Origin of the sequence: Kribbella sp. NPDC049174, assembly GCF_043197365.1 — a bacterium.
Classification (GTDB): Bacteria; Actinomycetota; Actinomycetes; order Propionibacteriales; family Kribbellaceae; genus Kribbella.
Map to the genome: position 1 here is coordinate 165,583 of NZ_JBICSZ010000005.1, position 56,709 is coordinate 222,291.

Annotated in this window: 52 protein-coding genes (2 of these 52 cut by a window edge); 38 read left to right on the forward strand and 14 right to left on the reverse strand. The window is 68.3% G+C overall.

What is annotated here, in order from left to right:
• The 9 genes from ACGFIF_RS25815 to ACGFIF_RS25855 all read left to right on the forward strand — a co-directional run.
• Window positions 1–1,040, forward strand: the 3' portion of a protein-coding gene (locus ACGFIF_RS25815) for an ABC transporter permease (protein ID WP_393157915.1). Its footprint begins 7 nt before the window's first position; 1,040 of the gene's 1,047 nt are visible here — the last part of the coding sequence; the start codon falls outside the window, past its left edge; the stop codon is at window positions 1,038–1,040.
• A gap of 3 nt (window positions 1,041–1,043) precedes the next feature.
• On the forward strand, window positions 1,044–2,048 hold the full coding sequence (locus ACGFIF_RS25820) for an ABC transporter permease (protein ID WP_393157916.1): 1,005 nt from the start codon (window positions 1,044–1,046) through the stop codon (window positions 2,046–2,048).
• Between the two features lie 17 nt (window positions 2,049–2,065).
• Window positions 2,066–3,136 carry an ABC transporter ATP-binding protein gene (locus ACGFIF_RS25825; RefSeq protein WP_393157918.1) on the forward strand — a complete coding sequence of 357 codons (1,071 nt, stop codon included), beginning with the start codon at window positions 2,066–2,068 and terminating at the stop codon, window positions 3,134–3,136.
• Window positions 3,137–3,149: 13 nt separating this feature from the next.
• Window positions 3,150–4,193, forward strand: a complete 1,044-nt coding sequence (locus ACGFIF_RS25830; protein ID WP_393158374.1) for an ABC transporter ATP-binding protein — start codon at window positions 3,150–3,152, stop codon at window positions 4,191–4,193.
• Window positions 4,194–4,381: 188 nt separating this feature from the next.
• Window positions 4,382–6,079, forward strand: a complete 1,698-nt coding sequence (locus ACGFIF_RS25835; RefSeq protein ID WP_393157919.1) for an ABC transporter substrate-binding protein — start codon at window positions 4,382–4,384, stop codon at window positions 6,077–6,079.
• A 182-nt stretch (window positions 6,080–6,261) separates the two neighbouring features.
• Window positions 6,262–6,558, forward strand: a complete 297-nt coding sequence (locus ACGFIF_RS25840; RefSeq protein ID WP_393157921.1) for a LuxR C-terminal-related transcriptional regulator — start codon at window positions 6,262–6,264, stop codon at window positions 6,556–6,558.
• 41 nt (window positions 6,559–6,599) lie between these two features.
• Window positions 6,600–7,511, forward strand: a complete 912-nt coding sequence (gene mshB, locus ACGFIF_RS25845; RefSeq protein WP_393157922.1) for an N-acetyl-1-D-myo-inositol-2-amino-2-deoxy-alpha-D-glucopyranoside deacetylase — start codon at window positions 6,600–6,602, stop codon at window positions 7,509–7,511.
• 64 nt (window positions 7,512–7,575) lie between these two features.
• Entirely contained in the window at window positions 7,576–8,094 is a 519-nt protein-coding gene (locus ACGFIF_RS25850; RefSeq protein WP_393157924.1) for a flavin reductase family protein, read from the forward strand.
• A gap of 125 nt (window positions 8,095–8,219) precedes the next feature.
• Window positions 8,220–9,989, forward strand: a complete 1,770-nt coding sequence (locus ACGFIF_RS25855; RefSeq protein WP_393157926.1) for a VanW family protein — start codon at window positions 8,220–8,222, stop codon at window positions 9,987–9,989.
• Here the strand turns inward: ACGFIF_RS25855 and ACGFIF_RS25860 are convergent.
• Together ACGFIF_RS25860 and ACGFIF_RS25865 are read right to left on the reverse strand one after the other, a co-directional pair.
• On the reverse strand, window positions 9,986–10,420 hold the full coding sequence (locus ACGFIF_RS25860; RefSeq protein WP_393157928.1) for a type II toxin-antitoxin system PemK/MazF family toxin: 435 nt from the start codon (window positions 10,418–10,420) through the stop codon (window positions 9,986–9,988). The two genes, ACGFIF_RS25855 and ACGFIF_RS25860, sit on opposite strands and share 4 nt — an antisense overlap.
• An 18-nt stretch (window positions 10,421–10,438) precedes the next feature.
• Entirely contained in the window at window positions 10,439–11,365 is a 927-nt protein-coding gene (locus ACGFIF_RS25865; RefSeq protein ID WP_393157930.1) for a GNAT family N-acetyltransferase, read from the reverse strand.
• A gap of 115 nt (window positions 11,366–11,480) precedes the next feature.
• Between ACGFIF_RS25865 and fdxA the strand changes: the two genes are divergently transcribed.
• The gene (fdxA, locus tag ACGFIF_RS25870; protein WP_131285641.1) at window positions 11,481–11,807 is read left to right on the forward strand and encodes a ferredoxin; all 327 of its coding nucleotides are present in this window, start codon (window positions 11,481–11,483) and stop codon (window positions 11,805–11,807) included.
• A 54-nt stretch (window positions 11,808–11,861) separates the two neighbouring features.
• Here fdxA and ACGFIF_RS25875 read toward each other — a convergent pair whose 3' ends face one another.
• Together ACGFIF_RS25875 and dapD are read right to left on the reverse strand one after the other, a co-directional pair.
• A complete protein-coding gene (locus ACGFIF_RS25875) occupies window positions 11,862–12,839 on the reverse strand; it encodes a hypothetical protein (protein WP_393157931.1) in 978 nt (325 codons plus the stop codon).
• 91 nt (window positions 12,840–12,930) lie between these two features.
• Entirely contained in the window at window positions 12,931–13,872 is a 942-nt protein-coding gene (gene dapD, locus ACGFIF_RS25880) for a 2,3,4,5-tetrahydropyridine-2,6-dicarboxylate N-succinyltransferase (protein WP_393157933.1), read from the reverse strand.
• Between the two features lie 53 nt (window positions 13,873–13,925).
• Between dapD and ACGFIF_RS25885 the strand changes: the two genes are divergently transcribed.
• From ACGFIF_RS25885 to ACGFIF_RS25900, 4 genes are all read left to right on the forward strand, one after another.
• On the forward strand, window positions 13,926–14,762 hold the full coding sequence (locus tag ACGFIF_RS25885; RefSeq protein ID WP_393157935.1) for a phosphotransferase family protein: 837 nt from the start codon (window positions 13,926–13,928) through the stop codon (window positions 14,760–14,762).
• Window positions 14,759–15,652, forward strand: a complete 894-nt coding sequence (locus ACGFIF_RS25890; RefSeq protein ID WP_393157936.1) for an NAD-dependent dehydratase — start codon at window positions 14,759–14,761, stop codon at window positions 15,650–15,652. Before ACGFIF_RS25885 ends, ACGFIF_RS25890 begins: the two co-directional genes overlap by 4 nt.
• Window positions 15,653–15,669: 17 nt before the next feature.
• Complete coding sequence (locus ACGFIF_RS25895; RefSeq protein ID WP_393157937.1) at window positions 15,670–18,786, forward strand: GH92 family glycosyl hydrolase; 3,117 nt, start codon at window positions 15,670–15,672, stop codon at window positions 18,784–18,786.
• Between the two features lie 378 nt (window positions 18,787–19,164).
• Complete coding sequence (locus ACGFIF_RS25900) at window positions 19,165–20,997, forward strand: DUF222 domain-containing protein (RefSeq protein ID WP_393157938.1); 1,833 nt, start codon at window positions 19,165–19,167, stop codon at window positions 20,995–20,997.
• A gap of 1,456 nt (window positions 20,998–22,453) precedes the next feature.
• Here the strand turns inward: ACGFIF_RS25900 and ACGFIF_RS25905 are convergent.
• The 3 genes from ACGFIF_RS25905 to ACGFIF_RS25915 form a co-directional block, all read right to left on the reverse strand.
• A complete protein-coding gene (locus tag ACGFIF_RS25905; RefSeq protein WP_393157940.1) occupies window positions 22,454–23,464 on the reverse strand; it encodes a LacI family DNA-binding transcriptional regulator in 1,011 nt (336 codons plus the stop codon).
• A 69-nt stretch (window positions 23,465–23,533) separates the two neighbouring features.
• The gene (locus ACGFIF_RS25910; RefSeq protein WP_393157942.1) at window positions 23,534–24,493 is read right to left on the reverse strand and encodes a ribokinase; all 960 of its coding nucleotides are present in this window, start codon (window positions 24,491–24,493) and stop codon (window positions 23,534–23,536) included.
• The gene (locus ACGFIF_RS25915) at window positions 24,490–25,140 is read right to left on the reverse strand and encodes an SIS domain-containing protein (protein ID WP_393157944.1); all 651 of its coding nucleotides are present in this window, start codon (window positions 25,138–25,140) and stop codon (window positions 24,490–24,492) included. Before ACGFIF_RS25915 ends, ACGFIF_RS25910 begins: the two co-directional genes overlap by 4 nt.
• A 240-nt stretch (window positions 25,141–25,380) precedes the next feature.
• On the opposite strand from ACGFIF_RS25915, the gene ACGFIF_RS25920 reads away from it, so the two are divergent.
• From ACGFIF_RS25920 to ACGFIF_RS25935, 4 genes are read left to right on the forward strand one after another with little or no spacing between them, the layout of a single operon-like run.
• Window positions 25,381–26,760 carry an ABC transporter substrate-binding protein gene (locus tag ACGFIF_RS25920; protein WP_393157945.1) on the forward strand — a complete coding sequence of 460 codons (1,380 nt, stop codon included), beginning with the start codon at window positions 25,381–25,383 and terminating at the stop codon, window positions 26,758–26,760.
• Window positions 26,760–27,716 (forward strand): carbohydrate ABC transporter permease, encoded by a 957-nt coding sequence (locus tag ACGFIF_RS25925; protein ID WP_393157946.1) that lies wholly within the window; start codon window positions 26,760–26,762, stop codon window positions 27,714–27,716. The genes ACGFIF_RS25920 and ACGFIF_RS25925 overlap by 1 nt, the downstream gene beginning before the upstream one ends.
• Entirely contained in the window at window positions 27,706–28,506 is an 801-nt protein-coding gene (locus ACGFIF_RS25930; protein WP_393157947.1) for a carbohydrate ABC transporter permease, read from the forward strand. Before ACGFIF_RS25925 ends, ACGFIF_RS25930 begins: the two co-directional genes overlap by 11 nt.
• An 18-nt stretch (window positions 28,507–28,524) precedes the next feature.
• Entirely contained in the window at window positions 28,525–30,573 is a 2,049-nt protein-coding gene (locus ACGFIF_RS25935; protein ID WP_393157948.1) for a DUF4185 domain-containing protein, read from the forward strand.
• Here ACGFIF_RS25935 and ACGFIF_RS25940 read toward each other — a convergent pair.
• Window positions 30,570–31,244, reverse strand: a complete 675-nt coding sequence (locus ACGFIF_RS25940; protein WP_393157949.1) for a maleylpyruvate isomerase family mycothiol-dependent enzyme — start codon at window positions 31,242–31,244, stop codon at window positions 30,570–30,572. The two genes, ACGFIF_RS25935 and ACGFIF_RS25940, sit on opposite strands and share 4 nt — an antisense overlap.
• A gap of 55 nt (window positions 31,245–31,299) precedes the next feature.
• Here ACGFIF_RS25940 and ACGFIF_RS25945 point away from each other — a divergent pair, with 55 nt between their 5' ends.
• From ACGFIF_RS25945 to ACGFIF_RS25970, 6 genes are all read left to right on the forward strand, one after another.
• Window positions 31,300–31,986: a VOC family protein gene (locus ACGFIF_RS25945; RefSeq protein ID WP_393157950.1), complete on the forward strand. Its 687-nt coding sequence runs from the start codon at window positions 31,300–31,302 to the stop codon at window positions 31,984–31,986.
• Window positions 31,986–33,047 (forward strand): succinyl-diaminopimelate desuccinylase, encoded by a 1,062-nt coding sequence (gene dapE, locus ACGFIF_RS25950; RefSeq protein WP_393157951.1) that lies wholly within the window; start codon window positions 31,986–31,988, stop codon window positions 33,045–33,047. The genes ACGFIF_RS25945 and dapE overlap by 1 nt, the downstream gene beginning before the upstream one ends.
• A gap of 75 nt (window positions 33,048–33,122) precedes the next feature.
• Window positions 33,123–33,992 carry a TIGR00730 family Rossman fold protein gene (locus ACGFIF_RS25955; RefSeq protein ID WP_393157952.1) on the forward strand — a complete coding sequence of 290 codons (870 nt, stop codon included), beginning with the start codon at window positions 33,123–33,125 and terminating at the stop codon, window positions 33,990–33,992.
• 97 nt (window positions 33,993–34,089) lie between these two features.
• Window positions 34,090–36,351: a DivIVA domain-containing protein gene (locus ACGFIF_RS25960; protein ID WP_393158375.1), complete on the forward strand. Its 2,262-nt coding sequence runs from the start codon at window positions 34,090–34,092 to the stop codon at window positions 36,349–36,351.
• 12 nt (window positions 36,352–36,363) lie between these two features.
• Window positions 36,364–36,843, forward strand: coding sequence for an SRPBCC family protein (locus tag ACGFIF_RS25965; RefSeq protein WP_393157954.1), 480 nt, complete (start codon window positions 36,364–36,366; stop codon window positions 36,841–36,843).
• Window positions 36,840–37,400 carry a DNA-3-methyladenine glycosylase I gene (locus tag ACGFIF_RS25970; RefSeq protein WP_393157955.1) on the forward strand — a complete coding sequence of 187 codons (561 nt, stop codon included), beginning with the start codon at window positions 36,840–36,842 and terminating at the stop codon, window positions 37,398–37,400. Before ACGFIF_RS25965 ends, ACGFIF_RS25970 begins: the two co-directional genes overlap by 4 nt.
• A 326-nt stretch (window positions 37,401–37,726) precedes the next feature.
• Here ACGFIF_RS25970 and ACGFIF_RS25975 read toward each other — a convergent pair whose 3' ends face one another.
• The 3 genes from ACGFIF_RS25975 to ACGFIF_RS25985 form a co-directional block, all read right to left on the reverse strand.
• Entirely contained in the window at window positions 37,727–39,850 is a 2,124-nt protein-coding gene (locus ACGFIF_RS25975) for an alpha/beta hydrolase-fold protein (RefSeq protein ID WP_393157957.1), read from the reverse strand.
• 76 nt (window positions 39,851–39,926) lie between these two features.
• Window positions 39,927–40,718: an enoyl-CoA hydratase/isomerase family protein gene (locus ACGFIF_RS25980; protein ID WP_393157958.1), complete on the reverse strand. Its 792-nt coding sequence runs from the start codon at window positions 40,716–40,718 to the stop codon at window positions 39,927–39,929.
• A gap of 33 nt (window positions 40,719–40,751) precedes the next feature.
• Window positions 40,752–41,570: a PaaX family transcriptional regulator C-terminal domain-containing protein gene (locus ACGFIF_RS25985; RefSeq protein WP_393157960.1), complete on the reverse strand. Its 819-nt coding sequence runs from the start codon at window positions 41,568–41,570 to the stop codon at window positions 40,752–40,754.
• A gap of 163 nt (window positions 41,571–41,733) precedes the next feature.
• Here ACGFIF_RS25985 and ACGFIF_RS25990 point away from each other — a divergent pair, with 163 nt between their 5' ends.
• The 4 genes from ACGFIF_RS25990 to ACGFIF_RS26005 all read left to right on the forward strand — a co-directional run bounded on the left by ACGFIF_RS25990 (window position 41,734) and on the right by ACGFIF_RS26005 (window position 44,955).
• Complete coding sequence (locus ACGFIF_RS25990; RefSeq protein ID WP_012923066.1) at window positions 41,734–41,901, forward strand: DUF3117 domain-containing protein; 168 nt, start codon at window positions 41,734–41,736, stop codon at window positions 41,899–41,901.
• A gap of 136 nt (window positions 41,902–42,037) precedes the next feature.
• Window positions 42,038–43,561 carry a leucyl aminopeptidase family protein gene (locus tag ACGFIF_RS25995; protein ID WP_393157962.1) on the forward strand — a complete coding sequence of 508 codons (1,524 nt, stop codon included), beginning with the start codon at window positions 42,038–42,040 and terminating at the stop codon, window positions 43,559–43,561.
• 9 nt (window positions 43,562–43,570) lie between these two features.
• On the forward strand, window positions 43,571–44,509 hold the full coding sequence (locus tag ACGFIF_RS26000) for an aminoglycoside phosphotransferase family protein (protein WP_393157964.1): 939 nt from the start codon (window positions 43,571–43,573) through the stop codon (window positions 44,507–44,509).
• A complete protein-coding gene (locus ACGFIF_RS26005) occupies window positions 44,503–44,955 on the forward strand; it encodes a group II truncated hemoglobin (protein ID WP_393157965.1) in 453 nt (150 codons plus the stop codon). The genes ACGFIF_RS26000 and ACGFIF_RS26005 overlap by 7 nt, the downstream gene beginning before the upstream one ends.
• 2 nt (window positions 44,956–44,957) lie before the next feature.
• Here ACGFIF_RS26005 and ACGFIF_RS26010 read toward each other — a convergent pair whose 3' ends face one another.
• Window positions 44,958–45,812: an oxidoreductase gene (locus ACGFIF_RS26010; RefSeq protein WP_393157967.1), complete on the reverse strand. Its 855-nt coding sequence runs from the start codon at window positions 45,810–45,812 to the stop codon at window positions 44,958–44,960.
• A 114-nt stretch (window positions 45,813–45,926) separates the two neighbouring features.
• Here ACGFIF_RS26010 and ACGFIF_RS26015 point away from each other — a divergent pair, with 114 nt between their 5' ends.
• Complete coding sequence (locus tag ACGFIF_RS26015) at window positions 45,927–46,802, forward strand: helix-turn-helix domain-containing protein (protein WP_393157969.1); 876 nt, start codon at window positions 45,927–45,929, stop codon at window positions 46,800–46,802.
• A gap of 2 nt (window positions 46,803–46,804) precedes the next feature.
• Here the strand turns inward: ACGFIF_RS26015 and glgA are convergent, their stop codons facing one another.
• Together glgA and ACGFIF_RS26025 are read right to left on the reverse strand one after the other, a co-directional pair.
• Entirely contained in the window at window positions 46,805–47,962 is a 1,158-nt protein-coding gene (gene glgA, locus ACGFIF_RS26020; RefSeq protein ID WP_393157970.1) for a glycogen synthase, read from the reverse strand.
• Window positions 47,963–47,980: 18 nt separating this feature from the next.
• Window positions 47,981–48,526 carry a GNAT family N-acetyltransferase gene (locus tag ACGFIF_RS26025; protein ID WP_393157972.1) on the reverse strand — a complete coding sequence of 182 codons (546 nt, stop codon included), beginning with the start codon at window positions 48,524–48,526 and terminating at the stop codon, window positions 47,981–47,983.
• Between the two features lie 64 nt (window positions 48,527–48,590).
• On the opposite strand from ACGFIF_RS26025, the gene glgC reads away from it, so the two are divergent.
• The 9 genes from glgC to ACGFIF_RS26070 form a co-directional block, all read left to right on the forward strand.
• Window positions 48,591–49,853 carry a glucose-1-phosphate adenylyltransferase gene (glgC, locus tag ACGFIF_RS26030; protein ID WP_393157973.1) on the forward strand — a complete coding sequence of 421 codons (1,263 nt, stop codon included), beginning with the start codon at window positions 48,591–48,593 and terminating at the stop codon, window positions 49,851–49,853.
• A complete protein-coding gene (kynU, locus tag ACGFIF_RS26035) occupies window positions 49,850–51,103 on the forward strand; it encodes a kynureninase (RefSeq protein WP_393157974.1) in 1,254 nt (417 codons plus the stop codon). The genes glgC and kynU overlap by 4 nt, the downstream gene beginning before the upstream one ends.
• Complete coding sequence (locus ACGFIF_RS26040) at window positions 51,100–52,395, forward strand: FAD-dependent oxidoreductase (RefSeq protein WP_393157975.1); 1,296 nt, start codon at window positions 51,100–51,102, stop codon at window positions 52,393–52,395. Before kynU ends, ACGFIF_RS26040 begins: the two co-directional genes overlap by 4 nt.
• On the forward strand, window positions 52,392–53,894 hold the full coding sequence (locus ACGFIF_RS26045; RefSeq protein ID WP_393157976.1) for a 2-hydroxymuconic semialdehyde dehydrogenase: 1,503 nt from the start codon (window positions 52,392–52,394) through the stop codon (window positions 53,892–53,894). Before ACGFIF_RS26040 ends, ACGFIF_RS26045 begins: the two co-directional genes overlap by 4 nt.
• A gap of 118 nt (window positions 53,895–54,012) precedes the next feature.
• The gene (locus ACGFIF_RS26050; RefSeq protein ID WP_393157978.1) at window positions 54,013–54,444 is read left to right on the forward strand and encodes a RidA family protein; all 432 of its coding nucleotides are present in this window, start codon (window positions 54,013–54,015) and stop codon (window positions 54,442–54,444) included.
• A complete protein-coding gene (locus tag ACGFIF_RS26055) occupies window positions 54,444–54,962 on the forward strand; it encodes a 3-hydroxyanthranilate 3,4-dioxygenase (protein WP_393157979.1) in 519 nt (172 codons plus the stop codon). The genes ACGFIF_RS26050 and ACGFIF_RS26055 overlap by 1 nt, the downstream gene beginning before the upstream one ends.
• Window positions 54,962–55,954, forward strand: a complete 993-nt coding sequence (locus ACGFIF_RS26060) for an amidohydrolase family protein (RefSeq protein ID WP_393157980.1) — start codon at window positions 54,962–54,964, stop codon at window positions 55,952–55,954. Before ACGFIF_RS26055 ends, ACGFIF_RS26060 begins: the two co-directional genes overlap by 1 nt.
• Complete coding sequence (locus tag ACGFIF_RS26065; protein WP_393157982.1) at window positions 55,954–56,676, forward strand: alpha/beta hydrolase family protein; 723 nt, start codon at window positions 55,954–55,956, stop codon at window positions 56,674–56,676. Before ACGFIF_RS26060 ends, ACGFIF_RS26065 begins: the two co-directional genes overlap by 1 nt.
• A gap of 2 nt (window positions 56,677–56,678) precedes the next feature.
• Window positions 56,679–56,709 carry the beginning of a GNAT family N-acetyltransferase gene (locus tag ACGFIF_RS26070; protein ID WP_393157983.1) on the forward strand. Its footprint extends 509 nt past the window's final position, so 31 of the gene's 540 nt are visible here — the first part of the coding sequence; it begins with the start codon at window positions 56,679–56,681; its stop codon lies off the right edge, out of view.

Here is a 56,709-nt window from a genome sequence, read left to right on the forward strand (position 1 = left end):
TGGGGGTATCCGAGTCGCAATCCCCCGAAGGTGATCTGCCGGCAGATGCTCTTGCCGAGACGGCCGAGGCCAAGCAGATCGAGGGCCGTTCACTCGGCCAGATCGCCTGGGCCCGGCTGCGCAAGGACAAGATCGCGATCATCAGCGCGATCGTGATCCTGATCATCATCGGGGTGGCGATCTTCGCGCCACTGATCGTGAAACTGAACGGCTTCCCGCCGGATCAGTTCAACCGGACCGACGCGAGCGGCAATCCGCTGCTCAACACCCGTGACGGCGGTATTCCGATCGGCGGGTTGTGGGGGAGCGGGACGAGCAGCGAGCACTGGCTCGGTGTCGAGCCGCAGAACGGCCGCGACGTGTTCTCCCGGCTGGTGTACGGCACCCGGGTGTCGCTGCTGGTCGCCCTCGGCGGCACGATCATCGCGGTCATCCTCGGCACCGTGATCGGGATGGTGTCGGGCTACTTCGGCGGCTGGATCGACACGCTGCTGAGCCGGTTGATGGACATCATGCTGAGCTTCCCGACCCTGCTGTTCATCATGGCGCTGACGCCGGTGATCGCCGAGCGCGGCCAGGACCTTTTCGGGATCCCGGACGACAACAAGCTGAGACTCGGCGTGCTGATGTTCGTGCTCGGATTCTTCGGCTGGGCCTATCTGGCCCGAATAGTGCGGGGGCAGACCCTGTCGCTGCGCGAGCGTGAGTTCGTCGAGGCGGCCCGCTCGCTCGGCGCCGGTCCGACCTACGTGATCTTCCGGCAGGTCCTGCCGAACCTGCTGCCGACGCTGCTGGTGTACACGACGCTGCTGATCCCGAGCTACATCACCGCCGAGGCCGCGCTGTCGTTCCTGGGCGTCGGGATCAAGGAGCCGACCGCCTCGTGGGGCCGGATGATCGCCGACGCGTCGGACTGGATCGAGAGCAACCCGCTCTACCTGTTCTTCCCCGGGATGGCGCTGTTCATCACCGTGCTGGCGTTCAACCTGCTCGGTGACTCGGTCCGCGACGCCCTCGACCCGCGCGCCGGAAGGGGCTGACCGATGGGACGCTACGTAATCCGCCGGCTGCTCCAGACGGTCGTCATCCTGGTGGTCATCAGTGCCATCACGTTCTTCCTGTTCTGGGCGACACCGGCGAACCCCGCCCTGCTGATCTGTGGAAAGAACTGCAACACCGAGACGGTGGCGCAGGTCAATGCGACGTACGGGTTCGACGATCCGCTGATCGTCCAGTACGGGACCTACATGCAGGGTCTGGTCAGCCCCGGCGGCCGCACGATCGGCTCCGAGGGCAGCGAGCGCGAGTGCGCGTGGCCGTGCTTCGGGGAGTCGTACCAGAACGGCATCCCGGTCTGGGACTCGATCTCCGACGCCTTCCCGGCGACCTTCTGGCTGGCCCTCGGTGCGGCCGTCCTGTGGCTGTTCTTCGGCGTGATGCTCGGTCTGGTCGCGGCCTTACGCAAGGGCAAGTTCATCGACAAGCTGAGCGTCGGCATCGCGTTGTTCGGTGTGTCCTTCCCGACGCTGGTGTTCGGCTACCTGCTGCTGTACGTCTTCATCGTCAAACTGCAATGGCTGCCGTTCCCCGACACGGCGAACGCGGCGTTGTTCACTGTCGGTCCGGCGAAATGGGTGCAGTTCTACATCCTGCCGTGGATGACGCTGGCGCTGGTGTTCGCGGCGCTCTACACCCGGCTCACCCGCGCCAACATGATCGACACGATGAACGAGGACTACATCCGGACCGCCCGGGCCAAGGGCCTGGACGAACGGACGGTGGTGTTCAAGCACGGCCTGCGGTCGGCGCTGACCCCGATCGTGACCATCTTCGGCCTGGACCTGGGCGGCCTGCTCGGCGGCGCGGTGATCACCGAGCAGATCTTCAGCATCACCGGGCTGGGCAAGTTCGCGATCGACTCCGTGCTCAGCAACGACCTGCCCGCGATCATGGGCGTCGTCTTGTTCGCGGCGATCTTCGTCGTCGTGGCGAACATCATCGTCGACGTCCTGTATGCCGTCATCGACCCGCGCGTGCGGCTGTCCTGACCCGGCTAGGAGAAACAGTGACCGAGTCCGTGACAAGTGCCGTACCGGCAGGCCCCGAGGCCGCCCGGCCGTTCCTGGAGGTCAAGGACCTGCAGGTGCACTTCCCGACCGACGACGGTGTGGTGAAGGCGGTCAACGGCCTGAGCTTCACGCTGGAACGCGGTAAGACCCTTGGCATCGTCGGCGAGTCCGGCTCCGGCAAGAGTGTGTCCAGTCTGGCCATCATGGGCCTGCACAAGGGCAGCCGGGCGCAGGTGACCGGTGAGATCTGGCTGGAGGGCTCCGAGCTGGTGGGGATGTCCGTGCCGGAGATCCGCCGGCTGCGCGGCCAGCAGGTGGCGATGATCTTCCAGGACCCGCTGTCGGCGATGCACCCGTTCTACCGGGTCGGCGACCAGCTCACCGAGGCCTACCTGGTCCACAACGACGCCCCGAAGTCGGTGGCGAAGAAGCGGGCCATCGACCTGCTCGACCGGGTCGGCATCCCCTCGCCGCAGAAGCGGTTCGACGACTACCCGCACCAGTTCTCCGGCGGGATGCGGCAACGCGCGATGATCGCGATGGCGTTGATGTGCGACCCGCAGCTGCTGATCGCCGACGAGCCGACCACGGCGCTCGACGTCACCGTCCAGGCCCAGATCCTCGACCTGATGATTGACCTGCAGAAGGAGTTCAACTCCGCCATCATCATGATCACCCACGACCTCGGCGTGATCGCCCAGATGACCCAGGACGTCGTGGTCATGTACGGCGGCCGGGTCGTTGAATCCGGCAACGTTCGCGACATCTTCTACCGGCCGGAGATGCCCTACACCTGGGGTCTGCTCGGCTCGATCCCGCGGGTGAACCGCAGCGGCGACGGACGGCTGAAGTCGATCCGCGGCACCCCGCCGTCCCTGATCAACCTGCCCAAGGGCTGCCCGTTCCAGGCGCGCTGCGACTACCAGCAGTACGTCGAGGGGCATTCGTGCACCGACGAGGTGCCGGAGTTGCTGCAGATCGACACCGGCGGGCATCGGGTCCGCTGCCACATCGACTCCGAGAAGCGCAAACAGGTGTTCGCCGAACAGATCAAGCCGAAGTTGTGATGGGCGAGGAGCGATCGTGACGACGACATCGGCCGAGCAGGCGCCGGCCCAGAAGCCCGCGCAGGGGGAACTGCTGCTCGAGACCACCGGGCTGCAGCGCTACTTCCCGGTCACCCGCGGCATCATCTTCCAGAAGCAGACCGGCGCGGTGAAGGCAGTCGACGGCGTCGACCTGTCCGTCCACGCCGGCGAGACCGTCGGCGTGGTCGGCGAGTCGGGCTGCGGGAAGACCACCACCGGCCGCCTGGTGACCAGGCTGGACGAACCCACCGCCGGAACGATCACGTTCCTGGGCAAGGACATCAGCCACCTGAGCCGGGCCAAGATGCGACCGTACCGGCGGGAGATCCAGATGATCTTCCAGGACCCGTTCTCGTCGCTGAACCCCCGGCAGACGGTCGGCGCCATCATCGCGTCGCCGTGGGACATCCAGAAGGTGAAGACCGAGACCGGGACCAAGAAGGCCGTCCAGGCCCTGATGGAGCGGGTCGGGCTGAACCCCGAGCACTACAACCGCTACCCGCACGAGTTCTCCGGCGGCCAGCGGCAGCGGATCGGCGTCGCCCGCGCACTGGCACTGCGCCCGAAGCTGATCGTCTGCGACGAGCCGGTGTCGGCGCTGGACGTGTCGATCCAGGCCCAGATCGTCAACCTGCTGGAGGACCTGCAGGACGAGTTCGGCCTCGCCTACCTGTTCATCGCGCACGACCTGTCGGTGATCCGGCACATCTCCGACCGGGTCGCGGTGATGTACCTGGGCAAGGTGGTCGAGACCGCCGACCGCGACGAGCTGTACAACCACGCCCGGCACCCGTACACGCACGCGCTGCTGTCGGCGGTCCCGGAGGCCGATCCGGACGCCCTGGCCCACCGGGAGCGGATCCGGCTCACCGGCGACGTCCCGAGCCCGCTGAACCCGCCCTCGGGCTGCCGGTTCCGGACCCGGTGCTGGAAGGCGCAGGACATCTGTGCCGAGCAGGAGCCGCCGCTGCTGCAGATCGGTGCCCCCGGGCACAAGGCGGCCTGTCACTTCCCGGAGGAACGCGATGTGATCTGACCACTACCGAGAGCATCGGTGAGATTTCGGTATTGCACTGATAGGGGTCACGATCCGGTCACCCGGGCCGAACTGTCATTGCGCCTCTTGTGAATACGTGAGTTGATGTCCGCGAAATGACGGGAGATTCACTCTCACAAGCCGCCGTGACCCGGCGACGAACGTCATATAGGAAAGGAATGCTGGCCATGGACAACGTCAAACGAACCGGGGCGATCGCCCTTGGGTTCGTCCTGACCCTTACGGCGGCTGCCTGCGGTGGTGGGGATGAAACAGGCACGCCCTCCGGACAGGACACGGCCGGTGCCAAGGGGGGCACCGTCACCGTCTACCACGTCAACGACGTGGAGCACCTCGACCCGGCACGGAACTTCGTGACCGACTCCCAGATGATCGGCAAGCTGATCACCCGGACGCTGACGGACTACCGGTACGACGCTAAAGCCAAGAAGATCATCCTCGAGAAGGACCTGGCCGACAGCTACGAGTCGTCGCCGGACTTCAAGACCTGGACCTTCAAGCTGAAGGACGGGCTGAAGTACGAGGACGGTACGCCGATCAAGGCGGCCGACATCAAGTACAACGCCGAGCGCTCGTTCTCCGCCGACATGGCCGAGGGTGCGCCGTACGCACACGAGTACCTCGACTGCCCGGGCTACAAGGGCCCGTACGTCGCCGGCAACAACGGCGGCAAGGGCTGCACCGCGATCGAGGTGCCGGATGACAAGACGATCATCTTCAAGCTGAACCGCCCGGTCTCGTCCTTCGACGGCACCGCGAGCATGAAGGTCTTCTCGCCGGTCCCGGCGGCCAAGGACACCAAGACGGCGTACGACAACCGTCCGGTCTCCTCCGGCCCGTACAAGATCGAGACCTACACGCGCAAGAAGCAACTGGTGCTGGTCCGCAACGACCAGTGGGACGGCAAGACGGACCCGCTGCGCACCGCGCTGCCGGACAAGTTCATCTTCAAGTTCGGCGACGCCGAGGCGACCGTCGACCAGCGGCTGATCGCGAACGGCACGGCCGACCAGAGCTCGGTGAGCTTCGCCGGTGTGCAGCCGGAGAACATCGCCAAGACCAACCAGGCCAGCGTCAAGGACCGGCTGGTCGAGGGCACCGACATCTGCCGCCGGTACATCGCGTTCAACCAGCAGAAGCCGTTGCTGAAGAACCAGAAGCTGCGTGAGGCCCTGTACTACGGTCTGGACCGCACCACCTACCGCGACGGCCGTGGTGGCGAGCGCCTCGCGGCGGTGGTCGACTCGATCATTCCGCAGGACATGGAGGGCTACAAGGCTGAGGAGACCTTCAAGGCTCCGGAGCAGGGTGACCCGGCGAAGGCCAAGCAGCTGCTGACCGAGGCCGGCTACAAGGGCGAGAAGCTCGTCCTGGCCACCGCCGACTCCGGTCTGGCCGTGAAGGCCGCCGAGGCAGCGCAGGCGTCCTGGAAGGCTGCCGGCGTCAACGTCGAGATCCAGAAGATCCCTGGTGACAACTACTACTCGACGCAGCAGCAGGACTCCGCGGCCGCGGACCTGATCACCGCCGGCTGGTGCTACGACTGGGCCAGCCTGACGACGATCGTTCCGTCCGTGTTCGGGCCGGACACCACCGCTCCGAACAAGGCAGCGCAGAACAACTACGCACGCAGCCAGGCCGGCTGGGACAAGATGGCCGAGCTGGCCAAGGAGTCCGACAAGGCGAAGGTCGAGTCCGGTCTGTCCGACCTGTACGTCGAGATCATGAAGACGGCGCCGCTGGTGCCGACCGTTCAGGACCTCAACGTGTACGTCGTGGGCTCGAACATCGACAACGCCGTGGCCGACCCGAACACCGGTGGTCTGCCGGACCTGACCCAGATCGGGCTGAAGAAGGCGAACTGACCCTGGTAGAGGTCAACTGACAGTTGAAGGAGAGGGCGGTCGCCTGGAGCGGCCGCCCTCTCCGCATGTCCGGGAGGACCGCGGCCGCCCGACTTGTATGGGCGAACTGTATGGGTTGTACCTGGTGGCGGTCTGGACCGGACGGGAGAATCTTCCCCTGAGCTACTGGGGAGGAGTGAGCAATGTCGGTCTACCAGGCCGTCCCTGCGGTGCGGAGGGACGACATCGCCCCGGAGATCGTGTGCGACGTCTACGAGCTGGGTTCGCGCCGGCGGACCCCGGTGGCGGTGAAGGAGCTGACCAGTCGTCAGGTGGCGATCGGCCGGATGATGTCCACCGGCGCCAAGGACGCGGCGATCGCCCGCGAGCTGGGCCTGTCGCTGCGGACGGTGCGGGCCGAGATCAGCGCCCTGATCGCCGGCCTCGGCGCCAAGTCCCGCTTCCAGGCCGGCTGCCTGCTGGTCCGCCGGTTCGGCTGAGAGCCGGCCTTTCTGTCGGAGCGGCGACGTAGGCTTTCGGCATGAGTGAGCTTCCTGATCGCCGGCTGTTGCTGGTGCACGCCCACCCGGACGACGAGACGATCAACAACGGTGTGACGATGGCCCGTTACGTGGCCGAGGGCGCCGGTGTCACGCTGATCACCTGCACGCTCGGTGAGGAGGGTGAGGTGCTCGTCCCCGAGCTGACCCACCTGGCCGCCGACCAGACCGACCAGCTCGGCGAGCACCGGATCGGTGAGCTCGCCGCCGCGATGGCCGAGCTCGGCGTCACCGACCACCGCTTCCTCGGCGCGCCCGGGAAGTACCGCGACACTGGGATGATCTACAACGACGAGGGCAACGCCGACGTCCCGCCGGACACCCGGAAGGACAGTTTCTGGCAGGCGGACCTGCTCGAGGCGTCGAACGACCTGATCCAGGTGATCCGCGAGACCCGGCCCCAGGTGCTGGTGACCTACGACCAGTACGGCAACTACGGTCACCCCGACCACATCCAGGCGCACCGCGTCGCGACATACGCGGCCGCCCTCGCCGCCGTTCCGTCGTACCGGGAGGATCTGGGCGAGGCGTGGGACATCGCGAAGATCTACTGGAACGCGATGGCCGAGTCGAGTCTGCGCGACAGCCTGCGCAAGCTGCGCGAGACCGGCGACACGACCACCTTCGAGGGGATGGACCCGGACGGGCCGCTCGGGCCGTTCGTCACCCCGGATCGGTACATCGCCTGCGTGATCGACGCCGGGGAGTACATCGACCAGAAGATGAACGCGATGAAGGCGCACGCCACCCAGATCACCGTCGACGGCCCGTTCTTCGCCCTGTCGAACAACAACGGCAACGAGATCTGGGGCTCCGAGGCGTACCGGCTGGTCAAGGGCACCGCGGCCCCGGGCCCCGACGGTCTGGAGCACGACCTCTTCGCCGGCCTCTGACAAGGTGATCCGATCCACACCGTGGGTTGAGGCATCAACCTTTCGGCGGGCATAGGCTGCTGGGGTGTCGTCCTCGGACCCCAGTGGGAGTGTGGCGCCCGCGGAGTTCCGTGCGGCGCTGGGTCGGTTCGCGTCCGGGATCACCATCATGAGCACGCTCCAGGCCGGGGTCGCGCACGCGATGACGGCGAACGCATTCACGTCCCTCTCACTCGATCCGCCGCTGGTGCTCGTCTGCGTCGACAAGGGCGTCCGGATGCACGCCGCCGTCCACGAGTGCGGGTACTGGGCGGTGTCGGTGCTGGCGGGGGACCAGCAGCCGATCGCGGACCGGTTCGCCCGTTCCGGGCGGGACCTCTATACCCAGTTCGACGGCATCGGTACGGCGGCCGGCCCGAAGACCGGCTGCCCGGTGATCGAGGGAGCGCTTTCGTGGCTGGAGTGCCGGACCTGGGCGACGTACGACGGGGGCGATCACACAATCGTGGTCGGGGAGGTCCTCAGCCTTGGCGTCCCCGAGTCGGGTGATCACGGAGCGTTGATCTACTACGCTGGTGGTTACCGAGAGCTACCGAATGTGTAGCCCGGAACGGCGGCCAGGGGCTGCCCCGACGGTCCGGGTGGGCTTCCCCTTCCCGTAGGATGTGCCCTTGTGCCCCGTGCGGGCGCAGCCTGTGTACACGGCTTCGAGCAGGAGGACTCTGTCCGGTGGGGAGAAATCAGCTCGCGGGGATCATCGCCGCCGCGGTGCTCGGTGTGCTCGTGGTGGGGTACGGGGCGGCCTTCGCGTTCGCCGGTAACAAGATCCCGGGCGACACGACCGTCCTCGGCATCCCGCTCGGCGGATTGTCCGAGGATGACGCCAAGACGAAGCTCGATACGGCCCTGAAGGACCGCCTGACCCAGCCGGTCACGCTCAAGGCGGGCGAGTCGTCGTACACAGTGGATCCGGTCGAGGCCGGGCTCAGCGTGGACGTCGAAGCCACCGTCGACGCCGCGGGCGCCGGCCGCAGCCTGGCCCCGGGCCACATCTGGCATGCCCTGACCGGCGGTGACGTGATCCAGCCGGTGATCAAGAAGGACGACGCGAAGCTGCAGGCGGCCGTCGCCAAGCTCGCCAAGCAGGTGAACCGGCCGGCCACCGAGGGCACCATCACCTTCAAGGATGCCGAGCCGGTCCAGCACGCTCCGGCCGACGGGCTGCAGCTGGACAACGCGAAGGCGACCCGCACCCTGCTCGCCGCCTACCCGGCCGACGCCACCCCCGACGAGCTGGCTGTCGCCGTGACCAAGCCGGAGGCCGGGACCGAGGCGATCGAGAAGGCGATGACGGAGTACGCCGAACCGGCGATGTCCGGCCCGATCCGGCTGACCGTCGGATCGAAGTCGGTCGAGCTCCAGCCGGCCGAGATCGCCCCGGCGCTGACGCTGACCGCCACCAAGGGCGAGTTCACCCCGACGCTGAACGCGAAGAAGCTCGAGCCGCTGTTCCAGGAGCGGTTCAAGGCGCTGGAGACGCTGCCGAAGGACGCGACGGTGCAGATCGTCGGCGCCGGTCCGAAGGTGGTCCCGGCCGTCGACGGCCTGGTGGTGGACCGGACCAAGGTGGTGCCGGCGATCATCTCGATCCTGCCCAAGCCGGTCGGCGAGCGGCGGGCCGCGGTCGGTCTGACCCAGACCAAGGCGAAGGTGACCACCGAGGCCGCGACGGCGCTCGGGATCAAGGAAGTGATGGGGCAGTTCACCACCCAGTTCCCGCACGCGCCGTACCGCAACGTCAACATCGGCACCGCGGCGCGCAAGATCAACGGCACGCTGCTCAAGGATGGCGACACGTTCAGCCTGAACAAGATCGTCGGTGAGCGGACCAAGGAGAACGGGTTCACCGAGGGCAACATCATCAGCGGCGGCAAGTTCGTCCTGGACCTCGGCGGCGGTGTCTCGCAGTCGGCCACCACCACCTTCAACGCGGCGTTCTTCGCCGGACTGAAGGATGTCGAGCACAAGGCGCACAGCGTCTACATCAGCCGCTACCCGATCGGCCGCGAGGCGACCGTTGCCTGGCCGTCGGTGGACATGAAGTTCCTGAACGACTCCGGCCACGGGATCCTGGTGCAGACGATCTTCAAGGCGTCCACACCGGGTAGCCCGGGCAGCATCACGGTGAAGATCTGGGGCACCAAGGTCTGGGACATCACCGCGGGGCAGTCGGGCAAGTCGAACGGCCGCCAGCCGAAGATTGTCTACAACACCGCGGCCGACTGCCGGCCGCAGGCGCCGACCGCCGGGTTCGACATCACCATCTACCGGTACTTCGCGCAGAACGGCGTCCGGAAGAAGACCGAGTCGTTCGTGACCAAGTACAACGCGGCCGACGACATCCGCTGCGGCCCCAAGCCCGGTACGACGCCGCCGCCCGCCAGCACCACCCCACCCGGGATGGGCAAGCCGACGACGACCACCCGCCCACCGGGCTAGTTCTGCAGCTGGTGGAGTTCCGCGGCGATCTGGTTGAACAGCTGTTCGCCGATCACCGCGCCCTCACGCCGTACCTGGGCCGGGTCGATCCGTAGCACCCGGTCCAGCCGGACCTCGCTGCGCCGGCCGTCCTTGTCCCAGGCCCCGCTGCCGATGTCCAGCCAGACGCGGCCCCAGCGGGCCTCGTCCCCGGCGTCCCGGTCGTGGTCCTTGCTGGTCAGGATGAGAGCCAGCAGCCACGGCCCGTCCGACCCGACCACCAGCACCGGCCGGTCCTTGCCCCGGTTGTGGTCCTCCTCGAACGGCACCCAGGTCCAGACGATCTCGCCCGGATCCGCCACCCCGTCGTCCGGGTGCGGCGTGTACTCCACGTGCACCGTCCCCTCGAAGTCCCCCGCGTACTCCGGCCGCTCCGCCACGTGATCCGCCATAGGACCCGAGACTAACGGCTAACCCCTGGTCAGATAGCGGTAGCGGTAAGCGGGCGCGTAGCCGAGGTGGCGGTAGGTGGTCACGGCAGGCGTGTTCTCCTCCAGGACCTCCAGATACGTACGACGGCCGCCAAGAGGGCCTGACCAGCGCGCCAGGGCCTGGAGGAGGGCCGTACCGAGGCCGCGGCGACGGTACGACGGGTCGACGCGGATGGCGTCGACACCGAGCCAATGGCCGGTCATCGAGCCGCGGCCGACAGCGACCGGCTGGCCGTCCAGGGCGATCGAGGCGAACACGGCCTTCGGGGCACCCTCCATCACGGTCGGGGCGGGCTCGGGCACCTGCCCGTCGAAAGCGGCCGCGTACCAGGCCTGATCGGGCCGCTCCAAGATCAGTACGTCGTACGCCGGGGAAGCGTTCACGTGGTCGAGAGTCGTGTGCATGACCAGGACGTCGGACTGGCCCGGACGGGCGTCGATCCACCCGCAGGCAAGGAACTCGGCCTCCTCAGGGCTGCCGAGCCGGACCAGCGCCAGCGGTGGGAGGCCACGCTCGTCGTAGAAGGCTTCAGCGTGCTTGAGGGCCTCGGGCAGGGGCATCCCGGGGCTTCCTGCGGGCAGCAGCGAGTTGGCCCGGCCGGTCCAGCCGGACGATGCCCGCAGCAACCACTGGCCGACGTACGAGGTCTCGACCGCTGGCCGGCCGAGGGCGGTGGTGAGGAAGAGCTGCTCCACGTCGACCGGCCGCAGCGGCATCTCCGGGATCGTTTTCGCCGCCGTCACATCGCCGACACGAATCTCGTGCAGACTGCTGTCAGCGTGGCGAACGACAAGGCCTTCAGGGTCCCAGAACTGCAGTACGCCGATGACGTCGGTGAGCCCGCCCGGAATCCGGTGCCGGACCACGACACGGTGGCCGATATCACGGTCGCTGAGACCTGACACGATGCGGACTCCTGGCAGAGTGGGCGAAGGACTACCGTGATACTAGATACCTGCATCACAGCATCGCAGCACCCCAAGACCGGCGCTGCGCTTGCCTGCCATAGGAGGAGTAGCAGTGACCTACGTCATCGCGCAGCCGTGTGTTGACCTGAAGGACCTCGCCTGTGTCGAGGAATGCCCCGTCGACTGCATTTACGAGGGCAACAGGATGCTGTACATCCACCCTGACGAGTGCGTCGACTGCGGAGCGTGCGAGCCGGTCTGCCCGGTGGAGGCGATCTACTACGAAGACGACACGCCGGAGCAGTGGAAGGACTACTACACCGCGAACGTCGACTTCTTCAACGACCTGGGCTCCCCGGGCGGCGCCTCGAAGATGGGCAAGATCGACAAGGACCACCCGTTCATCGCAGCCCTGCCCCCGCAGGAACACGACGAGTAGTCTTCCGGTTACCCTCGAGGCTGGGTGCCGCTGACAGGCGGCGCTCAGCCTCGACTACTGCTCCTGGACGTCGACGTGGACGTGGTCCAGGTGGCGGAGGATGGTCGAGTCGCCGGAGCGGGCGGGCGGCGTGTAGTCGCGCCAGCCACTGTCGGAGCGCCGGCCGGCGGTCCAGATCTTGTCGCTGAAGATGATCGTGCGGATCTTGAGCAACTCCGCCCGCGCGACCAGGTACTGCGCCATCGCCCAGCCCTTGGTCGTGTTGGCCGTCGATACCGGCCGGACGAACACGTCCACCGCCCGGCCCTCGTAGTGCGCCGAGCCCTCCATATGCCCGGACCGGATGCCTCCCGGCGAGTATCCGCCGGTCGACAGCGTCCCGAACGTCAGCAGCAGATCCCGCCGTACGGCCTCCGCGCGCGGCGTCAGCCCGTTCCGGCCCATCGTCTGCGCGTCCACGGACTCCGTGTCGATGGTGCAACTGAACGCACTCTTCGACTGCCCGGTCAGCGCCGACGCGAGAATCCGCGCATCGGCCTCATGATCCGCGTAGGCGTTGGGGAACGCGCTGCGCTGGACCCGGTCGGCCGCCACCGTCACCGCGAGTGTCTGGTAGTTCTTGATCTTCACCAGCGCGTCGTAGAACTTCCCGGCCGCGTAATGCGGATCCCGCACCTGCGCCGCCGTACCCCAGCCCTGCGACGGACGCTGCTGGAACAACCCGAGCGAGTCCCGGTCGCCGTGCGCCAGGTTCCGCAGTCCTGACTCCTGGTAGGCGGTCGCCAGTGCGATCGTCGCGGCCCGGGCCGGCAGCCCACGCCGTACCGCCACACCCGCGATGATCGCGGCCGATTCGGCCTGTTCCAGCTCCAGTACGACGGTCGCGCCGTTGACTGTGGCCTCGCACTGCTCCTTCGGTGGCAGCAGCGGTCCGAAGTCCTTGTCGCCGACCCACGCGATCGTCGCGCCGATGGCAAGGGCGAGCGCACCCACTGCGCCCACGGCAATGGCGGCGCCCCGCTTTATCGGCATACCGCTCCCAACGTTCGGGAGCGGGGTCCTGGTTCCTGTCGCTGGGTCACGAAGTGGTTGACGTGCCCGGCCCGCGGTTGGTTGGCCTGCGTCACGCGTTGGCGTGGAGTGCTTCGTTGAGCGCGATGCCCTCACCCTTGCGCGGACGGGCCTCGACGGCGCCGGTGACGGAGTTGCGGATGTACAGCAGACCCGGCTGGCCGGACAGGTCGCGGGCCTTGACCACGCTGCCGTCCGGGAGGGTGACCTTGGTGCCTGCGGTCACGTACAGCCCGGCTTCGACTACGCAGTCGTCGCCGAGCGAGATCCCGGTGCCGCCGTTCGCGCCGAGCAGGCAGCGCTTACCGATCGACACGACCTGCTTGCCGCCGCCGGACAGCGTGCCCATGATCGACGCGCCGGCGCCGATGTCACTGCCGTCGTCGACCACGACACCGGCCACGATCCGGCCTTCGACCATCGACGTACCGAGCGTGCCGGCGTTGAAGTTCACGAACCCTTCGTGCATCACCGTCGTCCCCGAGGCCAGGTGCGCACCGAGCCGGACCCGGTCCGCGTCGCCGATCCGGACCCCGCTCGGTACGACGTAGTCCGTCATCCGCGGGAACTTGTCGACGCTCGTCACAGTCAGGTACTGACCCGCTGCGCGCGCCCGGAGCCGGACCTGCTCGATCTCGTCGACCGGGACCGGGCCGAGCGACGTCCACGCGTTGTTCGGCAGGGCGCCGAAGATGCCGTCCAGGTTGACCCCGTGGGGACGAACCAGCCGGTGTGAGATCAGGTGCAGCCGCAGATACGCGTCCGCGGTGCTGCCGTCCGGGGCCTGGTCCAGGATGATCTCGGCCGCGACGACCTCACGCCGTACCTGCCGCAGCTCGTCGTTGCCCTCGGCAGCGATCAGCTCGGCGGGCGCCTTGGCGTCGGCCGGCTTGGTGCCGAGCTCGGGGGCCGGGTACCAGACGTCGAGGACGGTCCCGGCGGCAGTGACGGTGGCGAGGCCGAAGCCCCAGGCGTGCGTGGCGTTCTCGGTCATGCCCACACTCTAATTCGGCGGCGCCGGCCGACCGACCGTGGTCTACTCTTCGGATGCTCCCTGCGTGGCTCGAGACCGTGTCCGATCCGATCCTCCAGGCCACCGAGGCACCCTCCGTCGAGGCGTTGCATGGTGAGCTGCTGCGGCAGTGGGGTTCGTCGGAGGTGTGGCGGCTGTCGTACGGCCTCCACAGCGTGATCGTCAAACGCGGGACGGACGGTCAGTACGGCGAGGGGGCGATGTACCAGCGGTTCGTGATCCCGCTGGACCTCCCGGCCCCTGAGCTGATCCACGCCGGCGACGGCGTTCTGGTGCTGGCGGATGCCGGTCGGGTGACGCTGGAGCAGGAGCCGACGGCTGAGGGGTTCCTGGCGGCCGCCGAGCTGGTCGCCACGATCCGGAGCCGATCGGTGGACGGCTCGAGTGAGTTCCCGCCGGAGCGCGTGAAGGAGATGGCGGGCCGGATCGGTCGGATCGGCTTCGACCTCAGCCCGCTGACCGAGGCGCTCGCCGGCTTGCACCGGGAGGCGCCGACGGCCGTTGTCCACGGCGACTTCGTCCCGAAGAACCTGGTTACCGACGGCACGCGCTGGACCGCGATCGACTGGCCGGGCGCCTATCTCGCACCGCACCTCAGCGACCTCTACACGTTGGTCCGCGATGCCGTCTCCCTCGGCCATGACCGCGAACCGATCATCGCCCGCTACATCGAGGCGACCGGCACCGATCCGGCTCTGGTCGATCGTCAGCTGCTGGTCGGCGGTGGCTGCTTCTATCTGGTGGCGTTGATGTTCATCGTCGAGGAGGGCCTGCGCACCATCCCCGAGTCCAAGAACTGGATCGACGGTCTGCTCACTGAGCTCGAGGACGTGGTCGGAGCCCTGGCGTGAAGCTCCTCGTCCTCGGCGGTACGAAGAACCTCGGCCGCCATGTGGTCGAGGCCGCTCTCCGCGACGGCCGCGACGTGACGCTGTTCAACCGCGGCCTGACCAACCCGTCCCTCTTCCCGTCGGCGCGACGGCTCACCGGCTCGCGTTCGCAGCCGGATGCGCTGAAGACGGGGGAGTGGGACGGGGTCATCGACATGTCCGGCTTTCTGGTTCACGACGTACGACGGGGTGCCGAGCTGCTCCGGGATCGCGTCGGGCACTACACCTACATGTCGTCGATCGCCGTGTACGCCAGCAAGATCACCCCGGGGATGACCGAGGACGCGCCCCTCCTGCCCTGGCCGGACGGGGCACCCGAGGACCACTTCACGATGGATCTCTACGGCCCGTCCAAGGTCCGCTGCGAATCGTTGCTCGAGGCCCACTTCGGCGAGCGGACCTCCGCGGTCCGCTCCGGCTTCGTCGTCGGCCCGTACAACCCCGACTTCGGCAACTGGGGTGAGGCGCTGGCCCACGGCAAGACCCTCGAATGCGCCGCCCGTCCCGACCAGCCGATCCAGTACATCGACGCCCGGGACCTGGCCGCCTTCCTCCTGCACGTCACCGTCGACAGCGTCCCTGGTCCGTTCAACGCGGTCGGCCGATCCACCACCATGGCCACCCTGGCCGACGCCTGGCGTTCCGTCGTACCTGATCCACCGCCGATGGACTGGTCACCGGCGGTGGATCGCTTCCACCTGCCGCACGACGGGAGCAACGACGGGACCTTCCAGCTCGACAACACCCGGGGCCTGGCCGCCGGCCTGACGCTGCGTGCGGACGAGGAGATCGCCCGCGACTACGTCGCGTGGGTCCAGGATGGAAACATCCCGCCCCCTCCGCCGCACTGATACGTAACATTGCGCCCGTGATCATCGAGACAGGTGGAGGTCCGGCCGTCGGCCGGACCAGCCCGAGCGGCGCCGGCTTCAGCAACGTCCACGCGATCCGGTACTCCGGCACGACCGGCGGACGCCAGGAGGCAGCGCTGCAGACCCCTGATCTCGTGGTGCAGGCCGGTGACCGGTTGCGGTACAAGATCTACCCGGAGCTCGACGTCCAGCTCGAGTACGTGGCGACGTACGCCGCCGTGGACCTGGTCTTCACCGACGGCACCCGCCTGGCGGAGCTCGGGGCGGTGGACCAGTACGGGATGCCGTTCGACGCCGCCGGTCAGGGCACGGCGAAGATCCTCTACGCGGACCAGTGGAACGACGTCCAGGTCGACCTCGCTCTGGCCGTGGGGAGGGCCGTCGACCGAGTGGTGTTGGTGGTGGATGCGCCGGGAACAGGGGCGGAGTTCCAGGGCTGGATCGACGATCTCGAGATCGGGCCGGCGCCGGCCCGGCTGGACGGCTCGGATCTGGCGGCGTACGTCGACACCCGGCGCGGAACGAACGCCAGCCACGACTTCTCCCGCGGCAACACGCTGCCGATCACGGCCTGGCCGAACGGCTTCAACTTCCTCACCCCGGTGACGGACGCCTCGACCCACCGCTGGCCGTACGAGTACCACCGGGCGAACAACGCCGACAACCGCCCTGAGCTGCAGGGCCTGAGCTTCTCGCACCAGCCGAGCCCCTGGATGGGCGACCGCGACCAGCTGTCGATCATGCCCGTGGCGGCGGCCGAACCGCTCGGCGATCCGGCCGAACGCGCCGCCGCCTTCAGCCATGACGACGAGATCGCCCGCCCGGACCTGTACTCCGTTCGGCTGGCCAACGGCATTCTGGCCGAACTCGCGCCGACCGACCACGGCGCGATCTTCCGCTTCGGCTTCCCCGCTTCGGCAGGCCGGCACCTGGTGTTCGACACCATCGACGAGCACGGAGCCTTCTTCTACGACGGGACCGCGCTGACCGGGTGGGTGGAGAACGGCTCGGAGTTCGGCCGCACCCGGATGTACTGCTACGGGGTCTTCTCTGTTGCGCCAGGTGGTTTCGGCCCGACTGTCGGCGGCCGGGCCAACGCTCGCGCGGCGACGTTCCCGGCGGTCGACGAGGTGACGCTGCGGATCGCCACCTCCTTCATCGGCGTCGACCAGGCCCGGCACAACCTCGAACTCGAACTCGACGGCCGATCCTTCGACGACATCCAGCAGGCCGCCAACGCAGCCTGGAACGAACGTCTGCAGGTGATCCGGCCCGAGGGGGCGACCGAGCCGCAACTGCGCACGGTCTACGGCAACCTCTACCGGCTCAACCTCTACCCGAACTCCCACTTCGAGAACGCCGGCAGCCACGACCAGCCCGATCACCGCTACGCGAGCCCCGTCGTGGCTCCCGAGGGTACGGCGACCGACCGCGAGACCAACGCGGTCGTCAAGCCGGGCAAGTTGTACGTCAACAGCGGCTTCTGGGACACCTACCGCACCGCGTGGCCGGCGTACGCCTTCCTCTACCCGTCGTTGGCGGCCGAGTTGATCGACGGCTTCGTCGAGCAGTACCGCGACGGAGGCTGGATCGCCCGCTGGTCCTCACCCGGCTACGCGGACTGCATGACCGGAACCAGCTCCGACGTCGCGTTCGCCGATGCGTACTTGCGGGATGTCCCGCTGCCGGACCCATTGGCGACGTACGACGCCGGCCTGCGGAACGCGACCGTCGCACCTGCTGCCACCGAGGTCGGGCGCAAGGGCGTGACCACCGGCTTCTTCGCCGGTTATGTGAGCACCGACACCGAGGAGAGCGTGTCCTGGGCGCTCGAGGCGTATCTGAACGACTTCGGTCTGGCGATGATGGCTGAGCGGCTGGCCGACGATCCGTCCGTACCCGACGATCGACGGGCCCGGTTGCGGGAGGAGGCGTCGTACCTGCGTCGGCGATCCCTGAACTACGTGCTGCTGTTCGACCCGTCGGTCAACTTCTTCCAGGGGCGCCGGCCGGACGGTCGGTTCGCGAAGACGCCCGAGGAGTTCGACCCGTGCGAGTGGGGCGGCGACTTCACCGAGACCGACGGCTGGAACTTCGCCTTCCACGTCGCCCACGACGGCCGCGGCCTGGCCAACCTGTACGGCGGTCCGCGCGGGCTGGAGGCGAAACTCGACAAGTTCTTCGCCACCCCGGAACTGGCGGTCAAGAAGGGCACCTACTCGATCGTCATCCACGAGATGCTCGAGGCCCAGGCGGTCCGGATGGGCCAATTCGGCTTCAGCAACCAGCCGGCCCACCACATCGCCTACATGTACAACTACGCCGGTACGCCGTACAAGACGCAGGCGATCGTCCGTGAGGTGCTGCAGCGGCTGTTCGTCGGCGAGCAGATCGGCCAGGGCTACCCCGGTGACGAGGACAACGGCGAGATGTCGGCGTGGTACCTGTTCAGCGCCCTTGGCATCTATCCGTTGCGGGTCGGCGCACCGGAGTACGCGATCGGCTCACCGCTGTTCTCCCGTGTTGTGGTGACGCCATTGGGTGGCTCGCCGATCGTGATCACCGCCGAGAACCACCAGCGCCCTTACGTCCAGGATGTCCGCATCGACGGCAAACAGTTGCCAACAGCATCGATCGGTGACGCCGAACTCCGCGCGGCTGGACGGATCGAGTTCGTCCTCGGCCCGGAACCGTCGGACTGGGCAACCCTCGCCACCCCACCGTCGCTCACCCACGACGACGCTGTCGCGAAGCCACTGGTCGACCTCATCCCACGCACCCCTTCCGCCCCCCTCTTCGACGACGACTCGTCCACCGAGATCCGGCTGGACAACCCGACGATCACCTGGACCCTCTCCGAGCCCGCCACGGCCGCCTTCTACACCCTCACCTCCAGCCAATCCGAAGCCGACCCAACAGCCTGGCAACTCGAGGGATCCCCGGATGGTTCTTCGTGGACGGTCCTCGACGAACGCACCGCCCAGACCTTCACTTGGCGCCGCCAAACCCGCCCGTTCGAGATCGCCAACCCGTCGGAACACCAGCACTACCGCTTGACGATCACCGCGTCGACCGGCGAGGTGGCCCTGAGCGAGGTCGAACTCCTCAGCTAACCGCGAAGAGCACCCGACGTCTTCGAGTTGGCGAGCGATCTCATCCCTGGGAATGACGATCCGGTCAGCTACGAAAGCACGTTCTCCGCACCCGCAGACTCGCCATCCTCCCTAACCACTCCGATCGCCCAACTCGACCGTCCGCCCGTCATCGGCGAACTCGGTGTCGCACCACATCCGCTGCATAGTCCGCATACGCCGCCCGGCCGGACGCAACCATTGCGCACACCGTACCCCGAGCTGCAGTGCCCGACCTCAGCTTCGCCACAACGACAACAAGATGCACCTAGGGAGAATGTGATCTTTCCCCTTGTGGATAAGGGAATCCGAGGCTCTACGAGTTTGCCCGAGCGCCCACCATCACCTAAGATCGAACACATGTTCGATGGAGATCTGACCACGCTCTCGACGGCCGACCTGCTGGAGTCGGCCGCCGAACACCGTGCCGAGGTCAACCGCCTCGACGCGCGTCTGATCGAACACGCCCAGATCTTTGCCGACCACCACCACCCCGACACCAGCCCGACCCGTCCCGGCCACAGCGCCAGCCGCCGCCCGAGCGACGGCCGTGAACGTGCCATCGTCCTGGGCGGCGACGGCTGTCCGGCGATCGCGGAGTTCGCGCCGGCCGAGTTCGGGGTGATGGTCGGCATGTCGCCCGGCGTCGCCGCGGACTACATCGGCCAAGCCCTCGCCCTGCGCCACCGCCTCCCGCTCACCTGGGCCCGCGTCCAAGCCGGCCACGCCACCGGCTGGAAGGCCCGCAAGATCGCCACCGCCTGCCTCGACCTGCCCCACGACGCCACCCGGGCCGTCGACCAGCGGGTCGCCCGCGTGGTCGACTCACTCACCCCGATCCGGCTGGACAAGATCGTCGAGGCCGCGAAGATCCACGCCGACCCCGAAGGCACCCGGGCCAAGGCGGAAGCGAAGAAGCGCGAACGCGGCGTCCACCTGGGACGCTGCGACCAGCACGGCACCAAGACCATCTTCATCCGCACCGCCACCGGCCACGCCATCCGCTTCAACGCCCGCATCGGCAGCATCGCCGAAGCCCTCAAAATCCTCGGCGACACCACCTCCCTCCAACACCGCCGCGCCGACGCCGTCGGCATCATCGCCGACCCCCGCTACACCGAAGAACTCCTCCACCAAGCCCACCAACACCTCAACAACACCCCACCCGCCCCGCCCGCCGCACCCGAGCCACCCACGCTCACAAACAACGGCAGCCCAACGCCCGCCGCCGCAACGGCCACTGACGCTGCCACTGCTGCTGGCCCGACGCGAGCAGCTACCGCAGCCAGCGCCCCAACCGCTGGCACGACCAGGGACCCCAGCGCCGCCCCGACGATCGACACGGGCACAGCTGAACGGGCCGCCCCAAGCAACCCCGGCAGGCCTACACGCGCCGATGAGGCCGACCGCGCGGACCCGGGTGACGAGAGGCTGCTGACTGACTGGGCAGAGCCCGGCCCGGACGACGAAGCCGACCGCGACGCCCCCCACCCCAGCCACAGCGACCTCCCCGACCCCCTCGACACCCCGTTCAAGGAGGTGATCGAGCCATTCGACCCCGGCCTGCAACTCGACCGCGACGACAGCGACACCGCGATGGTCGACGCCGAGGCACGCCGTGCGCTGGACGCCCGGCTCGCCCAGATCCGGCGAGACGCACACACCAACCCACGCTCCGGTCGACCACTGCGCCCCGGGCAGACCGAGATCTACGTTCACCTCACCGACCACACCCTCGCCACCGGCACCGGCGTCCTGCGCGTCGAAGACCTCGGCCCCCTCCTCGCCACCCAACTCAGCGAACTCATCGGCCACGGACCGTACGTGGTGAAGCCGGTCATCGACCTCAACGACGCCGTCAGCGTCGATGCCTACGAGATCCCCGACCGGATCCGCGAACGGGTCAAACTGATGTACCCGGTGGAGTTGTTCCCGTATGGCACCCGTGAGACCCACGCGGCGATGGACCTGGACCACATCGAGCCTTACGACCCCCTCGGCCCACCAGGCCAAACCACCCCGGCCAACCTCGCACCCCTGCGCCGCTTCCCACACAGGGTCAAGACGCATGGCCGCTGGAAGGTACGCCGCGTCGACCCCAGGACGCTGGAATGGATCACCCCCAACGGGTTCGCCTTCCACGTCGATCCGTCCGGCACCCACCGAGCACGACAATCAAACACAGACGCCTGAACGCCGTGGACGGTCAACGCCGCAGACGCAGGCCGTCGGCGAGATGGGTCATGCTGGAGTCGCCACCGTCGTGCTGATGTAGCCCTCGGAACTAATAGATGACCTCGAGCCGACTGTGATGGGCGAGCAAAACCTCGGCGAAAGCGATCCGCTGGCCTGAGCAGACATCTGACCGAGGTGACCGATCGTTCCGCTCGGCACCGCGAGCCAAACACGCGCGCCGATCAACCTGCTGCTGGTCAGGCGACCAGTATTCGTCGAGCGCACGAGGCACCAACACCATGGTGTCCTCGCTCAGGTTGGTGCGACCGGTGATACCGACGACCCTGGCGCGGTCGCTGCAGTCACATCTGTCTGCAGCAGACACCCTGGCCCACATCACGCTGGCGCCGTGACCCCGGCCTGCGCCTGCCGCCGGATGCGCCGCAGGACAGCTGCCGCGAAGCGGTGATCTTTCGAGGTCAGCCACCCACTCACCCCCCACCCACTCACCCCCCACCCACTCACCCCCCACCCACTCACCCCCCACCCACTCACCCCCCACCCACTCACCCCCCACCCACTCACCTGCTGACGCCGCCGACGTTGGCTACTCGCTCCTCCACACTGGTCGGCGCCGATCCAGGGCCTCGTGACACACGCTGCGCACGCCGCCGGAGCCGACCGATAGGACTGCGGCCGCGGAGCGGTGTCCTAGTCCGTTCGTCTCCTGGTTCAGTAGCCGGCGCCAATCACGTTGGTCCGTGACACGGTCTGTGCGCCGCCGCCGGGGCGTCCGTCGGGATTGCCCCTGCGATGCTGAGCCCTTCGTGTCTGCTGCACTCGATGGTCGGCGGGCGATCAGATTGGCGGGGGGACACGGTCTGCGCGCGCCGCCGGAGGCAGCCATTGGAACCGTCCGCGCAGCCATGTCCTTCGTGTCTGCTCCCACCACTCGGTCGTCGGCACCGATCAGATTGACCGGGGACACAGTCTGCGCACGCCGCCGCGAAGCGGTGTCCTTTGCGTCGCTCCTACTCATCCAGTACTCGGCGCCGACCAGGCCGATGCGTGGCAGATGCTGCGCGCGCCGCCGGAGGCGGCCAGAGGACAGCCGCCGCGGAGCGGTGTCCTTTGGGCGAGCTCGGCTACTTCCTGCAAGACAAGCTGCGCGCAGCGGTGTTCTTGTGCGTTCCTCTTGCTCATCCAGTACTCGGCGCCGACCAGGCAGATGCGTGGCACGTGCTGCGCACGCCGCCGGAGGCGGCCAGAGGACAGCCGCCGCAGAGCGGTGTCCTTTGGGCGACCTGGGCTACTTCCTCCAAGACAAGCTCCGCGAAGCGGTGTTCTTGTGCGTCCCTCTTGCTCGTCCAGTACTCGGCGCCGACCACGCCGACGCGTTGCACATGCTGCGCACGCCGCCGGAGGCGGCCAGAGGGACAGTCGCCACGGAGCGGTGTCCTTTGGGGGACCCCAGCTACCTCTTCCGGGTCTTGCGGGGCGCGGAGGTGGCTCGGATGTGGAGTTCGGTGCGGAGGGTGACGGTGGATGGGGGCCGGCCGGGGGAGGCGATGCGGTCTTTGAGGAGGAGGCCGGCGGTGCGGCCGAGTTCGTAGGTGGGCTGGGCGACGGTGGTGAGGCTGGGGACGACGAGGTCGGCCCAGGGGATGTCGTCGAAGCCGACGACGGCGATGTCGGCGGGGGCGCGGACGCCCTTCTTGGCCAGGCATTCCAGTGCGCCGACGGTCATCAGGTTGTTGGTGACGAAGAGGGCCTCGGGTGGTTCGGGGAGTTCGAGCAGGCTCTCCATCGCGGCGTACCCGCCGGCCTCGCGGAAGTCGGCGTGCCGGACCAGGTCCTTGTCGTAGCGGATCCCGCCGGCTCGCAGCGCCGCCCGGTAGCCGGCCAACCGATCCATCGCCGTACTGACCTTCCGAGGCCCGGTGATGCAGGCGATCCGCTGATAGCCGCCGTCGATCAGGTGTTTGACACCCTCGGTCGCGCCGTGCTCGTTGTCGACCAGCACGGTGTCGGCCTCGACGCCGTCGACCCGGCGGTCGATCAGCACCATCGGGAGCTTCGCGTCGGCGAGTTGCTGGACGCCTTCCGCCGTACTGGTGGGGGAGATGACCACGCCGGCCATCTGCTCGGTGAGTACGGCGGATGCGTACGCCGCCTCCTTGGCCGGGTCCTCGTCGGAGTTGCACAGTACGACGTGGTAGCCCTCGGTCTGGGCGACGTCCTCGAGACCGCGGACCAACGAGGTGAAGAAGGGGTTCTCGATGTCGGAGATGACAACGGCCCACAGGTTCGTACTGGATTTACGAAGGTTTCTGGCCACCCCGTTCGGCCGGTAACCGAGTTCCGCGACCGCGGCGCGAACCTTCTCCGAGAGCTCCGGATCCACGTTCCGCCGACCACTCAGCACCCGCGAAACGGTCGCCGGAGACACACCGGATCTCCGCGCGACGTCGTAGATCGTCGTCATGCCCGCTCCCCGCTGGAGTCCAGTAGATCGTCTGGATCGCACTTTAACTCCGATCCGGGGAAAAGGATCTCACGACGAGGGCGGTCCGAGGCTGAAGGCTGCCCCGTCGAGGAGTGCGAGGGCGGTGGCGCGGTCGGGTGCGGAGTCGGCGGCGCCGTTGACGGTTGTCGACAATGCACCGGCCGCATTGGCCAGTCGTACGGCGTCCACGAGTTGTGCACCGGATGCGAGGGACGCGGCCAGCGACCCACAGAAGGCGTCACCCGCGCCGACCGTGTCCACTGTCGCGACCTGGTGCGCACCGATCCACACCTCTGCGCCGGTGTCGCGGTCGACAACGAAGGCACCTCGCGATCCGAGCGTCACCACGCAACCGCGCAGGTCCCACTCGTCCGCGAGCTTGCGTGCGATCACCGGAACCTGCGACTCGTCGTCGCAGTCCAGTCCGGTCAACGCGGCCGCTTCGACCTCGTTCGGGACCAGGATGTCGACGAAGTCGGACAGCGTGCGATCGACCGGTCCGACCGGGGCGGGCGTGAGAATCGTGGTGACACCCGCGGTCGAGGCGAGCTGGAGGGCAGCTCGGCTCGCCTCGACCGGGAGTTCCAGTTGGACGCTGAGCACGGTGCTGGCGGTCAGTACGTCGGCCGCCGCTTCGACGTCGGCGGGTGTGATCGCGGCGTTGGCACGGGACACGATGATGATCGAGTTGCCGCCGTCCGGCAGGACCAGCGGCAGTCCGACCCCAGTGCCGAGCGACGGATGCCGGACGACCCAGGCCGTGTCGACCCCGTCGGACTCGAGCAGTTCGAGGAACTCCTCGCCGTACCGGTCCTCGCCGATCGTGCCGACGATCGCCGTCCGCGCTCCCATCCGCGCGGCCGCGATCGCCTGGTTCACACCCTTGCCGCCGAGGAACTCCGCGAACCCGGTGCCGTGCAGCGTCTCGCCCGGCATCGGCCGCCGTTCCGCGGTCGCGACCAGATCCTTCATGAACGAGCCCAGCACGCACACGTCGTACTGCCTCATGCGTCGTCCCCTTGGAGGAGCCGCCGGCCAAGGGCACCCGATGGATGGAAGCGAGCGAAGTCGTGGTGGCTGAAGTCCCGCAGTACGACGAGCGCACAGGCCAGTGCATCACCCATCGCGAGGGAGGCCGTGGTCGATGCGGTCGGGGCGAGGTTGAGCGGATCGGCCTCACGCAACACCATCGTGTCCAGCGTGTACGTCGCGATCCGTGCCAGTGTGGACTCCTCGTTGCCGGTCATCGCGATCACCGGGATCTCGCGGTCGCGCAGCATCCGGGCGAACGCGCATACCTCCGCGGTCTCGCCGGACGCGGACAGGGCCAGGACGAGATCGCGGGTCGTCACCGCACCGGAGTCGCCGTGCAACGCGTCGCCGGAGTGGATGAAGGTGGCCGGTGTACCGGTGCTGGCCAGGGTGGCGGCGATTTTGCGGCCGACGAGCCCGGATTTGCCGAGGCCGGTCACGACCAGGTGACCCTCGCACCCGGCGACCGCGATCAGCACGTCCAGGAAGACCCCGTCCAGCCGGTCCGCCAGCGCCGACACGGCCGCGGCCTCGGTCTCGATCGCGTTCCGCGCCGCCTGCAGGCCCAACGCGACCAGATCCCGGGGTGCCTCGACACCGCCACGATTCGGCACAACTGGCATCCCAGAACCCTCTCATCCAAGAAATCGATTTCCGCAGACTAGGCAGCGGGGTCCGGCAGTGTCAACGTCTGCACCCTCCTCGAAACCCTCGCCTGCATGGGGAAACCGGCGGGTCTGATCACATCGACACCGACCCGGGCCTTGACCGGTCAGGTCGGCATCCGTAGATTGCGAGAAATCGATTGCCCCGAAAACGGTTCAAACACGGTCGGCCGTTCGACACACCCCCTGGAGCACCTGATGGCCGCAACACCCATCCCTGCCAGCCAGCACAGCCCTGCCACGCCGGTCAGCCGGCGCACGATCCTGCGCAGCGGACTCGGCGCCCTCGCCGCCTCGGCGGTCGGCGGACCGCTGCTGACCGCCTGTGGTGGTGACGAATCCGGCGGCAACGCCAAGGAGATGTCGTTCTGGAACTTCTACGGCCCGTCCGACGATCAGGGACCGCAGAGCAAGTGGTTCATCTCGGTCGTCGACGAGTGGAACAAGAACAACGACGTCAAGGTCAAGCTGCGCTACATCCCCGGCAAGGACTACCTCAACGGCACCACGCTGCAGACCGCGTTCCAGTCGGGGCAGGGCCCGGACATCTTCCTGATCAGCCCGGGTGACTTCCTCCGCTACTACAACGGCGGCGTACTGCAGGATCTCGGCCCGGCGTTGTCGGACGAGTCCAAGGCCGACTACCTGCCCGGTCTGCTCGAGGCACGCAGTGTGGACGGCAAGGTCTACGGCCTGCCGATGGAGATCGAGCCGCTCGCGATGTACTACAGCGAGGCCGCGTTCGAGAAGGCCGGCCTGTCCGAGGCCGACCTGCCGAAGACCTGGGACCAGACTCTCGCGGTCGCGGAGAAACTGACCGGCAAGGACCGGTACGGCGTGATGTTCGAGACGCTGCCCGGTTACTACCAGAACTTCACCTGGTACCCGTTCCTCTGGCAGGGCGACGGTACGCCGATCAAGGACGGCAAGGTCGCGTTCGACTCGCCGGCCGCCGTACAGGCCCTGAAGTTCTGGCAAGACAGCATCCAGAACAAGGTGGCGCCGCGTAAGGCGCTCGGTGACGGCGGTGGGGACGTGGTGTCCAACCTCGGCTCCGGGGCGACCGCGATGCAGCAGAGCGGCATCTGGGCGGTCGCGGACCTGCGGACCCAGAAGAAGAACTTCAAGTACGGCATCATCCCGCACCCGACCCCGGACGGCGGCAAGCCGGCCACCGACCTCGGCGGCTGGGCGTTCGTGGCCAATGCCAAGGGCAAGAATCCCGAGGCCGCGGCCAAGTTCATCGCGTGGGCACTCGGCTCGACCGATGCCGCGGGCGTGGAACGGCAACGGCAGTGGAACACCGTGGTCAAGACGAACGTGCCACCGCGCAAGTCGGTGCAGGAGGCCGCGGACGCCAAGGGTGCGTTCGCCGAAGGTGTGCTGAAGCAGTTCGTCAGCGAGATCGCGCCGACCGGCAAGCCGGAGCCGCGGTTCCCACCGGAGGTGTACCAGCCGATCGCCGACGCCATCCAGGCCTGCCAGCTGAACGCGGCCGACCCGGGGAAGGCGGCGGCCGATGCGGCGGCCCGGATCGACACGTTCCTGAAGACCTACCAGGGCGCGCCCATCAGCTGATGGTGACCACGACAGCTCCTCCGTCCAAGCCGCGGGTGTCGGCTTCGGCTCCCCGTGGCAAGGCTCCGCTGACCCGGAAACGGCGCGAGGCGTTGGCGGCGTACGCCTTCCTCGCGCCGGACGCCATCGGTCTGCTGATCTTCGTCGCGCTGCCGATGGTGCTCGCGTTCGGCGTCGCGTTCTTCAAGGTCGACGGCTTCGGCAACTACCAGTACGTCGGTCTGGCCAACTACAAGCTGATGGGCGGCGACGACCAGCTCTGGGCGTCGCTGAAGGTCACCGCGATCTACGTCGCCACGTTCGTACCGCTCGCGTTCGTGGTGAGCTTCGCGCTGGCGATGCTGGTCCGCAACCACTTCCGCGGCATCGGCTGGGTGCGGTCCGCGTTCTTCCTGCCGCACGTGGTCAGCCTGGTGGTCGTCGGTCTGATCTGGCAGTTCCTTCTGGTGGACAAGCGCGGTGCGCTCTCGAAACTGCTGGCGCCGTTCGGTCTCAGTGACGTGTCGTTCCTCGGTACGCCGTCGCTGGCCCTCGGCACCTATGTGGTGATCAGCGTCTGGTTCGTGATGGGGTACCAGATGCTGGTGCTGCTGGCCGGCCTCAAGGACGTCCCGAAGGAACTCGAGGACGCCGCCCAGATCGACGGCGCGAGCACCTGGCAGCGGTTCCGGTACGTGATCTGGCCGCTGATGCGCCCGACCAGCTTCTTCGTGGTGGTGAACTCGACGATCGGCGCCGTCACCGGTCTGCAGGCGTTCGACCTGGTCTTCGTGCTGACCCATGGCGGTCCGGCCCGGGCCACCAGCACCGTCGTCCTCTACATCTACGAGCAGGCCTTCACGTTCAACAACATGGGGTACGCCGCGGCGCTGACCACCGTGGTCGTCGCGATCCTGGTGGCCTGTACCGGCCTGATGTTCGCCTTCACGAAGGGAGGCCGTTTCGATGAGGACTAGATTCTTCCTCCCGGTCCTGGCCCATGTCCTGGCGATCATCGTGGTGGCGCCGCTGCTGTGGGTCCTGGTGAGCGCGCTGCGGCCGGCCGAGGATGTGTTCTCGTTCGGCTGGCCGACCCGGTGGACGCTGGACAACCTGCAGTACGTGCTGTTCAAGATCCCGATGCCGACGTTCCTGATGAACAGCGCGATCGTGTCGATCGTGGTCACCGTGGTGGCGCTGTTCTTCCACTCGATGGCGGCGTACGCGCTGGCCCGGCTGCGGTTCCCCGGCCGCGGGCTCATCTTCTCCGGCATCATGTCGACGCTGCTCGTTTCGCTGCCGGTGATCCTGGTGCCGCTGTTCCTGGTGGCCAAGCAACTCGGCCTGCTGGACAGCTACGCGGGCCTGATCGTGCCGAGCATCTTCCATGCCTTCGGCATCTTCCTGCTCCGGCAGTACTACCTGAACATCCCGCGCGAGCTGGAGGAGGCCGCCGACCTGGACGGCTGCGGCTACTGGCGCCGGTACTGGAGTGTCATCCTGCCGCTCAGCCGGCCGGTGCTGGCCTCGCTGTCGGTGCTGTTCTTCCTGGCCAACTGGAACGCTTTCCTCTGGCCGCTGACCATCACCCGGAACCCGGACCTGCGGGTCATCCAGCTCGGCGTCTCCGGCATGCAGGGTCAGTACGCCTCGGCGTGGAATCTCATCCTCGCGGCCGCGGTGATCGCGGCCATCCCGACCGTCGTGGTGTTCGTCGCGGGCCAGCGCCGGCTGGTCGACGCGATGAAGACGACCGGTCTCAAGTAACTCCGAAAGGGATAGCTCATGAAGCGTGGGGCCTTGCTTGCTGTCCTGCCGCTGGTCTTCGGGTCGGCGGCGCTGCTCGAGAACAAGTCTGCTGATGTTGTTGCCGACAGCACCTCCGTCGGTACTGCCCAGGTCGACTCCAAGGGTGTGGCGAGCCAGAGCGACGGTGATCTCTGGCCGTCCTGCTGGGCTGGAAACGACAAGCTGTACGCCGCCAACGGCGACGGCAAGGGGTTCAGTCTGGACCAGGAGTTCTCCGACATCGCGGTCAGCGAGATCACCGGTTCGCCCGGAAACCTGTCCGGGGCGACGATCTCGAAGGGCGATCAGGTCGGGCCGATCTGGAGCGGCGGCGGGTACAACCGGAAACCGACCGGCATGGTCTGTGTCGGGGACACGATGTATCTGGCCGTCCAGGATCTGGCGCTCGACTTCAACGACGTACCGGCGGCGACGATCCTGAAGTCGACCGATCACGGCCGGACCTGGACGTGGGACAAGCGCAAGCCGATGTTCGGCGATCACGTGTTCACGACGATCTGGTTCGCGGACTTCGGCAAGGGCGGTGCGCTCGCGCCGGACGGGTACGTCTATGCCTATGGTCTGGACGGGAACTGGCGGGACTCGTTCGACGACACCGTCGCGGACCCGCAGAGCGTGTTCATGGCGCGGGTGCCGAAGGCCAAGGTCCAGGATCGCGGAGCCTGGGAGTTCTATGCCGGGAGCAACGATCGCGGGAAGCCGGCCTGGACGTCGAAGATCGCTGACCGCAAGCCGGTGCTGACCGACCAGCGCCGGCTGTACGCCCAGACGTACGGGACGAACGCCTCGAACCTGAGCGTGATCAGCCAGGGTGGGGTCACCTACCTGGCGAAACAGAAGCGATATGTCTACACGTCCTGGACGGAGTACACGTTCGAGTTCTACGAGGCGCCGACGCCCTGGGGTCCGTGGAAACACTTCCTCAGCAAGGACTTCGGCGGGTACCCGTGGTCGACCTCGAAGTACGGCGGGTACGGGGTGACGATCCCGTCCAAGTTCGTCCAGCCGGACGGCAAGACGATGTACGTCCAGGCCAACGTCTGCCCGTGTGGTGGCGGCGGGATCGGGACGTCGGTCTACAACTTCAACCTGCGCAAGCTGGTGCTGACGCCGTCAGCCGGTGAGCCCGCGGACAACCTGCCGTCGGATGACAACCTCGCGGCGCCGTCGACGGGAGCGGTCGCGATCTCGAAGTCGACGCAGTCGGGCAGCCTGGCGCTGATGGACGACGGCGCTGTGACGGGAAGCGAGACCGACTTCGACGACGAGGTGAAGGGTGCGTCGTGGTGGGGCTACACGTGGCCGGCTCGGCACAAGGTGAACCGCGTGGAGTTCACGTCTGGGGCGGTGTCCGCCGAGGGTGGGTACTTCACCGGTCGTCCACGGGTCCAGGTGAAGGTGGACGGTTCATGGGTCGAAGTCGCTGCGCAGACGGTGTCCCCGGCGTACCCGGGCGACGCGTCGGCCGGCGCGAACAAGACGTACACGATCACCTTCCCTGTTCAGGAAACTGACGGCGTGCGGGTGATCGGGTTGCCGGGTGGGACGCGCAGCTACACCTCGGTCTCCGAGTTGGCGGTCCGGTACGTCGCTCAACTCGCCGACGGTGGATTCGAGGGAACGGGTGGTGGGAAACCGGCCTGGCTCTTCGAGGGTACGGCGGCCAACGGCGTCGACCGTGGTCTCGGGTTCGCGCACTCCGGCGCCAACAACGGCTGGATCCGCTGCACCTGCACCGGCTGGAGCGCTCTTTACCAAACGGTGCCGGTGAACCCAGGGACGACGTACACCTTCGGATTGTGGATCAACGCGTCGGCCGGTCTGCCTGCTGATCAAGGGCGCTTCGGCGTCCGCCTCGGCAGCCAGGACCTCGGTTCGAAGACCTTCGGCGCCTCCACGGGTTACGTCCACCATGAGGTCACCGTGACTGTTCCACCGGGCGTCCTCGAGCTGACCGTCTACGCCGGCTTCAACGCCCCGAACGTCGACACCTGGATCCAGGTGGACGACTTCACCGTGAGTTAAGGCCAGGGGAGGAGTTCTGGTGCCTGCCCGGTGATGGCGCCGGGTGGGGTGCGGCCGGCGTACCAGGCGGTGAGGTCGGTGAGTCTGCCGGTGAGGACGCGGTCTTCACCGGCGCCGGTCTCCCAGGTGATGCCGTCGGTCGCCTCGAGGACGAGGTGGACGCCCTCGGGGGTGCGCGGGCGGAGGAAGTCGAGGAGGTGGAGGCAGAACTCGGGCGGCCAGCCGTCGGCGGTGGGCTCGAGGGCCAGGTCGACGGTGTGTACGGCGAGTTCGCGCCAGCTGGCGTAGACGGCGGCGGCGAGGTTGCTGTTGCGGTGCATGACCGGGCGTTCCCAGTCGTCCGGACCGACCTTGTCCCAGGCGGCGATCAACGCGGTGGTCGCCTCGAGCAGGTGCCGTTGCAGCGCGGCGGCGGGTCGGCCGGCGCCGGCTTCGATGGCGGCGTCCCGGGCCGGGCGGCCGCCGTCGTACATCTCGATCAGGCGGCCCTGGAGCGCTTCCTCGACCTGCCGCGTCATCGCCTCGGAGAAGTTCGCGATGTGGGTGATGACATGGCCGCGCGACCAGCCAGGCAAGCCTGACGGCGCCCGGACCGCCGCCTCGTCCGCGGCCGCCACCGCGTCGTTGGCGCGTCGAGCAGCTGCTGTGACCTCGGGCCGGATGTCGCGCATGCCGTCAGCCTAACCAAGCAAGTGTTTGTCGGTCGCGCGGATTAGGGTTGGCGGCATGAGCGTGGCCCGGTTCAAGGACCTGTGCGTGGACGTGTCGTGCCCGAGCGCGATGGTCGCGTTCTGGGGGCGGGTGCTCGGGCTGACCGCGCCGGCCGACAACCCGAACGTGCTGGTCGGCGACGTACCGGGGAAGACGATCTGGATGTGCCAGGTCCCGGAGCCGCGCACAGTGAAGCAGCGGGTGCACCTGGACGTGCACACCGGCTCGATCGACGACCTGTTGCGCGAGGGCGCGACGGTGCAGATCCCGGCGACCGAGGAGCAGCACTGGACAGTGCTGGAGGACCCCGAGGGCGGTGAGTTCTGCGGTTTCGTCCGCGACACCGTCCCGGCGTACCGGCTGATGGAGCTGGTGGTCGACTCGACCGCCCCGGAAGCGCAGGCGCGCTGGTGGGCCGGTGTGGTCGGCGGCGACGTCGCGAGTACTCCGGGCAAGCCGTGGTACTGGCTGGAGAACGTGCCGGGCCTGCCGTTCCCGTACTGGGTGTTCGTCCCGGTGCCGGAGCCGAAGACGGTGAAGAACCGGATTCACTGGGATGTCACCGCGCCCGCCCTGCAGCCGGTGCTGGACGCGGGTGCGACACTGCTGCGGCCCAAGGACGACGAGATCGGCTGGCATGTGTGCGCCGACCCCGAGGGCAACGAATTCTGTGTGTTCCTACCACCGGCAGAGGATTCCTGATGGCCAAGCTCGACCTGACCGTGTCCGGACCCGACCTGACCGAGGCGCTGGTCAACCTGCAGTCGGTCAGCGGGACCGAGGAGAAGCTGGCGGACAAGATCGAGACGGCGCTGTCGGCGTACCCGCACCTGAAGGTGTTCCGGCACGGGAACACCGTGGTCGCGCGGACCGACCTCGGCCGGGACGAGCGGATCGTCGTGGCCGGCCACATCGACACCGTGCCGCTGAACGACAACCTCCCGGCCCGGCGCGCGGACGGCCTGATCCACGGGCTCGGCGCGTGTGACATGAAGGGCGGTGTCGCGGTCGGGCTCCGGCTGGCGGCGACGCTGGCCGAGCCGAACCGGGACGTCACCTATGTCTTCTACGACTGCGAGGAGGTCGAGGCCGAGCGGAACGGCCTGTTCAAGCTGACCCGGTCGAACCCGGAGCTGCTCGAGGGCGTCTTCGCGGTCGTGATGGAGCCGTCGAACGCGGTGGTCGAGGCAGGCTGCCAGGGCACGATGCGGGTCGAGATCACCACCCGCGGCGAGCGGGCCCACTCGGCCCGGTCCTGGATGGGGTCGAACGCGATCCACGCCGCGGGCGAGATCCTGGCCCGGCTGGCGGCGTACGAGCCGCGCCGGGTGCCGATCGACGGGCTCGAGTACCGCGAGGGGCTGAACGCGGTCGGCATCCACGGTGGGGTCGCGGGCAACGTCGTACCGGATCTGTGCACCGTCGAGATCAACTACCGGTTCGCGCCGAGCCGGTCGGAGGCGGAGGCCGAGGCGCACCTGCGGGAGGTGTTCGACGGGTTCGAGCTGGTGGTCACCGACTCGGCGCCGGGCGGGTTGCCGGGGCTCGAGCGGCCGGCCGCGGCGGCGTTCCTGCAGGTGGTCGGCGGTGAGCCGAAGCCGAAGTTCGGGTGGACCGACGTGGCCCGGTTCACGCTGCTCGGCGTACCGGCGGTGAACTACGGGCCCGGGGACCCGCTGTACGCGCACAAGCAGGACGAGTTCGTCCCCGAGGTGGAGATCGAGCAGTGTGAACAGCGGCTGAGGGCCTGGTTGACGGCTTAGTTCGGTCCGCCGTACTCCTCGTGGCCTCGCTCGCGTCGGCGGGCCTGGTGGAAATGTCCGCACTAATCTGGACGTATGGCAGAACCATCGATCCACCCCGACCGTCCGATCGGCCAGCAGCAGCGCGGGCCGGTCGTGATGCGCCGCAACCAGGTGCAGCAATCCACCTCCGAGCAGCGGCTGCTCGACAGCCGCGGCCCGTCGGACTGGGTGCACACCGACCCCTGGCGGGTGCTGCGGATCCAGTCGGAGTTCATCGAGGGGTTCGGCATGCTGGCCGAGCTCGGGCCGGCGATCAGCGTGTTCGGCTCGGCCCGGACGAAGCCGGACGACCGGATGTACGCCGCCGCGGAGGAGCTCGGCGGGAAACTGGTCGGTGCCGGTTACGCGGTGATCACCGGTGGTGGGCCGGGAGTGATGGAGGCGGCGAACAAGGGTGCCTCCGAGGCCGGCGGCGTGTCGGTCGGGCTCGGTATCGAGCTGCCCTTCGAGAACGGCCTGAACGAGTGGGTCGACATCGGGATGAACTTCCGCTACTTCTTCACCCGCAAGACGATGTTCGTGAAGTACGCCCAAGGGTTCGTGGTGATGCCGGGCGGGTTCGGCACGCTCGACGAGCTGTTCGAGGCGCTCACGCTGGCGCAGACGCGGAAGGTGACGTCGTTCCCGGTCGTGCTGTTCGGTACGTCGTACTGGAGCGGGCTGGTCGACTGGCTGCGCGAGACGATGCTCGCGGACGGGAAGATCTCGGCGGCCGACCTGGACATGTTCGTGGTGACCGACGACGTGGACGAGGCGATCAGCTACATCATCAAGTCCGGTGAACTGGCCGACGCGGCCGCCGAGGAGGCAGCCGCGGCCGCCGCCCGGGACGTGGCCGAGGCGGACAACCCGGAGGCCCGCGAGCGGCGCGAGCAGCACCGGCTGGGGTCGGACGGCAGCTGACCGCGTCGCGTTGCACTCGGCTGCGCACTACGCCGAGGGCCGAATCGGGCTCCGATTGTGCGGGTGACTTCCTCGGCATGGCACGATCGGTCCCGTGATGTGGTTCTTCGGGCTGATCGTGGTGCTGTTGATCGGGGCTGTCGCGGTAGTGGCCTCGGGTCGTTGGGGTGCCATGAGTACGGCGTACGACGACCGGCCCGACCTGACCGTCCCGGCCCGGCAGACGCTCACCGCCACGGACATCGAGGCGACCCGCTTCGGCGTCGGCCTGCGCGGCTACCGGATGGACGAGGTGGACACGCTCCTCGAGCGGGTCGCCCGCGAGGTGGCGGAGCGCGACCGGAGGATCGCCGACCTGGAGCGCGCGGTGTCCCCGATCATCGACGGGCCCGGGTTCTCCTCGGGTACGGACTACGACGCGTCCGACTTCGACGACACGGGCGTCCAGAAGCCAATCCTGGTCGGCGGCGACTTCCCGGAGTCGTCCACCGGGTCGGATACGGCCCAGCCGGACCCCGGGTCGGGCACCGCGCAGCCGGCCGCCGGGTCGGACACCGCGCAGCCGGACTCCGCGCAGCCGGCCACCCGGTCGGACACTGCGCAGCCGAACGCCGTCGAGCCGAATGCCGCCGGGCCGAATGCCGCCGTGCCGAACGCTGCGGAGTCCGACACTGCCGAGCAGGCCGCGCTCGACCAGCCCGCTGGCACGCCTGCGGCTGACTCCTCTGCTGAAACGCCGACTGGGAGCTCGCCCGCTGCCGGCTCGTTTGCTGAAACGCCGACTGAGGGCTCACCCGCTGCTGCCGGGTCGGCTGCCGCTGGTACCTCCGCTGCCGGCGCCGCCGCAGCCGGGGCCGCCGGAGGCGTAGCCGGGACCGCTGCCACTGGGGCGTCGGCTGCTGCTGGGGCCGCTGCTGCAGGCTCGCCGGCCGCGGACTCGTCGCCTGCTGGATCGCCTGCCGATGGCTCGCCCTCTGCTCACGAGCAGGCGGCCGGGGCTGCCGGGCCGGTCGGACCTGAGTCGGACGAGTCTGAGCCGGAGACCCAGGAAGTCCCGGTGGGGGAGTCCCATGGCGCGGCCGACGAGTACGAACGCCTCCAAGCCGAGGCCCGCGCCATGCTGGAAGCCCAATCCCAGCCCAGCCTGCCCCACAGAACCCAGGCAGACCCAGAGCCCCCGGCGGCAGACCAGTCCCACCACGGCGACTCCCCGCAGGCCCAGGCCACCCCCACCCAGCAGCCGATAGTCCTGCAACAGCCCGAGTCCTTCGCACCGCAGCAGCCGGGCTCGTACGCGCCGCAGCAGCCCGAGTCCTACTCGCCGCAGCAGCCCGACTCCTACGCGTCGCAGGAGCAGGAGACGTACAGGCCGCGGGAGCAGGGGTCGTACGGCTCGCAGCAGCAAGAGCCGTACATCGCTCGGCAGCCTGAGCCGTACAGCCAGCAACCCGAGCCGTACAGCCAGCAGCAGGAGCCGTACGGCTCGCAGCAGCCCTACGGCGGGCAGCAGTCGTACGAGGCGCAGTCCTACGACCAGGAGCAGTCAGAGTCGTTTGTCGGGCAGCAGCCGGAGCCCGAGCCGTGGTTCCCGGCCGAGCCCGCGCCGCAAGCCGACGTTCAGTCGCAGGCAGCTTCGGCTGAGCCTCAGCAGGCTCCTCGGCAGGAGAGCGCCCAGCCCGCTCCTGCGCCTCACTGGGTGCTTCCCGAGCCCGCTCCCCAGTGGCAGCAGCCCCCGCCGCCACCACCCGCTCAGAACTACTCCGAACAGCCGCCCGCACAGGCGCCGTACTCCGAGCAGCAGGCGCCCGCGCAGCCAACGTACTCCGAGCAGGCGCAAGCCCAGCCGTACCCGCAGCAGCAGCCTGCCCAGTCGTACCAGGCGCAGGAGCCGACCCGGCCGTACTCGCCGCAGGAGCCTGCTCAGTCCTACTCCGAGCAGCCGCCTGCACAGGCGCCGTACGCCCAGCAGCAGCCCGTTCAGGACCCGTACGCCCAGCAGCAACAGCAGTACCAGCAGCCGCCGACCGCGCAGCAGCAGCCGGAGCACCAGCAGCAGCCGGGGTACCCGGAGCAGGCTCAGCAGCAAGCCCAGGAGCCTCCCGTGCAGCAGCAGCAGGAGGCGTGGCAGTTTTGGCCACCGGCGGATCAGCAGCCGGCTACGCCGCAGTGGCCGGTTCAGGGGCAGCAGCCGGCGGGATCGCCGCAGAATGGCCAGGCGGCTCAGCAAGGGGCGTACGAGCCGGATGAGCAGGGTGATTATCCGACGGCCGAGCAGCGGTACGTGCCGCCCGAGGAGGGGGACCAGGAGCAGCATGGGTATCCGGCACCTGAGCAGGGTGCCTATCAGCGGCCGAGCTGATCTGTTCAGCTGATGGACTCCGCGCGTACCTGCCACGCCGAAGCATCGATCGACCTGCCGCTGGACCCGCAGACGGCCTGGGACGTGGTCATGGACTGGGACCGGCAGTCGCGCTGGATGCTGTTCACCCGCGTCTGGGCTACCGAGAACGATGGCGTGGGTGTCGGCGGCGGAGTCGCGGCGCGAACTTCTGTCGGTGCCTTGGGATTCACTGACGACATGGTCATCACACACTGGGATCCGCCGCGCGAGTGCACGGTGAAACACCTGGGCACCGTCGTCCGCGGTACCGGCACGTTCGCAGTCACTCCCGGACGCTGGGGCGTCGAGGGCCCGGCCGAGGGGGCCGGCACGAGTACGTTCACCTGGTCGGAGGACGCCGTACCGCCGCTGGGGAAGCTTGGGGTCGCTCTGTGGCCGCTGGTTCGGACGGTGCTCGAGGTGATGATGCGGGTGTCGTTGCGGCGACTGGTGCGGGAGGTGGCGCGGTGACGGTGATCGGACCGGACGGGCAGCCGCGGTGTGGGTGGGCGACGTCGGCGCCGGAGTACGTCGAGTACCACGACAACGAGTGGGGCAAGGAGATCCGCGACGACGTCGGACTGTTCGAGCGGATGACGCTGGAGGGGTTCCAGTCCGGGCTGTCTTGGATCACGATCCTGCGCAAGCGGGAGAACTTCCGGGCCGCGTTCGCGCAGTTCGACCCGACGGTGATCGCGAAGTACGGCGCCGATGACTTCGAACGTTTGATGGCGGATCCCGGTATCGTCCGGAACCGGCTGAAGGTCAACGCCACCATCAACAACGCGCGTGCGCTGCTGGAACTGGAGGATGGCGAGTTCACCGAGCTGCTGTGGTCGTTCCAGCCGGCGGAGCACAAGGCCCCGAAGACTCTCGGCGACGTCCCGGCCACCACGCCGGAGTCCGTCGCTATGTCCAAGGCGCTGAAGAAGAAGGGCTTCGTATTCGTGGGCCCCACCACCGCTTATGCGCTGATGCAGGCAACCGGCATCGTCAACGACCACCTCTCAACGTGCGTTGCTCGCTGACCCTTCGTGGGTGGTTGAGGGAGAGAAGAGAAGAAGATGTGGTGGCGGTGGCGTGCGTCGCCCGTCGATGACCTGTATAGCCCGGTAACCCGATCAGGCAGTTGTTTGACGGGTTTTAGAGGCGCTTGATCCGATGCACGTGCAGGTAGCTTGTGCATCTGCAAGTAGCGCTCAGGAATGTTAAAAATAAGGGAACACAAACGGCTGAACGAGTTGTGTTCCGGGCACCGAACGTGATGAGGTATTCAGCGGGCTCCCCGTCTGTCAGGTGGTTGTCCGGCCGTGACTCGCCCGGCCGGAACGCGGCCGGGGAGCCCACCAAACTTCTACGGCGCTGTGTTCTCGCCCTCCGCACTGAAGGCGGTGCGGAACACATCCGTGTTCGTCAGGCCGGACACCTGCGTGCCCGCCTGTGTGGTCGTCAAGTACACGTTGGCTTCAGCGAACGGATCGGCAGCATCATCGTCAACCGTGCCGAACTGACGTGTCCACGTGCGGGTGCGATCGGCGGAGTACTTCGTCAGTACGCCGTCGAACTTCCCGATGCTCGTCTCCACCGCCCCATCGGTGAACCCGGCGACGTACACGTTGCCCGAGCCATCGACCGCAACCGCGGCGCCCTTGTCGTTGCCCGTCGTACCGAACTGGTCCCGCCACGTCAGCACCCCCTCACCGTCGGCACGCGCAACGATGATGTCCTTGTCGCCCGCCAACGCACCCGAGAAGTCGCCCGCGGTGTAGCCCGTCAGATACACGCCACCGTTGGGATCGGCCGTCAGACCCCATGCCTCATCGGACGCAGGCGTCCCGAACTGCTTCAGCCACACCGCATCGCCATCAACCGAGTAGCGCGCGACGAACCCATCGACCCCACCAGCCGACGTACCCAAGGCGCCGGCCGTCATCCCTGCCAGGTAAACCGACCCACCCGACACCGCGACCGCCATGCCCTTCTCCTCGCCAGCACTCCCGACCTGCCGAAGCCAGATCTGCTGACCCTCGCCATCCAGCCGGGCGAGAAACACATCCTTGTCACCCGCGTTCGTCCCACCCAACGCGCCCTTCGTGTAACCGCCGAGATAGATCGCGTCCCCATCGACAGCCACCGAGTAGCTCCGATCCGCCACCCCTGGTACGCCGAACTGCCTTATCCACCGTTGATTCCCGGCCGCGTCGTACTGCACCGCGAAGGCATCATCCGTCGTGTTCCCTGCATGTGCACCGTCCAGATTCCCGGTCGTGTACCCGGTCACCACGACGCGCTCCTGCGAGTCGACCGCCACGCCGTACGCGCGTTCCGTCCCACTCGTCCCGATCGAGCGTGTCCACTCCCGCGTCCCGTCCGGCGCGTACTTGGTCAGCGCGACATCCTTGCCACCCGCGTACGGCGCGCCGCCCAGCGACCCTTCCACGGCCGCCGCCTGATAAACGTTGCCTGAGGCATCAGTAGCGATGCCGCCGGCCCGGTCCTCACCCGCCGTACCGGTCACTATCGCCTTCATCGGGACCGCGGGCGGCTTCCCGATGTACTGGAAGATGTACTTCGCCCCCTCGGCGAACGACGGCGCCCAGACGTCCCAGTCGTGGCCGCCGTCGACCACGCGGAACTCCGACGTCAGGTTCGGCACCCGCACCGCCTGGTTGAACACGACGTGCGCCTCGAAGTCCAGGTCGTGGGTGTAGTCGGCCGGCTTCGGGTTCTTCCACTCGTCGTCGCCGACCGCGATGTAGAGGTGCGACGGCAGACCCTTCGCCGCGAAGGACTTGAACGCGGCCGGATAGTTCAGCCGCAGGTAGACAGCTTCCGAGAACGGGTCCTTGCCCTTGCCGAAGGCACCGAACTCACGGGCGCTCGAGTCGGCCGGCGGCAGCGGGAAGTACACCGCCGGGCTGAGCGCGATCGACGCGCCGAACACCTCCGGATGTGCCATCGCGTACCGCAACGCACCTGCCCCGCCCATCGAGTACCCGGCCACCGCGCGCCCGTTCCGGTCCGCGATCGTCCGGTACGACGCGTCGACGTGCGGCACCAGATCCCGGAAGAACGCGGTCTCGACCGGCCTGCCCCGGTCCGCCCCCGTGTACGCCGAGTCGACGTAGTAACTCGCCCGATTGCTCCAGGGCGCGTCCGGCATCACCGCGATCGTCGGCGGGATCTCACCCGAGCCGATCAGCTCGTCGAGCCGGCTCTTCACCTGTGTCCAGGCCGCCATCGAGTCGCCCCGGCCGTGCAGGAGATAGAGCACCGGGTACCGCCGGGTGGAGTCGGCGTACCCGGCCGGCAGGTAGACGTTGTAGTTGATGTCCTCGCCCAGCGTCGCCGACCGCACGCTCGCGGCCGAGATCGTTCCGGGCAGTACGGCGGCCGCCGGCTGAGCGGCCGAACCGGGCACGACGAGACTCCCGACCAGCGTGGCGGCGGTCAGGGCAGGCAGCAGCAGTTTCCTCACCAGGCTGTTTGTAATCGGTTACGTAAACGATTACAAGAGGTCGCGTGCAGCAACCCGCGTGCTGCAGCGAGGGGAGTTACCGCCCGTTGAAGGTCGGCTTCTGCTTGGCGACGAAGGAGGCGACCGCATTGCGGTGGTCCTCGGTGTCGCCGGTGAGCTGCATCTTCCCGGCCTCGAACACCAGCGCCTCGGCCAGCGTGTGGGTCGCCGAATACCCGACCGACTGCCGCACCGCGCCGTACGCGACCGTCGGTCCAGCCGCCAGCTTCGCGGCCAACTCGTCGACCGCCGAGGAGAACTCCGCCGCCGGTACGACGCTCGTCGCCAGGCCGAGCGCCAACGCCTCGTCGGCGGGGACCGTGCGCGGGAAGTACAGCAGCTCGAGTGCCTTGGCCTGCCCGATCAGCCGGGGGAGTGTCCAGGAGATCCCGGTGTCGCACGACAGCGCGATCCCGGTGAAGGCCAGGTTGAACCCGGCGGTGTCCGCCACCACCCGGAAGTCGCACGCGAACGCCATCGACGCGCCGGCCCCGGCCGCGACCCCGTTCACCGCCGCGATCACCGGCTTCGGCATCTCGGCCAGTGCCAGTGCGATCGGCGCGAAGTGGTCCGGCACGGTGCTCCACAGCGCGTCCGTGTCGTTCGCCTCGAGCAGCCCGATGTGCTCCTTCAGATCCTGCCCGACGCAGAACGCCCGTCCGGTCCCGGTCAGTACGACGACCCGGACCGAGTCGTCCTCGGCGGCGGCCAGGACGGCGTCGCGGAGCAGGACCTTGGTCGGCGTGTCGAGCGCGTTCATCGCGTCCGGCCGGTTCAGGGTGATGGTGGCGACGCCATCGGTCAGGGCGTAGGTGACGGAGTCACTCATCGTGGTCAGCTCCTTGACAATCGGTGAAGAATTTCAGTGATAGGTCAGGCAGTTGTCGACGAAACGCCCGGCCGCGGGGCTCAGCCGTTCGGCGTGGAAATCGAAGAACGCGGCGGCCCTGGTGCCGGCCCAGTTGTCCGGCAGAAGCTCGGCCGGCAGACCCGGATCCAGGAACAGGAACTTGCGCCATTCGTGCACCAGCTCCGACCGTACGGCGAACGCCTGCTCGTCGGACGTGTCGTCGCCGGCGGTCTCGACCAGCGCCTTGGCCTCGATCAGCCAGGCGTCGTACGACGCGCCGAGCTCGTCCAGTTTCCACACCCGGCGGGCGAACTCGACCGCGCCGTCGTCGACCGGCGCCCGGAACCGGTCCGCCGCGATCCCTTCCACGCCGAGGATCTGGTCGACCTCGGCGTCGTTGCGCAGGCCGACCCAGGCGCCGTCGGACAGCGGAGCCCAACCCAGAAAGGCGAGTTGGCTCGCCAGTTGCTCACGGCGCCGGGCGTTCGGAACCTCGCGGAGGATGCCCAGATGCCAGTGCCGGTCCCAGTCGCCGGAGCCGTTGCCGCCGGGGCCGGATCCGTTGCTCTCCGGCGTGGTGCGGTAGATCCGGGCCGCGGCGTCGTCCAGCCGGCGACGCGCCCGGGACGTCAGTGCGTAGCCGGGCTGCCCGTCGATCCGGACCGGCTCCAGCCAGCCCTGGCGGACCATCCGCGACACTGCGGTACGGACCGCCGGAGGCTGGACTCCGAGCGGCGCGAGCAGCCTGACCAGGGCCGCGACCGGGGCTCGCGCACCACGCGCGCGCAGGTGGTCGCCGTACAGGTCGAAGAGGGCTGAACGGGCGTGCACGTGCCTGAGTCTGCCGTATGGTGCGCGGCTCTGGCCTGTGATCGGGAATAATGGGTCCTGATACACACTGCGATACGCGCCGACGGCGCATCACCGCACGGCGCCGGAGACGGTACCCCTGCGGTGTCGTCGCTCAACACCGACACTGGGAAGGGGTGCGCGCATGGCGGCGATGAAGCCGCGGACGGGCGATGGTCCGCTCGAGGTCACCAAGGAGGGGCGGGGGATCGTGATGCGGGTTCCGCTCGAGGGCGGCGGTCGGCTCGTCGTCGAGTTGAACGCCGACGAAGCGACCGAGCTCGGCAACGCGCTCAAGGCCGTCGTCGGCTGAGCGAATACTCCCGGGGTGCCCTCGCATCCCTACATATCTATGCGACCCCGGTGGGTGCCTTTTGCGGCACCGGCCGGGGTCGTTACGGTTGCCCGTGGTGCCCAGACGTATTTGATCAAATAGTGAGGTCCTTCTAGTGGCTCGCCGCAGCAAGTTCGCGTTCCCGACTCTTCCAGCCGTGGTCTGGCAGCCCGGTCTGCCGGTCCACGGTGCCCCGACCTGGGTGATCGTGGTCGGCGAGGGTGGCCTGCCCGCCGCCGCGAAGGACGCCGGAGAGCGGCTCGGAGTCGACCTCGGCCGGCTGCTGGAGGCACAGCAGGCGACCGGCTTCAGCCCGGCCGCCGGTGCGACCGCGACGTACCCGCTGCTGACCGGCGAGGCGACCGAGATCCTGCTGGTCGGGGCCGGTGACGGGAGCGCCAAGGACCTGCGACACGCCGGAGCGGCGATCGCGAGATTCGGCCGCGGCAAGGACGAGCTCACCACAGTAGTTGCTGACGGCATCGATGATGCGCGGCTGCAGGCGTTGGCCGAGGGCATCGTCCTGGGGTCGTTCACCTACACCCTGAAGACGGTCGACCCGGGTAAGCCGGTGGTCGCGAAGGTGACGCTGACCGACGGTTCCGACGACGACCGGCAGGTCGAGCTCGACCGCGGCGTCGTGATCGGCCGGACCGGCTGGCTGGCCCGGCAGTTCGCCACCACGCCGTCGAACGAGAAGGACCCGGCCTGGCTGGCCGCGCGCGCGACCGAGCTGGCCGCCGAGACCGGTCTCGAGGTCACGGTGTGGGACGAGAAGAAGCTGGCCGCGGACGGGTTCGGCGGCATCCTGGCCGTCGGCAAGGGTTCGACCCGGCCGCCGCGGTTCATCCGGCTCGACTACGTCCCGGAGGGCGCCGACGACGACACGCCGTACGTCGTACTCGTCGGCAAGGGCATCACCTACGACACCGGCGGGCTGTCGCTGAAGCCGCGCGAGGGCATGGTGTCGATGAAGCGCGACATGACCGGCGGCGGGTCGGTGATCGCGACCCTGTCCGCGCTGCGTGAGCTCGGTGCGCAGATCCGCGTGACCGGTCTGATCTGCGCGGCGGAGAACATGCCCTCCGGTACGGCGTACCGCCCGGACGACGTGATCCGGCACTACGGCGGCCGCACCACCGAGGTCAAGAACACCGACGCCGAGGGCCGGCTCGTCCTCGCCGACGGACTCGCCTACGCGGTCAAGGAACTCGAACCCGACGTCCTCGTCGACATCGCCACCCTGACCGGCGCGATCAAGGTCTCGCTCGGCTCGATGCTGTACGGCGGCCTGTTCGCCACCGACGACGCACTCGCGGACAACCTCGCCGACGCCGGACGCGTGTCGGGTGAGGAACTGTGGCGGATGCCGCTGTCATCGGAGTACCAGGAACTGATCGCCACGCCGATCGCCGACTCCGTCAACAGCTCCAAGGGCCCGGGCTCCATCACCGCCGCCCTGTTTCTGAAAGCCTTCGCCGGAAACATCCCCTGGGCCCACCTCGACCTCTCCTCCATCGCCGAGTCCCCCGCCGACCGCTTCGAATACTCCACCGGCGCCACCGGCGCCGGCGCCCGCCTCCTCACCACCTGGCTAACCTCCAGAACCCCCATCGCCGGCATCAGGGCAGCGGAGTAGCATCGCGCGGTGAGGTGGTTGGGGGAGGGGTCGCCCGCGGCGGTGGCTGAGGCGTTGCGGGTTGTTGCGCCTGAGCTGGGCGATTGTCCGATCGCGGTTCGCGGCACGGTGGGTGAGGACGATCCGCTGTGGCGGTCGGCGAGCGCCGTGGTCGATGGGCGGTTTGTGGTGAAGTTCGCGTGGTCGCGGCCCGCCGCGCTTCGGTTGGCGCATGAGATCGCCGTGCTGGCCGCGTTGGCGCGCGAGCCCGCGGTGTCGTTCCTGCCGGAGGTGGTTGCGAGCAGCACCGATCCGCTGTTGCTGGTGACCAGGGTTGTGCCGGGAACCGCGCTGTTCGACATCGTGGATTCGATCGACCGCGAGCACGCGGGGCGGCAGCTCGCGCACTTTCTGGAGGAGTTGCAGCAGGCGGCGACGCGGGAGCGCATCGAGGCGGCTGTCGGTGACCTTCCGCCGGCGGCCCTGCAACCGGCCACGACAGACGCCTTGCGCGAGCGGTTCGGACGGTGGGCTCGGCCAGATCAGCGTCGTACCGTCGAGCGGTGGTGCGACTGGGCTGACGAGGTCCTGGCGCCCCCGCGCCCGACCGTGGTGGTGCACGGCGATCTGCATGGCGGCAATCAGGTGTGGGATGGGGAGCAGCTCCGCGCGGTCGTGGATTTCGAGACCGTCGGTCTCGCCGAGGCCGAGTACGACCTGCGTACCTTTCCCGGAACGGGTCCGGGTGTCGAGCTGCTGACTGCCACCCTGCGCCACTTCCGCGGCATCACCGGCCGTGAGTTGGCAACTGATCGGGTGATGGCTTGGCACCTGCGTACTGCTCTCGGTGATGCACTGTGGCGCAGCGAAGCGGGCGTCCCGTTGCCGGATCACCGAACACCGACGGAGTGGGTCGACGACCTGGCCTCGCGATTCACCGCGCTAGGTGTCAGGGTGGGCGGATGGTGACGGTGTTCGAGGTGGCGGGTGGGGCTGAGGGGATGCTGCGGCTGGCGCATGCATGGCATGAGCGGGTGATGGCGGACGAGGTGGTGAGCCACGCGTTCAGCCATGGGTTCCGGTCGGACCACAGTGAGCGCCTGGCAGCGTACTGGGGCGAGGCGCTCGGTGGGCCCCCGGCGTACACGGATGCGTACGGCGATGAGTCGTACGTCGTCCGGATCCACAGCGGGAACGGGCCGCACGAGGAGATGGACCGTCGCGCGATCGCCTGCTTCGACCAGGCACTGATCGACACAGGACTGGCCGAAGACGATCGGCTGCGCTCGGTGCTACATGACTACTTCAGTTGGTCGACGACGGTGCAGATGACGAAGTACACGGCCGCCGCCGCCGACGTACCGGCCGACCTGGCGATTCCTCGCTGGTCCTGGGACGGCCTGGTCGCCGACTGAGCTCACGCTCCGATCGAGTTGAGCTCGGTGATCGCGTCGTCGGGGAGGACGAGGTCGGCGGCGGCGACGTTCTCGCGCAGGTGGGCTACTGACGACGTGCCTGGGATGACGATGCTGGTGGCGGAGCGTTGGAGGAGCCAGGCCAGGGCGACCTGCTGGGGCGTGGCGTGCAGGCGGGTGGCGACCTTCGCCAGGGTCTCGGACTGCAGGGGAGAGAAGCCGCCGAGGGGGAAGAACGAGGCGAAGGCGATGTTTTCGGCGGCGCAGAAGTCGACCACCGCGTCGTCGGCGCGCTGCACCAGGTTGTAGAGATTCTGGACGGTGACGACCGGGGCGATGGTCTGAGCCTCGCGGATCTGGGTGATGGTGACCCCGCTCAGGCCGAGGCGGCGGATCAGGCCTTCCTGCTGCAGTTCGGCCAGGGCGGTGAACGACTCGGCGATCGAGTCCTCGCTGCCGCCGTCGTGGTACTCGGTCCGCAGGTTGACGACATCGAGGACGTCCAGACCGAGGTGGTCGAGGTTCTCGTGGACCTGGGCCTTGAGCTCGGCCGGCTCGAGGGCCGGGATCCAGCTCGCGTCGTCGCCGCGGCGGGCGCCGACCTTGGTGACGAGGTGCAGGTCGGCCGGGTACGGGTGGAGGGCTTCCTTGATCAGTTCGTTGACGACCGTGGGGCCGTAGAAGTCGCTGGTGTCGATGTGGGTGACGCCCAGCTCCACCGCTGCCCGCAGTACGGCGATCGCCTGGTCGCGATCCTTGGGTGGTCCGAAGACCCCCGGGCCGGCCAGCTGCATGGCGCCGTACCCCATCCGGGTGATGGTGAGGTCTTCGGCGAGGGTGATGGTCTTGTCTGTCATGCCTCCCACTGTTCATCGGGGCCGGCACACCTGGGAGAGCCCTGCTGATCCTGGGAGTCACAGGGCCAGTCACCGGGCCAGTCATCGGGTGCGGGCGCGGCTACCGTGGAAGGCATGGAGAGCACGAATGCGCTCGGCGAGTTCCTCCGGGCCCGGCGGGAGCAGGTCCAGCCGGAGCACGTCGGGATCCGGAGGGTCGGGTTGCGGCGGGTGCCGGGGCTGCGGCGCGAGGAGGTCGCGATGCTGGCCGGGATCAGCTCGGACTACTACCTCCGGCTGGAGCAGGGCCGCGACCGCAACCCGTCGGTCCAGGTGCTCGATGCATTGGCCGACGTACTGCGGCTTGACCAGGACGCCACGGCGTACCTGATCGGGCTCGCCCAGGAGCGTCCACGAGCTGTCCCGAAGTCCCGCCAGCGGCCCAAGGTCGAGCAGGTGCCGCCGAGCATCCTCGAGCTGATCGACAGCTGGACGGACCATCCGGCGTACGTGCAGAACAAGTACACCGATGTGCTGGCGGTCAACTCGCTCGGGCAGGCCATCAAGCCCAACCTGAGGGTCGGGATGAACCTGCTGTCCGCGGTCCTCCTCGATCCGGCGGAGCGGATCCTCCACCGGGACTGGGAGGACCTGACCGAGGAGGGCGTCGCCGTCCTGCGGGCGGAGCTCGGGGCGGACGTCGACGACCCGCGACTCGTCGAACTGGTCGGCGACCTGTCGGTCCGCAGCGAACGCTTCCGTCAGCTGTGGGCCCGCCATGACGTGCGGCCGAGACGCGGGCGGACGAGCCTGCTCACCCATCCGCAGGTCGGCGACATCGAGCTGCAGAAGAACAAACTCACCATCGGCGGCACCGACTCGATGACGCTGGTGGTTTACCACGCCACTCCCGGCTCCCGCGACGCCGAGCTGCTCGCTCTGCTGGGCAGCCTCGTCGCGTCCGGTGACCAGGTGCCCGAGCGGAGCAACCAGCCCAGCAAGGACGGCTGAGGTCAGCCGAGCAGGCTGTTGTAGAGCTGGACGGTGCGGTCGGCGACCGCGTCCCAGCCGAACTCGGAGACGGCGCGGTCGCGGCCGGCCTTGCCCATCGCTTCGGCCTTCGCCGGGTTGCCGATCAGGTCGTTGACGGCCGCGGCCAGGTCGCGTTCGAAGGTGTCGGTGTCGTCCTCGTCGTACCGGACGAGGGTGCCGGTGACGCCGTCGTCGACGACCTCGGGGATACCGCCGACCGCGCTCGCGACGACGGCCGTCTCGCACGCCATCGCCTCCAGGTTGACGATGCCGAGCGGCTCGTAGATCGACGGGCAGCAGAACGCCAGCGCGTGGGTCAGCACCTGCCGGACGTCCTCGCGCGGCAGCATCTCGGAGACCACGAACACGCCGTCGCGGGTCGCCTTCAGGTCGTCGATCAGCGCGTCCGTCTCCGCCTTCAGCTCGACCGTGTCGGCCGCGCCGGCGAGCAGCACCAGCTGGACCGACGGGTCCAGCTGCAGCCCGGCCCGGAGCAGGTGCGGGACGCCCTTCTGCCGGGTGATCCGGCCGACGAACGTCACGTACGGCCGGTTCAGGTCGACCCCGAGCCGCTCGAGCACGTTGGTCTTCGGGTCCGGGCGGTAGAAGTCGGCGTCGATCCCGTTCGAGATCACGTGCACCTTGGCCGGGTCGATCGACGGGTAGCAGTCCAGTACGTCGTCCCGCATGCCGCGACTCACCGCGACCACGGCATCGGCCGCCTCGTACGCCGTACGCTCCGCCCAGCTGGACAGGCGGTAGCCGCCGCCCAGCTGCTCGGCCTTCCACGGGCGGCGTGGCTCGAGTGAATGCGCGGTCACCACGTGCGGGACGCCGTACAGGAGCTTGGCCCAGTGGCCGGCCATGTTGGCGTACCAGGTGTGGGAGTGGACGAGTTGCGCCTCGCCGACCGCGGCGGTCATGGTCAGGTCGGTGGAGAGGATGCGCAGCGCCGCGTTCGCCTGCGGGATGCGCGGGTCGTCCTCGGAGTGGGCGGTCGCGCCGTGGCGTGGTTCGCCCATGCAGTGCACCTCCACGTCGAGCAGGCGACGCAACTCGCGGACCAGGAAGTCCACGTGCACCCCCGCCCCGCCGTACACGTCCGGAGGAAACTCACGCGTCAGGATGGCGACCTTCATGAGCCCGACCCTAGGACATCAGGACGTCCGTGTCGGTACCCAGAAGCGCAGCTTTCCGTGTCGCTCGTCTTCCAGCTCGCCACCGGCCGCCTCGATCACGCGGCGGGACGGGACGTTGCCGGTGTCGCAGGTGACCAGGGCCGGGTCGATGCCCAGACCGGCCGCGACCGGGAGGGACTGGACCAGCATCTCGGTCGCGTGACCCTTCCGCCGGGCCGACGGGCGGACGAAGTACCCGATGTGGCCGCCGAGCTCGGTCAGGGCCGGCGTCAGGTGGTGCCGGATCGAGAGCCGGCCGAGCCACTCGGATCCGTCGACGAACCAGAGCACGGTCTGGTGCACCAGATCCGGCGGCAGTTCGGTCTCCGGATCCGCCTCGGTCCGGATCACCTCGACCAGGCGGGCGAACTCGGCCGGATCCTCGGCCTGCTCCCGGCTCCACTCCTCCTCGTCGCCGACGATCGACCGGGCACCCATCCACCGCTCCTGGTCCGGTCCCGCCTCGTCCCACGCGGCGAGGAACGAACGGTGAACGGCAACACTGGGTTCGGTGAGGATCGGCATCTTTACAGTGTCGCGACACTCGCAAGCGCTTATGCCTCGGGGGTTCCGGAGCTAAGGTGCGGACATGGCAAAGGCGCCCAAAGTTCTCGGAATCGTCCTGGCGGGTGGCGAGGGGAAGCGGCTGATGCCGCTGACGGCCGACCGGGCCAAACCGGCGGTGCCGTTCGGCGGCAGTTATCGGCTGATCGACTTCGTGCTGTCCAACCTGGTCAACGCCGGGTATCGGAACCTGTGCGTGCTTACGCAGTACAAGTCGCACTCGTTGGACCGGCACGTGACGCTGACCTGGCGGATGTCGACCCTGCTCGGCAACTTCGTCACCTGCGTCCCGGCCCAGCAGCGGCTCGGCCCGCAGTGGTACCAGGGCAGCGCGGACGCGATTTACCAGTCGATGAACCTGATCAACGACCACAAACCCGACATCATCGTGGTGTTCGGCGCCGACCACGTGTACCGGATGGACGCCTCCCAGATGGTGGCGGCGCATATCGAGCGCGGGAACGGCGTCACCGTGGCCGGGATCCGGGTGCCGCGGGTGGAGGCGACCGAGTTCGGCGTGATCAAGACCGGCCCGGACGGCCACGCGATCGAGGAGTTCCTGGAGAAGCCGGCCGACCCGCCCGGGCTGCCGGACTCGCCGGACGAGACCTTCGCGTCGATGGGCAACTACGTGTTCAGCGCCGACGTCCTGGTGGAGGCGTTGCGCAAGGACGCGGCCAACCCGGCGTCCCGGCACGACATGGGCGGCGACATCGTCCCGATGCTGGTTGCCGAGGGCAAGGCCGGCGTCTACGACTTCAAGGACAACGACGTCCCCGGCGCGCTGGACCGGGATCGCTCGTACTGGCGTGACGTCGGCTCGCTGGACTCCTACCACGAGGCGCACATGGACCTGGTCTCGATCCAGCCGGTGTTCAACCTCTACAACTCCGACTGGCCGATCTTCACCTCCCACCCGCAACTGCCGGGCGCGAAGTTCACCGACGACGCGACCGTCGGCGAGTCGATCATCTGCCAGGGCTCGATCGTGTCCGGCGCGACCGTGGAGCACTCGGTGATCGGCGCCAACGTGATCGTCAGCTCGGGTGCGTTGATCGAGCGCTCGGTGATCTTGGACAACTGCAAGATCGGCGCGGACGCCGTGCTCAAGAACGTCATCCTGGACAAGAACGTGATCGTCCCGGCCGGCGTCGAGATCGGCGTCGACCCGGACTACGACCGGGAACGCGGCTTCACCGTCTCCAAGGGCGGCGTGACCGTACTCGGCAAGGGCCAGGTGATCGAGGCCGCCCCCAGTGAGGCGAAGGGCGAGGTCGCCGAGGCGTGAGCGCGCTGGAGAAGGAGGCGCTGGAGCTCGACCTCGCGGATCCCGGGCACCGGCAGCTCTTCGACGTACCGCCGGCCCAGGGTGGCGACTACCCGGAGGTCGCGTACTTCGCCGGCAACTCGCTCGGCCTGCGCCCCAAGGCGACCAGGACCGAGCTGCTCGAGGATCTGGACGCGTGGGCCGCGCTCGGTGTCGAGGGACACCTTGACGCGGTCAGACCGTGGCTGCCGTACCACGAACTGTTGACCGGCCCGGCCGCTCGACTGGTCGGTGCGCTGCCCAGCGAGACCGTGGTGATGAACTCGCTGACGGTCAACCTGCACCTGCTGATGGTCTCGTTCTACCGCCCGACCCGCTCCCGGCACCGGATCGTGGTCGAGGACTCGGCCTTCCCGTCCGACAGCTATGCGGTCCGCTCCCAGGCCCGTTTCCATGGGTACGACGGCGACGACGCGATCATCCGTCTCCGGCCGCGCCCCGGCGAGGAGTCCCTACGTACTACGGACGTCGTCGAGCAACTCGGCAGCGACGTGGCGCTGGTGCTGCTGGGCGGAGTGAACTACCTGACCGGTGAGCTGATGGACATCCCGATGATCACCAAGGCCGGTCATGCGGCCGGCGCGGTGGTGGGGTGGGATCTCGCGCACGCGGCCGGGAACGTCCCGCTGTCGTTGCACGATTGGGGTGTGGACTTCGCCGCCTGGTGCTCGTACAAGTACCTGAACGCCGGTCCGGGTGCGCTCGCCGGTGCCTTCGTGCACGAGCGGCACCTCGGCGGCGACCTGCCGCGGTTCGAGGGGTGGTGGAGCACCGAGGCGTCGACCCGGTTCGAGATGGCGCCGGAGTCACGCCCGCCCGCGTCCGCGGATGCCTGGCAGGTGTCGAATCCGCCGATCTTCTCGATGAGCCCGGTCCGGACCTCGCTGGAGATCTTCGACCGGATCGGCATGGAGGCGTTGCGGGCGCGCAGTCTGCGGCTGACGGCGTACCTGGAGAAGCTGCTGGCCGGGGTGACGGTCGGGCGGGTGATCACGCCGTCCGATCCGGAGCGGCGTGGTGCCCAGTTGTCGCTGCGGATCGGTGGTTCGCTGCGGGCGGGTGAGCTGGCGAAGCGGCTTCGCTTCGAGTACGGCGTGATCGCCGACGCCCGCGAGCCCGACGTACTGCGGCTGGCTCCGGTGCCGCTGTATTCGACGTACCACGACTGCTGGCGCGCGGCGTCGGCACTGACCGAGGCGGTGCCCGCGTGAAGATCGCGATCGTCGGGGCGGGGCTGACCGGGAGTCTGCTCGCCTGCTTCCTGGCCCGGCGCGGGCTGACGGTGACGCTGTACGAGCGCCGCCCGGACCCGCGGATCGGGCAGCCCGAGCGGGGCCGGTCGATCAACCTGGCGATCTCCGAGCGCGGGCTGGACGCGTTGCGGCGGATCGACCTGGTCGACCAGGTGATGGCGGACGCGCTGCCGATGAAGGGCCGGATGATCCACCCGGTCGACGGGCCGCTGGACTTCCAGCAGTACTCGGCCGCCGGTGACCGGGCGATCAACTCGATCAGTCGGGGTGTGCTGAACAACGCGCTGCTGACCGCGGCTTCGGAGGCTCCCGGGGTCACGGTGGAGTTCGAGCATCGGCTGGTGGAGCTGGAGTCGCAGGCCGGGCGGATGGTGTTCGCGACCCCGTCCGGGAAGGTGTCGGCCGAGGCCGACGTCGTCCTCGGGGCCGACGGTGCCGGGTCGGCGGTCCGCGAGCAGTTGCTTGCCGAGGGCATCGTCGCCGAGGACGTCGACTTCCTCGACTACGGCTACAAGGAGCTGTCGATCCCGGCCGCCGACGGTGAGTTCGCGCTGGATCCGGGCGCGTTGCACATCTGGCCGCGCGGTACGTCGATGATGATCGCGCTGCCGAACCCGGACCGCTCCTTCACCTGCACCCTGTTCTGGCCGTCGGGCTCCTTCGACGCGCTGACCTCGGCTGGCGACATCGAGCGGCATTTCGCGCAGCACTACCCGGATCTGTTGCCGTTGGCACCTGATCTGGTGGACGACTACCTGAACAACCCGGTCGGCGTACTCGGCACCGTCCACACGCTGCCGTGGCAGGCACACGGCCGGACGGCGTTGCTCGGCGATGCCGCGCACGCGATCGTGCCGTTCTACGGTCAGGGTGCGAACTGCGCCTTCGAGGACGTGGTCGAGCTGGACCGCTGCCTCGGCGACACCGGTGGGTCGTGGGCCCGGGCGCTGCCGCTGTTCGAGGCGCGCCGGCGGGAGAACACCGAGGCGATCGCGGAGATGGCGCTGGCGAACTTCGTCGAGATGCGCGACAAGGTGGCGTCCCCGGTGTTCCGGCTGAGCAAGCGGATCGAGCACGCGCTCGAGCGGGCCTTGCCCGGCCGGTACGTGTCCCGTTACGAGCTCGTGTCCTTCTCGACCACGCCGTACGCCGAGGTCCGGCAGCGCGTACGACGCCAGCACCAGATCCTCGGTGCGGTGATCGCCGGTGCCGGTGTGGTGGCGGTCGGACTGTTGCGGAGGCGGCGATGAGCCTGTGGAGTCCCGACCTGCTGGCCGGCAAGGTGTCGCGGCCCGGTCTGCTGCGCAACTTCGTCGACGGTGAGTTCGTCGAGGGCGGGTCGACGTTCGCGAAGCTGAGTCCGGTGACGGGTGAGCAGATCTTCGACGTGTCCGAGGCTTCGGCGGAGACTGTGGATGCCGCTGTCCAGTCCGCTCGGGCCGCGCTGCGGGGTCCGTGGGGGCGGATGAGTGAGCAGGAGCGGGCCGTCGTCCTGCGGCGGGTCGCGGACGGACTCGAGCGTCGCTTCGAGGACCTGATCGCGGCCGAGGTCGGCGACACCGGCAAGTCGATCAGCCAGGCGCGGACGCTGGACATCCCGCGGGGTGCGGCGAACCTCCGTTCCTTCGCGGATTTCGCGACCACCGCGTCGACCGAGTCGTACACGACCGTGCTGCCGGATGGCCGGCGGGCGCTGAACTACGCCGTCCGCAAACCTGTCGGCGTGGTCGCGATCATCGTGCCCTGGAACCTGCCGTTGCTGTTGCTCACCTGGAAGGTCGCGCCGGCGCTTGCCTGTGGCAACGCTGTGGTGGTCAAGCCGTCCGAGGAGACGCCCGCGTCGGCGACCGTGCTGGCCGAGGTGATGGCGGAGGCCGGCGTACCCGCCGGTGTGTTCAACCTGGTGCACGGGTTCGGCCCGTCGTCGGCGGGGGAGTATCTGACCCGGCATCCGGGGGTGGACGCGATCACGTTCACCGGTGAGTCCGCGACCGGTACGGCGATCGCCAAGGTCGCCGCGGACCGGGTCAAGTCGGTGTCGTTCGAGCTCGGCGGGAAGAACGCGGGGTTGATCTTCGCCGACTGCGATCTCGACGCCGCGGTCGAAGGATCGGTGCGGTCGGTCTTCACCAACGGCGGCCAGGTCTGCCTGTGCACGGAGCGGCTGTACGTCGAGCGGCCGGTGTTCGAGGAGTTCTCCGAGCGCTTGGCCGCGCGGGCGTCCGAGTTGACCTACGGCTGGCCGGCCGACGAGGCGACCATGAACATGCCGCTGATCTCCAAACAACACCGCGACAAGGTGCTCTCGTACTACGACGTCGCCCGAACCGAAGGCGCCGAGGTGCTGGCCGGGGGCGGCGTACCGTCGTTCGGCGACGCCCGCGACGGTGGTTGCTACGTGCAACCGACCGTGGTCACCGGGCTGCCGCCGGACGCCCGGACGAACACCGAGGAGATCTTCGGCCCGATCTGCCATATCGCCCCCTTCGACACCGAGGAGGAGGCGTACGCCCTGGCCAACGACTCCGACTACGGGCTCGCGGCCACCGTCTGGACCCGCGACGTCGGCCGCGCCCACCGCTCCGGCATCGCCCTGGACGTCGGCATCGTCTGGGTCAACACCTGGTACCTCCGCGATCTGCGCACCCCGTTCGGCGGCATGAAACTGTCCGGCGTCGGCCGCGAGGGTGGAAGGCATTCGTTGGACTTCTACTCAGAACCCACCAACGTCTGCGTGGAGCTCACATGACCGTGCTTTTGGCCGGGCCTCCGGCGCCGGCGTGGTCATGGGGCTTTGCCTCCCGGCCTTCCCTCGTCGCTCCAGTCGCTTCGCTCCCTGCGCTCCTCAGTCCAGGCCGGGAGGCCCCATGACCGTCGTACCGGGCAAGGCGGTGCCGCGGGGGCGGTTTCCGCATGTGAAGGTCGTCAACGGATTCGCGTTCGTGTCGGGGACGTCGAGCCGGCGGCCGGACAACTCGATCGCCGGGGCCTCGGTGGACGCGCTGGGAACGGTGTCGCTGGACATCCGGGAGCAGACCCGGGCGGTGCTGGAGAACATCCGGGACATCCTGGCCGCGGTCGGGGCCGGGCTGGAGGATCTGGTCAGTGTGACGACGTACCTGGTGTCGATGAACGACTTCGGGGGCTATAACGAGGTGTACGCCGAATTCTTCGACGAGTCCGGGCCGGCCCGGACGACTGTCGCAGTACATCAGCTGCCGCATCCCCAGCTGCTGATCGAGATTCAGGCCGTGGCGGCCGTTCCCACCACAGAACGCAGCCCGCAAAGGAGCGAGTGATGACGAATCTGGAGTCGACGAACTTCCCGCAGTGGATCGAGGAGAACAAGCACCTGCTGAAGCCGCCGGTCGGCAACAAGCAGATGTTCCCGACCGGTGACGACTTCATCACCATGGTGGTCGGTGGACCGAACCAGCGCACCGACTTCCACGTCGACCCGTACGAGGAGTTCTTCTACCAGATCAAGGGCACCATGCACGTCGACGTGATGACGGAGGCCGGCCCGGCCCGGGTGGACATCAACGAGGGCGAGATGTGGGTGCTGCCGCGGAACATGCCGCACTCGCCGCAGCGCGACGCGGACTCGATCGGCCTGGTGATCGAGCGGGTCCGGGAGCTGGGCACGCTGGAGAAGTTCCGCTGGTACTGCGACAACTGCAACGGCATCGTGCACGAGGTCGAGCTGCAGGTGACCGACATCGTCGCCGACCTGCCGCCGGTCTTCAAAGCCTTCTACGAGAGCGAGGATGCCCGGACCTGCCCGGACTGCGGCACAGTGCACCGCGGTAAAGGCTGATGGCCGTTGATGTCCACACCCACCTGGTGCCGAAGGGCTGGCCGGATCTCTCGGTAGCGTGCGGCGGCGACGGCTGGCCGTGGCTGCGGATCGACTCCGAGCGCGCGGCGATGATCATGGTCGGGGAGTCGGAGTTCCGCCCGATCGGCCCGCAGACATGGGATCCGGCCGTCCGGCGCGCCGATATGGATGCCGACGGCATCGATGTCCAGGTGGTGTCGCCGACACCGGTGTTCTTCGCCTACGACCGGCCGGCCGACCAGGCGGTCAAGGTGGCCCGGATCTTCAACGACCTGACCCTGGAGACGCTGGCCGGGGACGACCGGTTCGTCCCGTTCTGCCAGGTGCCGCTGCAGGACCCGGACGCGGCCTGCGCCGAGCTGGACCGGTGCCGGGCGGCCGGGCACGTGGGCGTCGAGATCGGCAACCACGTCGGCGACAAGGACCTCGACGACGCCGGGATCGTTGCCTTTCTCAACCACTGCGCCGAGACCGGTACGCCGGTCCTGGTGCACCCGTGGGACATGCCGGGCGGACCGCGACTGGACCGCTGGATGGCCCGCTGGCTGACCGGGATGCCGGCCGAGACCCATCTGTCGCTGCTGGCGATGATCCTCGGCGGTGCGTTCGACGCGCTGCCGCCGTCGCTGCGGATCTGTTTCGCCCACGGCGGCGGGAGTTTCGCGTTCTGGCTGGGGCGGGTCGAGAACGCCTGGCACCGGCGCGGGGACATCGTCCGTGGTTGCTCAGAGCATCCACCGTCGTACTACCTGGATCGGTTCTTCGTCGACACAGTGGTGTTCGAATCAGCGTCATTACGCCTTCTTGTGGATACCGTGGGGGAAGACCGCGTTCTGGTCGGCAGTGACTATCCCTATCCACTCGGTGAGCGGCCGGTCGGGGAGGTGGTACGGAAGGCCGGTTTCCTGACCGCGGACCAGCGGCACAAGCTGCTGTCCGGGAACGCCCTGCGTTATCTCGGGAGGGTCTGATGAGTGAAGACCGATCGGTTCTCTCGCGCGAAGCGCGCGAGCCCGACGAGGAACTCCGGTACGGCGACCATGCGGACCAGGTGATCGACTACTGGCACGCCAAGGAGTACCGCCCGCTGGTCGTCTTCGTCCACGGTGGATTCTGGCGGCCGGAGTACGACCGGATGCACGCCCGGCCGCTCGGTGAGGCGCTCGCCGACATGGGCTGGCCGGTGCTGTCCCTGGAGTACCGCCGGGAGCCGGGTGATCCCGACGCCAGCACCTCAGACGTCCGTACGGCGCTCCAAAGCCTGCCCGACCTTGTCGACGTCCACGCGGGCTACGTGCTCATGGGCCACTCCGCGGGCGGCCAACTGGTCCTGTGGGCAGCCGCGACGCTCAACCCCGTTCGACTCCGCGGTGTGATCGCGCTGGCCCCGGTCGCCGACCTGCTGATGGCCGATCGCATGGGGCTCGACAAGGGCGCCGTCCAGGACTTCATCGGCAGCGGTGTCCGCAACGACCTGGACCCGGTCCACCTGCCCGCCTCGATCGCCCCGGTCAGCCTCATCCACGGCACTGCGGACGCCCGGGTCCCCATCTCCATCACCGAGTCCTACTTCAGCGCCCACCCCACTGCCCGCTTCACGCGCGTCGAGTCCGCCGGTCACTACGAAGTGATAGACCCCCTCGCCGAGGCCTGGCACGACGTCACCGCCGAACTCACCCGGCTGACAGGCTGATCATGCTCAAGGGGGAACGGGTTGTTCTGCGGC

Coding starts and splice junctions, on each gene's coding strand:
- ACGFIF_RS25820 (WP_393157916.1), top strand. CDS start 1,044: ATGGGACGCTACGTAATCCGCCGGCTGCTCCAGACGGTCGTCATCCTG.
- ACGFIF_RS25835 (WP_393157919.1), top strand. CDS start 4,382: ATGGACAACGTCAAACGAACCGGGGCGATCGCCCTTGGGTTCGTCCTG.
- ACGFIF_RS25840 (WP_393157921.1), top strand. CDS start 6,262: ATGTCGGTCTACCAGGCCGTCCCTGCGGTGCGGAGGGACGACATCGCC.
- mshB (WP_393157922.1), top strand. CDS start 6,600: ATGAGTGAGCTTCCTGATCGCCGGCTGTTGCTGGTGCACGCCCACCCG.
- ACGFIF_RS25860 (WP_393157928.1), bottom strand. CDS start 10,420: ATGGCGGATCACGTGGCGGAGCGGCCGGAGTACGCGGGGGACTTCGAG.
- ACGFIF_RS25875 (WP_393157931.1), bottom strand. CDS start 12,839: ATGCCGATAAAGCGGGGCGCCGCCATTGCCGTGGGCGCAGTGGGTGCG.
- dapD (WP_393157933.1), bottom strand. CDS start 13,872: ATGACCGAGAACGCCACGCACGCCTGGGGCTTCGGCCTCGCCACCGTC.
- ACGFIF_RS25885 (WP_393157935.1), top strand. CDS start 13,926: ATGCTCCCTGCGTGGCTCGAGACCGTGTCCGATCCGATCCTCCAGGCC.
- ACGFIF_RS25900 (WP_393157938.1), top strand. CDS start 19,165: ATGTTCGATGGAGATCTGACCACGCTCTCGACGGCCGACCTGCTGGAG.
- ACGFIF_RS25905 (WP_393157940.1), bottom strand. CDS start 23,464: ATGACGACGATCTACGACGTCGCGCGGAGATCCGGTGTGTCTCCGGCG.
- ACGFIF_RS25910 (WP_393157942.1), bottom strand. CDS start 24,493: ATGAGGCAGTACGACGTGTGCGTGCTGGGCTCGTTCATGAAGGATCTG.
- ACGFIF_RS25915 (WP_393157944.1), bottom strand. CDS start 25,140: ATGCCAGTTGTGCCGAATCGTGGCGGTGTCGAGGCACCCCGGGATCTG.
- ACGFIF_RS25920 (WP_393157945.1), top strand. CDS start 25,381: ATGGCCGCAACACCCATCCCTGCCAGCCAGCACAGCCCTGCCACGCCG.
- ACGFIF_RS25925 (WP_393157946.1), top strand. CDS start 26,760: ATGGTGACCACGACAGCTCCTCCGTCCAAGCCGCGGGTGTCGGCTTCG.
- ACGFIF_RS25930 (WP_393157947.1), top strand. CDS start 27,706: ATGAGGACTAGATTCTTCCTCCCGGTCCTGGCCCATGTCCTGGCGATC.
- ACGFIF_RS25935 (WP_393157948.1), top strand. CDS start 28,525: ATGAAGCGTGGGGCCTTGCTTGCTGTCCTGCCGCTGGTCTTCGGGTCG.
- ACGFIF_RS25940 (WP_393157949.1), bottom strand. CDS start 31,244: ATGCGCGACATCCGGCCCGAGGTCACAGCAGCTGCTCGACGCGCCAAC.
- ACGFIF_RS25945 (WP_393157950.1), top strand. CDS start 31,300: ATGAGCGTGGCCCGGTTCAAGGACCTGTGCGTGGACGTGTCGTGCCCG.
- dapE (WP_393157951.1), top strand. CDS start 31,986: ATGGCCAAGCTCGACCTGACCGTGTCCGGACCCGACCTGACCGAGGCG.
- ACGFIF_RS25955 (WP_393157952.1), top strand. CDS start 33,123: ATGGCAGAACCATCGATCCACCCCGACCGTCCGATCGGCCAGCAGCAG.
- ACGFIF_RS25960 (WP_393158375.1), top strand. CDS start 34,090: ATGTGGTTCTTCGGGCTGATCGTGGTGCTGTTGATCGGGGCTGTCGCG.
- ACGFIF_RS25965 (WP_393157954.1), top strand. CDS start 36,364: ATGGACTCCGCGCGTACCTGCCACGCCGAAGCATCGATCGACCTGCCG.
- ACGFIF_RS25980 (WP_393157958.1), bottom strand. CDS start 40,718: ATGAGTGACTCCGTCACCTACGCCCTGACCGATGGCGTCGCCACCATC.
- ACGFIF_RS25990 (WP_012923066.1), top strand. CDS start 41,734: ATGGCGGCGATGAAGCCGCGGACGGGCGATGGTCCGCTCGAGGTCACC.
- ACGFIF_RS26005 (WP_393157965.1), top strand. CDS start 44,503: ATGGTGACGGTGTTCGAGGTGGCGGGTGGGGCTGAGGGGATGCTGCGG.
- ACGFIF_RS26010 (WP_393157967.1), bottom strand. CDS start 45,812: ATGACAGACAAGACCATCACCCTCGCCGAAGACCTCACCATCACCCGG.
- ACGFIF_RS26015 (WP_393157969.1), top strand. CDS start 45,927: ATGGAGAGCACGAATGCGCTCGGCGAGTTCCTCCGGGCCCGGCGGGAG.
- glgA (WP_393157970.1), bottom strand. CDS start 47,962: ATGAAGGTCGCCATCCTGACGCGTGAGTTTCCTCCGGACGTGTACGGC.
- ACGFIF_RS26025 (WP_393157972.1), bottom strand. CDS start 48,526: ATGCCGATCCTCACCGAACCCAGTGTTGCCGTTCACCGTTCGTTCCTC.
- glgC (WP_393157973.1), top strand. CDS start 48,591: ATGGCAAAGGCGCCCAAAGTTCTCGGAATCGTCCTGGCGGGTGGCGAG.
- ACGFIF_RS26045 (WP_393157976.1), top strand. CDS start 52,392: ATGAGCCTGTGGAGTCCCGACCTGCTGGCCGGCAAGGTGTCGCGGCCC.
- ACGFIF_RS26050 (WP_393157978.1), top strand. CDS start 54,013: ATGACCGTCGTACCGGGCAAGGCGGTGCCGCGGGGGCGGTTTCCGCAT.
- ACGFIF_RS26055 (WP_393157979.1), top strand. CDS start 54,444: ATGACGAATCTGGAGTCGACGAACTTCCCGCAGTGGATCGAGGAGAAC.
- ACGFIF_RS26060 (WP_393157980.1), top strand. CDS start 54,962: ATGGCCGTTGATGTCCACACCCACCTGGTGCCGAAGGGCTGGCCGGAT.
- ACGFIF_RS26065 (WP_393157982.1), top strand. CDS start 55,954: ATGAGTGAAGACCGATCGGTTCTCTCGCGCGAAGCGCGCGAGCCCGAC.